A 56,934-nucleotide genomic window follows, 5' to 3' on the forward strand; every position below is an offset into this window, starting at 1 on the left:
CTCAGCAGGGTGATGGCCGCGACCAGCACGGCGATGCCGACCGGAAGGTTGACGTAGAAGATCCATCGCCATCCGGCGTGGTCGGAGAGGGTTCCGCCGATCCAGGGTCCGAGCGCCATTCCCGCCCCGGCGATGACACCGCCGATGTTGCCGCCCTTCTCGCCCTTCTCGTCCCCGTCGGCCTCGCCGTTGGCCTCGGCACCGGCACCGGCACCGGCCTTCGGCGGCGCCGCGAGTTCACGCAGGACGACCATGGTGACGCTCATCAGACCGCCGCCACCGATGCCCTGGAGGGCGCGGGCGGCAATCAGTTCGCCCATGGACTGGGCCATCCCGCACACGGCGGACCCGGCCAGAAAGGTGGCGAGCGCACCGATGAACACGTTCTTCGAGCCAAGTGAGTCGCAGAGCTTCCCGTACAGGGGGAGCGCGGCGGTCGCGGCGAGTTGGTAGCCCGCGATCAACCACGCGATCCGGTCGACGCCGTGGACCGGATCGAGGTCGCGGACGATCGGCACGGTCGCTGAGGAAACGATGTTGGAGTCGAGCACGGCCAGCAGGATCGTGGTGATGCAGAGGACGAAACCGATGGTGCGGTTCCGGCTGCCGGACCGGGAGGCTCCGGCGGCACTTCCGGCCTTGGCGGCTGGTTCGTCCGGCGTCCCGGTCCCGGTCCCGGCCTTGGTCCGGGCCTCGTTCTCGGTCTCGGTCATCGTTCCGGGCATCGTTTCGGGCATGGCGGTGCTCCCCTCCGGAGCGGCATGGAGCCGCTGTGGCCGGACCACTCTCTCGGCAAAAATATACTGAGTCAAGTTTTCGTCTGAGATTAAGTTTCATCCTGGTACACTCATGTCATGACCGAGGGGTTGAGCCTGCGCGAGCGCAAGAAGATCCAGACGCGACGCCGTCTGCTGAGCGAGGCCACGAAGCTCTTCACCGAGCGCGGCTTCGACCAGGTCTCGGTCGCGGAGATCGCTGAGGCGGCCGACGTGTCGAAGATGACGGTCTTCAACTACTTCGACAGCAAAGAACACCTGGTCTTCGCGCCGCTGGAGGAGCACATCGGTGACGTCGCTCGGGTGGTGCGGGACCGGGAGCCCGGTGAGTCCGCGGTGGCCGCCGTGCGCCGCCAATTCCTGGCCGCTCTCGGGGACCGGGACGCCTCGGTGGGGATGAGCGATTCGCCGGTGGCGCTCGGGATCCTTCAGTTGATCCAGCAGACGCCCTCACTGCTCACCCGGGCCCATGCCTTCTTCGTCCTGTCCTTCGACCAGCTGACCGATGTCCTGGTCGAGGAGGGGGAGGAGCCGGCGATCGCGGCCGTCGTGGCCTCCCAGCTCATCGGCACCCGCAACGCCCTGATCACCGAGAACCACCGGAGGCTGCTGGCCGGGGAGTCGGTCGAGGAGATCGCCGCGGACGCCGTGGTGATCGCCGGGCGCGGGTTCGACCTGCTCGAAAAGGGGCTGGGCGACTACGCGACCCGGCCCCGGGGCGACAGCTGAGTCCCGCGCCAAGCCCGGGGCCGGCCCCACTCCAAGTCCCGCGCCAAGTCCCGGCACACCCCCGAGGTGAAGCCGTAGGCTCCTCGTCATGCCGCCGTCCCAGAAGCGCGCCCGCCGCTACGACCCGGCCAGGACCCGCACCGCGGTCCTGGCGCAGTTCGCCCATGTCCGAGCAGCCGTCGGCGCCCTGACGCCCCAGCAGCTGGAGGGTCCGAGCGGCCTGGGCAGCTGGACGGTGCGTGAGCTGGCCGTCCATCTGACCATGGCGCTCTCGCACGTCAGCCGGAACCTGGAGTCTCCCGAGCCGACCCTCGCCAAGCCCGAGGTCACGCTCCTGGAGTGGCCGTTCTCCACCGCCGGGCGGGCCGAGCGGATCGCGCACGACACGGCGGATTCGGCCGCGGACCACCCGGACGTGGACGCGCTGTACGGGGACGTGGCGGACCGCTTCGAGGCGCTCGTGGCCGATGCCTCCGACGACCGCTTGCTGCCCACCCGGGTCGGCGTGATGCGGCTCGGGGACTTCCTGGTCACCCGGACCGTGGAGCTGGTCGTCCACACGTACGACCTCAACGAGGCGGCCGGGCTCGACATCCCCTACGACCGCCAGGCCCTCGCCGCCTGCACCCGGTTGCTGGCCGACGCCATGGCGGAGAAGGCGCCGGGCGGTTCGGTCGAGGTGCGGGTCCCGCCGTTCGCCGTCGTCCAGTGCGTCCAGGGCCCGAAGCACACCCGGGGCACCCCGCCCAACGTCGTCGAGACCGATCCGGTCACCTGGTTCCGACTGGCCACCGGCCGGACGCGGTGGGCGCAGGCCCTCGACGCGGCGAAGGTCAGCGCCAGTGGCGAACGGGCCGACCTCGCCGCACTGCTGCCGCTGATGGGCTGACCACCTGGCGGTCCGGGAGGACCGGGAAGGGTCGGGGCCGCCTGGCGCCCCGACGCCCAGGCGACCGGACGGTCCGACCGGCCGATGTGAACCGGATCAGCCAGGCCCGCCGCGGCCGGTTCAAGACCGACCGCCCGGTCTGCGACGCCACCACCACAAGGTCTTCCGAAAGCCCGAGCCCCGAAAGCCCAAGCCCGAAAGCCCGAGCCCCGGAAGCCCCGAGCCCCACCCCACTCTCCCCAGATGCCGCATACCGGTCTCCGCGCAGGCTCCGTACAGGCCACGCACGGGCGTCCCGGTGTGAGGCTCACCACGAAACGAGCGTTCGGCCACCCCCTCGTACGGCACGAGGGACCGGCTAACGGAGTGCCACGATCCGGTCTGCCGGGTCCCGGGCCGACTGGCCGGAACCGGTCGGTAATCCGCCGCTGATCCGGGCGACGACTGTCCTGCGGCCCTCGGCGGCCGCCGTCGGCCCGGACGCCATGATCACCGTGCGTGACCGATCCTGTGGCGCTCGGAGGCGGGGGCGAGGGCGCTCGCTCCGGGCTCCGGCCGGGTGTCCCCATTCGGACCAGTGGTCGATCTCGCCTACACTCGGTGGCGTGCCTCGTGGTGATGGACGACTCAACCACGACCTGCTCCCCGGAGAGAAAGGCCCCCAGGACGCTTGCGGCGTCTTCGGTGTCTGGGCTCCGGGCGAAGAGGTCGCCAAGCTCACCTATTTCGGACTGTATGCCCTGCAGCACCGTGGACAGGAGTCCGCGGGCATCGCAGTGAGCAACGGGTCCCAGATCCTGGTCTTCAAGGACATGGGACTGGTCTCGCAGGTCTTCGACGAAACTTCTCTGGGATCACTCCAGGGTCATATCGCGGTCGGTCATGCCCGCTACTCCACCACCGGTGCCTCGGTGTGGGAGAACGCGCAGCCGACGTTCCGTGCGACCGCGCACGGCTCGATCGCCCTGGGTCACAACGGCAACCTGGTCAATACGGCCCAGCTCGCCGAGATGGTCGCAGACCTCCCGCGCAAGGACGGCCGGGCCACTCAGGTCGCGGCGACCAACGACACCGATCTGGTGACCGCGCTGCTCGCCGGCCAGACCGATGACGACGGCAAGCCGCTCACCATCGAGGACGCGGCCACCAAGGTGCTTCCCGATGTGAAGGGCGCCTTCTCCCTCGTCTTCATGGATGAGCACACCCTCTACGCCGCCCGTGACCCGCAGGGCATCCGCCCGCTGGTGCTCGGCCGGCTGGAGCGTGGCTGGGTGGTGGCCTCCGAGTCCGCCGCCCTCGACATCTGCGGTGCCAGTTTCGTCCGCGAGATCGAGCCCGGTGAGCTCGTCGCCATCGACGAGAACGGGCTGCGCACCTCCCGGTTCGCGGAAGCGAAGCCCAAGGGCTGCGTCTTCGAGTACGTGTACCTGGCCCGCCCCGACACCGACATCGCCGGGCGCAACGTCTACCTCTCCCGCGTGGAGATGGGCCGCAAGCTGGCGGCAGAGGCCCCGGTCGAGGCCGATCTGGTCATAGCGACGCCGGAATCCGGCACCCCCGCCGCGGTCGGTTACGCGGAGGCCAGCGGAATCCCGTTCGGCGTCGGGCTGGTCAAGAACGCCTACGTCGGCCGGACCTTCATCCAGCCGTCCCAGACCATCCGGCAGCTGGGCATCCGGCTCAAGCTGAACCCGCTCAAGGAAGTCATCAAGGGCAAGCGCCTGGTGGTCGTCGACGACTCGATCGTCCGCGGCAACACCCAGCGCGCGCTGGTCCGGATGCTCCGCGAGGCTGGCGCCGCCGAGATCCACATCCGGATCTCGTCCCCGCCGGTGAAGTGGCCGTGCTTCTTCGGCATCGACTTCGCGACCCGCGCCGAGCTGATCGCCAACGGCATGTCGGTCGACGAGATCGCCAAGTCGATGGGGGCCGACTCGCTCTCGTACATCTCGATCGACGCGATGATCGAGGCGACGACGATCGACAAGCCGAACCTCTGCCGCGCCTGCTTCGACGGCGAGTACCCGATGGAGCTTCCGGACCCGGAGCTGCTCGGCAAGCAGCTGCTGGAGACCGAGCTGGCGGCAGGCCCTGCGGCGACCGCCGCGGCCGACGCGCTGCGCCGTCCGTGACCCGGACCGTCCGCCGGCCTTCCCACCAGCCCCGTATCTCCACACGAAAGATCCCAGGCAATGTCTGAGACAACAGGTGCTTCCTACGCGGCAGCGGGCGTCGACATCGAGGCCGGCGACCGCGCCGTCGAGCTGATGAAGGAGTGGGTGAAGAAGACCCAGCGCCCCGAGGTCGCGGGCCTCGGCGGCCTCGGCGGCTTCGCCGGACTCTTCGACGCCTCGGCCCTCAAGCGCTACGAGCGTCCGCTGCTCGCCTCCGCCACCGACGGTGTCGGCACCAAGGTCGACCTCGCCCGCCAGATGGGCGTGTACGACACGATCGGCCACGACCTCGTCGGCATGGTCGTGGACGACCTGGTGGTCTGCGGCGCGGAGCCGCTCTTCATGACCGACTACATCTGCGTCGGCAAGGTGCACCCCGAGCGGGTCGCGGCCATCGTGAAGGGCATCGCCGAAGGCTGTGTGCTGGCGGGCTGCGCCCTGGTCGGCGGCGAGACCGCCGAGCACCCCGGTCTGCTCGGCCCGGACGACTTCGACGTCGCCGGTGCCGGTACCGGAGTGGTGGAGGCCGACCTGCTGCTGGGCCCGGACCGCATCCGCAAGGGCGACGCCGTTATCGCGATGGCGTCGTCCGGGCTTCACTCCAACGGGTACTCGCTCGTCCGCCACGTCGTCTTCGACCGGGCCGGCTGGACGCTGGACCGCGAGGTCGAGGAGTTCGGCCGGACGCTCGGCGAGGAGCTCCTGGAGCCGACCAGGATCTACTCGCTGGACTGCCTGGCCCTCACCCGTACCACCGAGGTGCACGGCTTCAGCCACGTCACCGGCGGCGGCCTGGCCAACAACCTGGCCCGGGTCATCCCGGACGGACTGCACGCCACGGTTGACCGCTCCACCTGGACGCCCGGCGCGGTCTTCGACCTCGTCGGCAAGGCCGGTCAGGTCGAGCAGCTGGAGCTGGAGAAGACGCTCAACATGGGCGTCGGCATGATCGCGATCGTTCCGGCGGAGTCGGCCGACGCGGCCCTGACGACCCTGGCCGACCGGGGCGTCGACTCCTGGATCGCCGGCGAGATCACCGACCGCGGCGCGCACGCGACGGGCGCGGAGCTCGTGGGCGGGTACGCGCGCTGAAGCGCGAACAAGGAACACGGTCCCGGACGCCGGGCGGGTCGGTCCGGCCCGCCCGGCGGGCAGGGACGGCACACGCTCCGGATCGGGACAGCACAGAACCCGGTCCGGGACAGGCCCGGACCGGGTTGATGTGTCAGCGCGAGGTCAAGCGCCGCGGCGCTGTGACGACGGACCGGACTGGTCGTCCTCGTCCTCGTCATCGTCGACGTTGTACTGATCCGCGTACTGTGCGTACGGGTCATCTTCCTCGTCGTCGTCCTCGAACGGCTCTGCGTTCGGTGGCTGACTCGAAGGTGATGCGCCCAGCTCATTGGCCAGACGCGACAGGTCAGTCCCGCCGCTGCTGTACTTCAGCTGACGGGCGACCTTGGTCTGCTTGGCCTTTGCCCGGCCGCGCCCCATGGCTCGACCCCCTCGGTGACGGGGCTCGATGGCCCCAGAGTCTTGACACGCGTTCATGTTTCAGGACGGACTCTCGACAGAGAGACCGCGCCTGTAGAGCTTTAACGGTACCTGCTTCCGCGGCCATACGGTACGCCGCCCGCGTCACACGCCCCGGAAGAGGACCCGCGAGGAGCTCCGTCCTCGCTGGTCAACTGCGATTTTAACCTCTTCTGGGCGTGCGACCCGCCGACCGGGGTGAGGCATGTCTCCCTGACCGGCGGGTACGCAGGCTCTGCCCAGGGGATAACGCCCCGTGAGGCCCCCTGAGCGTTCGGCGACGGCCGGCGACGGTCAGCGGCGGGCGGCGTCGGCCATCCGCTGCTCGGCGATCCGGTCGGCCGCCGCGGCCGGCGGAATGCCGTCGCTCTTCGCACGTGCGAATATGGCCAGCGTCGTGTCGAAGATCTTCGCCGCCTTGGCCCGGCACCGGTCGAAGTCGAAGCCGTGCAGCTCGTCCGCGACCTGGATGACGCCACCGGCGTTCACCACGTAGTCGGGTGCGTAGAGGATCGAGCGGTCCGCCAGATCCTTCTCCACGCCGGGGTGCGCGAGCTGGTTGTTGGCCGCGCCGCACACCACGGAGGCGGTGAGCACCGGGACGGTGTCGTCGTTCAGCGCGCCGCCGAGGGCGCACGGGGCGTAGATGTCCAGGCCCTCGGTACGGATCATCGCCTCGGTGTCCGCCGCCACGGCGACCCCGGGGTGCCGCTCGGTGATCCGGCGCACGGACTCCTCGCGCACATCGGTGATCGTGACCTCCGCACCGTCCGCCAGCAGGTGCTCGACCAGGTGGTGGCCGACCTTGCCGACTCCGGCGACCCCTACTTTCCGGCCACGCAGCGTCGGGTCGCCCCAGAGGTGCTGGGCCGAGGCCCGCATGCCCTGGAAGACGCCGAACGCGGTGAGCACGGAGGAGTCGCCGGCGCCGCCGTTCTCGGGGGAGCGGCCGGTGGTCCAGCGGCACTCGCGGGCCACGACGTCCATGTCGGCGACGTACGTACCGACATCGCAGGCCGTCACGTAGCGGCCGCCGAGCGAGGCCACGGCCCTGCCGTAGGCGAGCAGCAGCTCGGTCCGCCGGTCGCCCTCGAAGGCTTCCGGGTCCCCGATGATGACGGCCTTGCCGCCACCGTGGTCGAGCCCGGCCAGGGCGTTCTTGTACGACATGCCGCGCGCGAGGTTCAGCGCGTCCGCGACGGCCTCCTGTTCGGAGGCGTACGGGTAGAAGCGGGTACCGCCCAGGGCCGGGCCCAGGGCGGTGGAGTGGATGGCGATCACGGCTTTGAGGCCGCTGGCACGGTCCTGACAGAGCACGACTTGTTCGTGGCCACCCTGGTCCGAGTGGAAGAGGGTGTGCAGTGCGTCTACAGGCTCGCCGGTCACATCGGTCACTGTGGTGACTCCCAATTACGAAGCGGCGGGAAGGCCCTCCTGAAGGTGGGGAGAGCCACGGACCGCCAGGTACGGACAGTCCGTGGCAAGAGCTTAAGGCCGCCCGTCCCGCACCGGCGGAGATCTGATCCAGTGGAGCGGATCACCCACGACCGGAGTACGGGCGTGACACGATCGCTGCATGTCGGTGGTGTCTTCGGTGCTCGTCCCATACGCGTCCTACCTCCGGGTCTACGAGCCGCTGGCCGCCTTCCCGGAGGCCGAACGCGCCCACTGGGCGCGCTACGCGGGCCGTGACCTGATCCCCACGGCGCAGGACGAACTGCGCCGTTCGCTGGCCGACTTGGCGGCGACCCCGCCGGTCGGCGTGCCGGCCCACGAGAGCGCCGACGCGTTCGTCGCGGAGGTGGACGGGGTGGTGTGCGTCTGCCCGTGGCGGACCAGGCTGCGCGGCTGGCTGGCGCTGGACGGGCTCGTGGACATGTTCCCCGGGCCGGTGCTCGACGCGGTGCTGCCGCCGGTGGTGCGCGGGCAGGCCGTCGCCGATCACGAGCGCTGGTCGGAGCGGAATCCGGATGCCCGGCCCTGGATCAGGACGGCGGTCTGGCAGGTCCCGGTGCGCTGGTTCGTCCTCGTCGCGGACGAGGAGCGCGAGTACCGGGCGGCGGGCGAGGACGGCGAACCGGCCGTGCTGCGGTACCGGACGCCGATGGTCCAGGCGCGCCGCCGGCTGGCTCGGGCGCTGAAGACGCTGCGCGAGACGATGGACGAGGGTCCGCTCACCGAGGGGCTGGTGGACGTCGGCCGCTGGCTGGAGGAGTTCCATCCGCGCGCACTGGTCGAGCTGGACTACGGCGGGCTGGTGCACGCCCTGTCGTCGAAGCGGCTGGCGGAGGACCGGAGTGCCGCCGATGTGGCCGAGAGCATCGCGGCGCTGCGGGCCGGTGACGCCGAGGGGGCGAGCGAGGCGTACTCCCGCCTTTCGGAGCGCTGGAGGTCCGTCAGGGATCGTCAGTTCGCCAACTGACGGCGGCCCGAGCCGAACCGGCGGCGAACTCGCGGCGAGCCTGAGGGCGAACTGACGATCGATGAACCTGCGTCCTGTGTGACACGTGAGGGTGAAGAGGCGGAAGCGTACTTCCGTTGTCTTAGGACCTACGTCCCGAACCGGGCCTTTGCCTCAAGCGTGATGGATAGCACTTACGGGGCCCTTGCGCCCTTACCTACTCCTCGTGCCAAAATAGGACAAGGAGTCCGGGGAGGACTCTGTTCGTCCAATTATGGGCGAAGTGCTCTGCATTGCGTTCTATGGGGGGTCTGACGACTCCTGATCGCCCTGTGACTGATCGTCACGGTGGTGTGACTGTCCGCTATGGCATGGTCCATCGGCTTCCGTCGCTGATGAACACCTGGGAGGGCAATTCCATCGGTTTGGCCGACGTGGCTGGACGGATGGTGTAGTTGTAGTGCCGAGGACAAGCCGTTCGTCCTATAACCGACTCGGCCCGCGTCCGCCATTTCGGGCAACGTGGGTCAAGGTGCAGAATTTAGAGGAAAGAACCGAGATGGTTCGGTTCTCCCGAGGAGGCCGCTCATGACCGCTCGCACCCCTGATGCCGAGCCGCTGCTGACCCCGGCTGAGGTTGCCACGATGTTCCGCGTGGACCCGAAGACGGTTACCCGTTGGGCCAAGGCAGGCAAGCTCACGTCCATCCGCACGCTCGGTGGACATCGCCGGTACCGCGAGGCAGAGGTCCGCGCACTGCTTGCGGGTATTCCGCAGCAGCGCAGCGAGGCCTGAAAAACCCCTGTCGCCGCAGCACAACTGGGCTTTTGGGTCCCCCAACCCGACTGGCCCACCCATAGCTCCATATGACGGGCGCCCGCCCCAACGGGCGCCATACCTGTGCCATACAGGTCACGTCGTGAGATCGCGCTGGACTCCGCCGGGTCCAGCGCGATCTTTTTTTGTGCCTGCGCGGCCGGCCGCGATCCGGGCTCCGGTCCGCGATTTCCTGCCCGTTCGGGCGTGGGGAAACCGGACGCCCGGTTGGCTCCCGACGGGTCTCGTGCGGGCTTGCTCGGGTCTGTGCGGGACTGTGCGTCCTCGTCCGGGAAGGCCGGGCCGGGATGGTTCGGGGGCTCCTGGGCGGGTCCCGTCGGAGTGGTGCAATTGCACATATTAAATTCGCCAGTTGTAGGAAGGGTGTAAAGCCACCCCTTCTCAAAACTGATTCGGTGACTCCCGTCACACGGCAGGACTCTTGCCAACTACGAGCCTGCCACTGCATAGGGGTGTGGGAGCACGCCATTGGTCACGTGGCGGGAGGACTTTCGTCCTCTGCCCGCCGGGCGGAGGACCAGTCGTCACGGACCGGTGCCGAGGCCCCCGGTGACGGTGCGTCGGCAGCTCCCGATGACGGTGCGTCGACGCGCGGCCGTGGCGGGGTATCGCCGGGTGCCGCCCCGGTGGCCCGCTCCGGGCCCTCCTGCGGCCCTGTGGGCGGCCCGGACGGACCGGCTGGCTCCTCGGCCGGTCCGGCCGTCCGAGAGGCCGTCACGGGCTCCATGGCGAGCCGCAGCAGCCGGGCGCAGACCGCGCAGTGCCGGGTGAGGTGGCGATAGCCGGTCGCGGCCGCCAGATGGGCGCGCAGCAGGGCGCGGATCTCGTGCCGGGGCGCACTCCGCGCGGCCACCCGGCGCCGGACCGGTTCGCCCGCGCCCACGGTGGCCGTCGCGCCCGCGCCCGCCGTATCCGCGCCCGCCGTATCCGTCGCGCCCGTCCTGAACGTGTCGCTCCGGAACCCCTCGTCCGTGGATGCCGCCATTCGCGCCACCTCCCGGTGGATACGCGCTGCCCCGCGCCCGGAAAACAGGGGCAGCCCCTGTTTTCTGAGTACTCGTCGGCGGCCACCGGAGTCAATACGCGCGAAAGCCCGGATCCAGGGGATCCGGGCTTTCGTTACTGCGGTCCTGACGGGATTTGAACCCGCGGCCTCCACCTTGACAGGGTGGCGAGCACTCCAAACTGCTCCACAGGACCAGGTTTTCGCGGCTGCCTTGCGGCTGGCTGCGAAGACAGACTGTACAGGAGGTCAGAGGGTGCGGTCGACCTCACTTCCGGTGGCCGGACGGTCACCCGGCCACCGGCGGGGCGGCTACGGGGCCGCGGCGTCGATCGCCTTCACGATCCGCTTGTCGGAGACGGGGAACGCGGTGCCCAGCGCGTGCGCGAAATAGCTCACCCGCAGCTCCTCGATCATCCAGCGGATGTCCAGGACCTCCTGCGGAACCGGCCTGCCCTGCGGCAGCTGTTCGAGCAGCCAGGCGTACTCGTCCTGCATCTCGTGGACCTTCTCCATGCGCGCGGTGTCGCGCTGGGCGTTGGTCGGCATCTGCTGGAGCCGGCGGTCCTCCGCGACCAGGTAGCGCATCAGATCGGGCAGCCTGCGCAGCCCGGTCGCGGTGACGAACCCGGGCGGCACGAGACGGGCGAGGTGCTCCCGTACATCGGTGACGTTGTTGATCAGGACCAGGCTGTTGGTCGCCTTCAGCCGCCGCTCGCACGCCTGCCAGGCCGCCAGAACCTGCTGCACCTGGCCGACCGTGCGGACGGTCAGGTCCACCAGGTCGGCGCGCACCTTGTCGTACAGCTTCCGGAACGACGCCTCGTCCCAGGCGGGGCCGCCGTGCGCGGCGATCAGCCGGTCCGCGGCGGCGGTCGCGCAGTCGTCGAAGAGCGCCTGGATGGAGCCGTGCGGATTGCGCGACAGGGCCAGCTTCTGCTGGTTGGTCAGCTTGTCCGACGCGAACTTCGCCGGGTTCACCGGGATGTTCAGCAGGATCAGCTTCCGGGTGCCGCGCCACATCGCCTGCTGCTGCTCGGCCTCGGTGTCGAAGAGCCGTACGGCGACGGTCTCGCCCTGGTCGACGAGCGCCGGGTACGCCTTGACCGGCTGTCCCGCCCGCCGCGTCTCGAAGACCCGGTCCAGCGTGCCGATCGTCCAGTCGGTGAGGCCGGAACGCTCGATGGACTCACCGGTGGGGCCCGCGGTCGCCGCGGCGGCCTTGGAGAGCGCCTGCCGGGCCTTGGGGCGCAGCTGGACGCGCAGCGCCTCCAGGTCCTTGTCCTCCGCGACCTTGCGGCGCCGTTCGTCGACGATCCGGAACGTGATCTTCAAGTGGTCCGGGATCCGGGTCAGGTCGAAGTCGTCCGCCGTGACCGGGACGCCGACCATCCGCTGGAGCTCGCGGGCCAGCGTGAACGGCAGCGGCTCCTGGAGCGGAACGGCCCGGTCCAGGAACTTCTCCGCGTAGTTCGGGGCGGGGACGTAGTGCCGGCGGATCGGCTTGGGCAGCGAGCGGATCAGCTCGGTGACCACTTCCTCGCGCAGCCCCGGGATCTGCCAGTCGAAGCCCTCCGAGGTGACCTGGTTGAGCACCTGGAGCGGGATGTGGACGGTCACGCCGTCGGCGTCCGCACCGGGCTCGAACTGGTACGTCACCCGGAACTTGAGCTTCCCCTGCCGCCAGGAGTCCGGGTAGTCGTCCTTGGTGACGTCCCCGGCCTTCTCGTTGATGAGCATCGAGCGCTCGAAGTCCAGCGCGTCCGGCTCGTCCCGGCGCTTGTGCTTCCACCAGGAGTCGAAGTGCGCCCCCGAGACGACGTGCTCCGGGATCCGCTGGTCGTAGAAGTCGAACAGCGTCTCGTCGTCCACCAGGATGTCGCGGCGCCTGGCCCGGTGCTCCAGCTCCTCGACCTCGCCCAGGAGCTTGCGGTTGTCGTGGAAGAACTGGTGGTGCGTGCGCCAGTCGCCCTCGACCAGGGCGTTGCGGATGAACAGGTCCCGCGAGGCCTCCTGGTCGATACGGCCGAAATTGATCTTGCGCTGGGCCACGATCGGTACGCCGTACAGCGTGACCCGCTCGTACGCCATCACCGCGGCCTGGTCCTTCTCCCAGTGCGGCTCGCTGTAGGTGCGCTTCAGCAGGTGCTGGGCCAGCGGCTCGATCCACTCGGGCTCGACCCGGGCATTGACCCGCGCCCACAGCCGGGACGTCTCCACCAGCTCCGCCGACATCACGAACCGAGGCTGCTTCTTGAAGAGCGCGGAGCCCGGGAAGATCGCGAACTTGGCGTTGCGGGCACCGACGTACTCGTTCTTCTCGGTGTCCTTCAGCCCGATGTGCGACAGCAGCCCGGCCAGCAGCGAGGTGTGCACCGACTGCTCGGGAGCGTCGTCCTCATTGAGCTCGATCCCCATCTGCTTGGCGACCGTGCGCAGCTGCGCGTAGATGTCCTGCCATTCGCGGATGCGCAGGAAGTTCAGGTACTCCTGCTTGCACATCCGGCGGAAGCTGGAGGAGCCGCGCTCCTTCTGCTGCTCACGGATGTAGCGCCACAGGTTCAGGAACGCCAGGAAGTCCGACGTCTCGTCCTTGAACCGGGCGTGGTTCTGATCGGCCTGCGTCTGCTTCTCGGACGGCCGCTCGCGCGGGTCCTGGATGGAGAGCGCGGCGGCGATGACCATGACCTCGCGGACACAGCCGTTGCGGTCGGCCTCGATGACCATCCGGGCCAGGCGCGGGTCCACCGGCAGCTGCGAGAGCTTGCGCCCCAGCGGGGTGAGCCGCTGCCCCTTCTTTCCCGCCCCGGGGGACTTCTCCTCCTGCTCCAGCGCGCCCAGCTCCTGGAGGAGCTGCACACCGTCGCGGATGTTGCGGTGGTCCGGCGGGTCGATGAAGGGGAACTTCTCGATGTCGCCCAGCCCGGCCGCGGTCATCTGGAGGATGACGGAGGCCAGGTTCGTCCGCAGGATCTCCGGGTCGGTGAACTCCGCCCGGGTCAGGAAGTCGTCCTCGGAGTACAGCCGGATGCAGATGCCGTCGGACGTACGGCCGCAGCGGCCCTTGCGCTGGTTGGCGCTGGCCTGCGAGATCCGCTCGATCGGCAGCCGCTGGACCTTGGTGCGGTGGCTGTAGCGGGAGATACGGGCGTTGCCCGGGTCGATCACGTACTTGATGCCGGGGACGGTCAGCGAGGTCTCGGCGACGTTCGTCGCGAGGACGACCCTGCGTCCGGTGTGGCGCTGGAACACGCGGTGCTGCTCGGCGTGCGACAGACGTGCGTAGAGAGGGAGCACCTCGGTATGTCTGAGGTTGCGTTTGCCGAGCGCGTCCGCCGTGTCGCGGATCTCGCGCTCGCCGGAGAGGAAGACCAGGACATCGCCCGGCCCCTCCGTCTGGAGCTCGTCGACGGCGTCGCAGATCGCGGTGATCTGGTCGCGGTCGGAGTCCTCGCTGTCCTCTTCGAGAAGGGGGCGGTACCGCACCTCGACGGGGTACGTACGCCCGCTGACCTCGACGATCGGGGCTTCGCCGAAGTGGCGGGCGAAGCGCTCCGGGTCGATGGTCGCGGAGGTGATGACGACCTTCAGGTCCGGGCGCTTGGGCAGCAGCCGGGCCAGATAGCCGAGCAGGAAGTCGATGTTCAGCGACCGCTCGTGGGCCTCGTCGATGATGATCGTGTCGTACGCGAGCAGCTCGCGGTCCGTCTGGATCTCGGCCAGCAGGATGCCGTCCGTCATCAGCTTGACGAAGGTCGCGTCCTGGTTGACCTGGTCGGTGAACCGGACCTTCCAGCCGACCGCCTCGCCCAGCGGCGTATTCAGCTCCTCCGCGATCCGCTCGGCCACCGTGCGGGCGGCGATCCGGCGGGGCTGGGTGTGCCCGATCATGCCGCGGACGCCACGGCCCAGCTCCATGCAGATCTTGGGGATCTGGGTGGTCTTGCCCGAGCCGGTCTCACCCGCGACGATCACGACCTGGTGGTCGCGTATCGCCTCCAGGATCTCGTCCTTCTTCTGGCTGACCGGCAGCTGTTCCGGGTACGAGATGGCAGGCCGCCGCCCGGCCCGCAGCGCGAGCCGCTCCGCCGCCTTGGTGGCCTGGGCGGCGATCTCGTCCAGCACGCCCTGCTGGGCCGCTGGCTTACGAATGCGGCGCGCGCCTTCGAGGCGGCGGCCGAGCCGGTGGGCGTCGCGCAGCGAGAGCTGCCCGAGCTGGGACTGGAGATCGGCAAAGGAAGTAGACATACGGGTCCCAGGATCTCACCCGGGCCCGGGGAACGGCGAACGTATTTAGCGCGGGATCCGTCACGGGATCTGTCATGGGATCTGTCATGGGGCCCGCGCGGTGGGGGTGGTGACGGTCACAGCACGTACCATTCCGGACAGTTGATCTCCCTCCGATCTCCTCCTTCCGGAAGGCCCGTCCCGTGTCCCGTTCGCAGTGGTGCTGCCTGGTGGCGGCGCTGGCGGTGGTGCTCGGGCTGTTCTGCGGACCGTCCACGGCGGTCGCCGAGGCGGCTCCGGTGTCGGCTCCGACGGCTTCGGAGGCGTCGGCGGTTTCGGAGGCGTCGGTGTCGTCCCGGGTGCGCGTCGTGGCCGACGCCAAGGACGACGGGCACGGGGTTCCCGGCTGCGGCAGGAACGGAAAGCGTGACGGGACGGAGCCCGCCGTTCCCGGCCGGGCCCGGACGGCCCACGACCAGGCGCCGGGCCTCGCCGAATGGGGCCTGCCCGCCGCCATCGGACCCGAGCCGGTCCGGCCACCCGCGCCGATAACACCGCGGGGGCCCGACGCTGCGGCGCCGGGCCCGGTGGAACTCTCCGTACTGAGGGTGTAGACGGACCGCCCGCCCCGCGCCGGCCGTCCCTCTCCCTCTTCCCGCACCACCAGTCCGGAGTTCCGCATGCCCGTTTCCCCGTCCAGCGCGTCCCGGAAGCCGCCCCGCAAGCCGGCTGCGAAGCCGACCGCGCAGTCCCTCAAGCAGTCCCGTAAACCGACCGGAAGGTCCCGTAAGCCGCTCGCCTACGGCGCCGGGATCGTCGCGGCCGCCGCCCTGTTCGGCTACGTCTCCTACCGGGCCACCGCCCCCGACTCCCCGGACTCCGGATCCACCGCGGTCGCCGACGTCACCGCGGATCCGGAGGCCGGTGTCTACCCCGAGCTGGCGAAGCTGGCCCGCCGCGATGCCGGGGACAAGCTGGCGCGGGGCCGGGCGGACGCGCCCGTCGTCCTCATCGAGTACGCCGACTTCAAGTGCGGCTACTGCGCGAAGTTCGCCCGGGACACCGAACCCGCCCTGGTGAAGAAGTACGTCGACAACGGCACCCTGCGCATCGAGTGGCGCAACTTCCCGATCTTCGGCGCCGAGTCCGAGGCCGCCGCACGCGCCTCCTGGGCCGCCGCGCAGCAGGGCCGCTTCTGGCAGTTCCACCGCGCCGCCTACGCCGAAGGGGTCAAGGAGAAGGGGTTCGGCAAGGACCGGCTGAAGGCGCTCGCCCAGCAGGCCGGGGTGGCCGACCTGGACCGCTTCCAGGCCGACGCGGACGGCGCGGCGGCAGCGGCCGCGGTGAGCAAGGACCAGGAGCAGGGATACGGGATCGGCGCGACGTCCACCCCCTCGTTCCTGATCAACGGCCGCCCGATCGCCGGGGCGCAGCCGGCCCGGACCTTCACCCAGGCGATCGAGCAGGCGGCAGCACGCGCCACCGCTCCCGCCGACCCCAAGGGCGCCGCGAAGTGACCGCCGGGATCGGCTACTTCGCAGCCCTCCTCGGCGGGCTGCTGGCCCTGCTCAGCCCGTGCAGCGCCCTGCTGCTCCCCGCCTTCTTCGCGTACTCCATCAACTCCGCCTCACGGCTGCTCGCCCGCACCGGGATCTTCTACGCGGGGCTGGCCACCACCCTGGTCCCGCTGGGCGCGGCGGGCTCGTACGCCGGACGGCTCTTCTACGGCCACCGCGACGCCCTGGTCCTCGGCGCGGGCTGGCTGATCATCGTCCTCGGCGCGGCCCAGATCGTCGGGCTCGGCTTCGCCTCGCGGCGGATCGCCGCGCTGAGCGGCCGGATCCGCCCCACGACCGCCGTATCGGTCTACGCGCTCGGCGCGGTCTACGGGCTCGCCGGCTTCTGCGCGGGACCGATCCTGGGGAGCGTGCTGACCGTGGCGGCCGTCAGCGGCAGCCCGGCGTACGGCGGACTGCTGCTCGCCGTCTACGCCCTGGGCATGGCGGTGCCGCTCTTCCTGCTGGCGCTGGTCTGGGAACGGTTCGAGCTGGGCCGCCGGGCCTGGCTGCGCGGACGCGTCCTGCGGCTCGGCCGCTTCGAGCTGCACACGACGTCGCTGCTCTCGGGGCTCTTCTTCATCGGGCTCGGCGTCATGTTCCTGGTGTACGACGGGACGACCGCGCTCCCCGGGCTGCTGGACGTGGACCAGTCGTTCGCGGTGGAGCAGTGGGCCCAGGGCGTCGGTGAGCGGGTGCCGGACAGGGTGCTGCTGGGTGCGGTGGTGGCCGTGGTGCTGCTGGTGCTCGCGGTACGGGCGGTCCGCCGCCGGGCCGCTTCCGGTGCGGACGAGGCGAACACCGCCGACGGGGAGGGTGCCTGACACGGCGAAGGCCCCGTCCATCGGACGGGGCCTTCGGGTGGTGGCTGGGGCCGGGATCGAACCGGCGACCTATCGCTTTTCAGGCGATCGCTCGTACCAACTGAGCTACCCAGCCACGCAGCTCATACGGGCTGCAGCGGTCCTGACGGGATTTGAACCCGCGGCCTCCACCTTGACAGGGTGGCGAGCACTCCAAACTGCTCCACAGGACCAAGCAATGTGCGAGACAAGTCTCGCACACGTTAAAGCGTGCCCCCAACGGGATTCGAACCCGTGCTACCGCCTTGAAAGGGCGGCGTCCTGGGCCACTAGACGATGAGGGCTAAGGGCCCACCTGCGCGCTTCCCAGCGCGTCGGGGACGTCAGAAGCATATGGGATGGCGGCAGGTATCGCCAAAACGGTTTACCGGGAGGCCGTGGGGGCTGTCGGGAGCGGGCTCCGGAGGGCCGGTTTCTCCTCGGGCAGATGGCGGCTGACCTCGGCCGTCGTCAGGCCGAGCCCGCCCAGCGTGATCTCGTCCCAGGCCTGAAGGTGCCGGGTGGAGCGGTCCAGGTAGAGCACAGAGGCGAGCACCTGTTCCGGCTTCTTGTTCTGTACGGCGCGCAGCCCGCCGCCGCCCGTGGAGCCCTCGACCTTCAGCCGCGTGCCGTGCTCCATCACCTCGTTCTGCCGGTGGTGCACATGACCGGCCAGCACGAGCGGGACCGTGCCGTCCGTCTCGCGGGCCGCCGCCGGCTCATGGGTGACGGCGATGTCGACCGGGGTGCCGGCCCGCTGCTGCTCGCGCAGGGCGGCCGCCAGCCGCAGGCCCGCCGTCCGTTCGACGTCCTCCGCCTGTTCTGGCCCGGTGCGGTCCGGGGTGAACTCCGGGTCCCCGATACCGGCGACCCGCAGCCCGCCGACGTTCACCGCCCGGCCGTCGTCCAGCACGTGCACGTTCTTGAACCGCTTGGCGTCGCGCAGGTACTTCTGGGTGGTCGCGGAGTCGTGGTTCCCCCGGACCCAGACATAGGGGGCGCCCAGATCGCTGATCGGGTCCAGGAAGTTGTTCTCGACGGCGGCGCCGTGGTCCATCGTGTCGCCCGAATCGATGATCACGTCGATGTCGTACTGCTCGACGAGCGAGCCGATGATGTGCCAGGCCGCCGGGTTCAGATGGATGTCGGAGACGTGCAGGACGCGCAGCGTGGCGGGGTCCGGGCTGTAGACGGGGAGCGTCGAGGTGGCGTCGTACAGCTTGGTGACGTTGGTGACCAGCCGGGCCAGCTCCTGCTGGTAGACGTCGAAGTCGGTGACGATCGAGCGGGCGTCCCCGACGACGGAGGGGGCGCTGGAGAGCAGTCCGGAGAACTTGGGCTCCAGGACCGACTTCGGGTTCCAGGTGGCGTACGCGCTGACGCCGGAGGCGGCCAGCAGCGTGAGCGCGAGCCCGCCGGCCGCGAGGGCGCGGCGGGGCCTGCGGTAGACGGCGAGGCCCAGTGCGGTGGCCCCGGAGACGACCGCGACGCAGGAGCGCAGGGCGAGCTCGCGGGTGCCGGAGCTGACGTCGCCGGTGACCTCCTCCTCCAGTCCGGACAGCCGTTCGGGGTGTTGGACCAGGGCCTCGGAGCGGACCGGGTCGAGGCGGTCGACATCGACGTCGAGCCGGACCGGGGCGTGGTGGGAGTCCAGTTCCAGGGCGCCGAGCGGGGACACGTTGATCTTGGTGCCGCCGGTGAGGGAGGGGCGCAGGGTCATCGTCGTGTCCATCGGGCCGACGGTCGTACGGACACTGCCGACGGCCAGCAGCCCGAGCCAGGCGCCGAAGAGCACGACGGTGACCAGGCCCAGCGCGCGGGCGAGCGGTCGCGGCGAGACGGCGAGCGCGCCACCGGAGCCACGGACGCGGCGGCCGGTGCGCGGACGGGGCCGGGGGCGGAGGCGGTGCCGGACACGGGCTGCTGCGGCACGGAACGGGTCACGGGCCATTGGGCGACTGTGCCCCGGTCCGCGGGCAGGTATGCGCTCCGGGTGTCCCCGGGTGCCCAGGGTGCTCGCCGGCGTTCCCCGTTCTTCGGCGCGCTTCGGGCGGCGGTACGTGACAATGACGGGGTGCTGGAGATGACGCGGGAAGAGTTCGAGGAACTGGTGGGCGAGGCCCTGGACCGGATCCCGCCGGAGCTGACCCGGCTGATGGACAACGTCGCGGTGTTCGTCGAGGACGAACCGGAGGCCGATGATCCGGATCTGCTCGGACTCTACGAGGGCACGCCGCTGACCGAGCGCGGTGAGTGGTACGCGGGCGTGCTGCCGGACCGGATCACCATCTACCGGGGGCCGACGCTTCGGATGTGCGAGTCCCGCGAGCGGGTGGTGGCCGAGACGGAGATCACCGTCGTGCACGAGATCGCCCACCACTTCGGCATCGACGACGAGAGGCTGCACGCGCTCGGTTACGGCTGAGCGCCGGGGCGCAGAGGTGTGAATGAGGTGTGCGGGCCGGGTCCGGGGGCGTGTCCCCGGCGGGGCGGCGGGAGTTGGGCACAGCGCTCCCCGGCTCGTTTCCGTACCGGCTCGTCCTTCCGCCTTCCTCGCGCTCCCGGAGGTGCCCCCGTGCGCCAGTTGTCCGTACCCGTTCCCGTCCGATGGGCGGCCGTCACCGTTGTGACGATCGCCGCGTCCACAGGCTGTATGAGCGTCGGTGACGGCGGCGGGAAGCCGGCGCCCTCGCGGCCGGCCGCGTCGAAGGGGGCGGCGACCGGCCCCGACGGTTCCACGGTGACCGGTACCGGCCGGTCGGCCCGTACCGGCGGCGCGGAGGCGCACTCGGAGCGTGAGGTCGCCGAGTCCGGTGCTCCGAGCGCCTCCGCGGACGCCTCGCGCAGTCCCGGCAAGGAGTCCGCCGAGCCGGGCCGGGTCCGGGGCGGCCGGCTGTCGGCCCCGCCGCTCCCGCATGCGGAGCCCGGGGTTCCGGAGCGGCCCGAGCGGCCTGAGCCCCCGGCGCCCTCGGAGGCCGAGACCCCCGACCCGCCGGCCCCGCCGGAGGAGCCCGAGCCGGAGCCCTCGGAGCCGCCGCAGGTTCCTTCGGCGTCGCCCGCGGCTCAGCTCCGCAATGAGGCGATGGGGGCGCCGGGCCAGGTGGAGGAGTTGCGGACCCCGGAGGCATCGCCGCAGGTGGGACCGGCTTGACGGGGCCGTTGCGAGGGGCCGGTTTGCGCGATGGTGGGGTGAGTGCGTATGGTAGTAGATCGTTTGATCCATTGCCCGGCGCCGACACAGAAGAGCGCCGTGTGGCGCGTACTCTCCCTTGCCGTGGCTGGACCGCATTGAGGCGGTCGAAATTGCGAAAACACGGAGTTACGGGCGCGTGCCGAGACTCCGGAAGGTTTCGCATTTCGCATGTCAATTTCCAGTTCTGACCACACCGTGCTGCCCGAGAACGACGAGCTCGTCGAGGCGGCGGAGGCCGTTGTCGCAGAGTCCGCCGTCTCCATCGAGGACTACCTCAAGGCTCCTCAGACCGAGCAGGGCGAGCAGGCCGAGGCCGCCGAGCAGACCGGGACCAAGGCCCCCGAGGCCGAGGTCAAGGCTGCTGAGGCCCCCCTGGCCGAGCAGACCGACGCCGACTCCGACTCCGCCGACGAGGCCGACGCCGAGCCGACCGTCACCTTCGCCGACCTGGGCCTGCCGGACGGCATCGTCCGCAAGCTCGCGCAGAACGGTGTGACCGCGCCTTTCCCGATCCAGGCAGCGACCATCCCGGACGCCCTGGCCGGAAAGGACATCCTCGGCCGAGGCCGTACCGGCTCCGGCAAGACCCTCTCCTTCGGTCTGCCGACGCTGGCCTCGCTGGCCGGTGGGCACACCGAGAAGAAGAAGCCCCGCGCGATCATCCTCACCCCGACGCGTGAGCTCGCGATGCAGGTCGCGGACGCGCTCCAGCCGTACGGCGACGTCCTCGGCCTGAAGATGAAGGTCGTCTGCGGCGGTACGTCGATGGGCAACCAGATCTACGCGCTGGAGCGCGGTGTCGACGTCCTCGTCGCCACTCCGGGCCGGCTGCGCGACATCATCAACCGGGGCGCCTGCTCCCTGGAGAACGTCCAGGTCGCCGTCCTCGACGAGGCCGACCAGATGTCCGACCTGGGCTTCCTGCCCGAGGTCACCGAGCTGCTCGACCAGATCCCCGGCGGCGGCCAGCGCATGCTCTTCTCCGCCACCATGGAGAACGAGATCGGCACCCTGGTCAAGCGCTACCTGAGCAACCCGGTCACCCACGAGGTCGACTCCGCCCAGGGCAACGTCTCGACCATGTCGCACCACGTCCTCGTCGTGAAGCCGAAGGACAAGGCGCCGGTCACCTCCGCCATCGCCGCCCGCAAGGGCCGCACCATCATCTTCGTCCGCACCCAGCTGGGCGCCGACCGCATCGCCGAGCAGCTCGTCGAGGCGGGCGTCAAGGCGGACGCGCTGCACGGCGGCATGACCCAGGGCGCCCGTACCCGCGTTCTTGAGGACTTCAAGAAGGGCTACGTCAACGCGCTGGTCGCGACCGACGTCGCCGCCCGCGGTATCCACGTCGACGGCATCGACCTGGTCCTGAACGTGGACCCGGCCGGTGACCACAAGGACTACCTGCACCGCTCGGGCCGTACCGCCCGTGCCGGCAAGTCCGGTGTCGTCGTCTCGCTGGCGCTGCCGCACCAGCGCCGTCAGATCTTCCGCCTGATGGAGGACGCGGGCGTCGACGCCTCGCGCCACATCGTGCAGGGCGCGGGCGTCTTCGAGCCGGAGGTCGCCGAGATCACCGGCGCCCGTTCGCTCACCGAGGTCCAGGCCGACTCCGCGAACAACGCCGCCAAGCAGGCCGAGCGCGAGGCCGCCGACCTGACGAAGCAGCTGGAGCGCATCCAGCGCCGCGCCGTCGAGCTGCGCGAGGAGGCCGACCGCCTGGTCGCCCGTGCCGCCCGCGAGCGGGGCGACGACCCCGAGGCAGCGGTGGCCGAGGTCGCCGCGGAGGCGGAGGCCGCGCTTCTGGCCGCCGCTTCCGTGCCGGAGCAGCAGGCCGCGCGCGAAGAGCGTCGCGACGACCGGGGCAACTACGAGCGCCGGGACAACCGTGGCGGCGACCGCGGTGGGTACCGCGGCGGCAACGACCGTACCGGCGAGCGCAGCGGCCGTCCGGCCGGCAGCAACGGCTACCGGGGCAGCAGCGACCGTCCGTCCTTCCGGGGCAGCAACGACCGTCGCGAGGACCGTCCCGTCGGTGGCGGTTTCCGCTCCGGTGGCGGCGACCGTCGTGACGACCGTGGCGGCCGTTCCTTCGAGCGTCGCGACAACGACCGTCCGTCGTTCAACCGCGACCGTCGTGACGACCGTCCCTCGGGCGGCTTCCGCTCCGGTGGCGGCGACCGTCGTGACGACCGCGGCGGCCGTTCCTTCGAGCGTCGCGACAACGACCGCCCGGCGGGCGGCTTCAACCGTGACAACGACCGTCCGTCGTTCAACCGCGACCGTCGTGACGAGCGCCCGTCCGGTGGCTTCCGCTCCGGTGGCGGCGACCGTCCGTTCAACCGTGACCGTCGTGACGACCGTCCCTCTGGCGGCTTCCGCTCGGGCGGCAACGACCGTCCGACCGGCCGTCGTGACGACCACCGTTCCACGGGAACCGGCACGAGCACCGGCTCCTTCGGCCGCCGCGACGACAAGCCGCGCTGGAAGCGCAACGGCTGAACGTCCGATCGCCTGACTGCTGATCAGGGCCCGCATATCACTTCGGTGGTGTGCGGGCCCTGTTTCTTTGAACCGGGCGGGCCCTGTTTCTTTGAACGGGTTCGAATCTCCCTGTCACCACCTGTGCGGACGCTGTTAAAGTCGGCCCACACGCATGAGGGGTCAGGGCCGGGGGGCTTTCACACTTCGCACAGACCGCGGCGCTCTGCCGCGTCCTCCTCATGCTCTTCGGTAGTTCCCGGGAGGGGCTGGGCGTGAGACGCCACACTGTTGTACGCGGTGCTGTCGCGATGGCGGCGGCACTTGGAATCGGGGCGGGATTCGTGCCCCTGGCGGCCGGCGCCGGGGCTCCGGCCACCGTGGCGACCACCGGGGTCCGCGGTCTCGACTTCGCCGGTGGACGGCTGGTCACGGCCGAGCGGAGCCCCAGTGGTGACGCGATGATCTACGAGCGCCGGGTGTCCGCCGACGGCGCGACGGTGGGGGCGCGGGAGAGCCGGGCGTACGCCGGGCCCCTGGCGAACGGCGCGCACTTCAGGACGGTGCCGTGTGACATGGGCTCCTGTGTGGAGCTGGTCGCCTCGGGGCACAGGGACTTCGGCGTCGTGTTCGTCAACAGCGGTACCGAGAGCGTCCAGTTCTGGGGGCCGGGGAACTCGTACAGCGGGGGCGATGTCCGCTACCCCGAGGGCACCGCGAAGATCGTGGACCTGACGGCCCGCGCCTATGTGGTCAACGGCGGCTCGCCCGTCAAACAGCGGGCCGGCGTGTACCCGGGCTACTACACGACCGCCGCCCCGCTCGTCCGCACCGCCACCGCCGCCTCCGTCTGGGGCACCTCGCTGTGGGCGGCGACTTCCGCCAAGGGCGCGCTCACCGCGACCGACATCGGGAAGAACAAGGTCGTGGAGACGGCCGCCACCGGCGCCCCCTGTGTGATCAAGGAGGTGCGCGCGGTCGGGCGCTGGATCTACTGGAACTGCGGGACGACCGGTGCGGCCGGGGTGTACGACCGGACGGCGAAGAAGTCGTTCACCGTGCCGTCGGGGCCCGCCCTCGTCGGTGACGGATACCTCGTCCGGCACGACAGGACCGCCGGGAAGCTGCTGCTGACCGACTTCCACACGGGCAAGGCCGCGGCTCCCCGTGCGGTGGCCGACCTGGCGGCGGGGAAGACGGCCGACCAGCGTCGGCTGACCTGGGCTGTGGACAGGTTCGGCGGGGACATCGCGTACGTCGACGCCGCGAACTCCGTCCACATCGTGCCCAGCGGTGTGCCCGCGCAGCCCCTCGCGAAGATCGCCTCCGAGGTCGGTGACACCTCCATCGACCTCAAGGGTGTGAACGGCCTGGACGCGTGGCTCAGCACCTGGCAGTTCAACAAGCCCGTCACCTGGACGTACACCGTCAAGGACTGGACCGGCCGCACGGTACGCACCCTCAAGGGGACCGGCTCCGGCACCGAGGCGGACGTCGACTGGGACGGCCGGACGGACGCGGGCGGATACACGGGCAACGGTAAGCACACCTGGACGCTGAAGGCGACGGCAGAGGACGGGTCGGGGACGTACACCACCAGCGGCTCCATCGGGGTGGGCGGCGGCAAGGCGGGCTTCCACGACCAGGGCCGGTACAGCATCGGAGACCTGGTCACCCTCAACTCCTCCGGCGGGCTGACCGTCCAGTTCGGGAAGGGGGCCCCGGGCTCGTTCGACGGGAAGATCACCGGCACCGGCTGGCCCGCCGGCACGCTCGCCGTGCCGTTCGCGGACACCGGCAGCGACCGCTGCTCCGAACTGCTCGTGCGGATGCCGGGCGGCGAACTGCGCAAGTACACCGGCCGCTGCGGCAACTCGGGTTACACGCCGGGCGGCAGCCACACCGTGATCGGCGGGGGCTGGCAGCAGTACGACGTGCTGACCTCGCCCGGCGATCTGAACGGGGACGGCCGGGCCGATCTCGTGGCCCGGCAGACGTCCACCGGCGACATGTACTTCTACGCGGGCGTGGCCGGCGGGAAGTTCGCGCCGAAGGCCAGGATCTTCACCAACTGGAAGACGTACGCCCACATCACCGGTGTCGGTGACATCACCGGCGACGGCCGTCCCGACCTGCTCGCCCATGACCGCAAGGGCGGCCTGTGGCGTTACAACGGCCTGGGCAACGGCCGCTTCGCGCCGAGGGCGAAGGTGTTCTCGGACTGGGGGAGTTCGTACAACCTGATGGTGGGCGTCGGGGACCTGAGCGGTGACGGCAGGAACGACATCGTCGTACGCGACAAGGCCGGGAAGCTGTACCGCAACAACGGCAACGGCAAGGGCTCGTTCGGGCCCCGTACGCAGATCGCCACGGGGTGGACGTACAAGGGGATCTTCTGAGGCGCTGACCGGCTCCGGCCCCGAGGGGGCGGCGACCGGTGCATGTCGTGCCCCCGGCGAGGGAATCGCTGGGGGCATGACAAACAATCCCCGCAGTGCCCCGTCGGAGCAACCCGGCGGGGGCGAGCCACCGACCGCGCCGTCCGTGCCATCCGGGTCGCCCGCGCCGTCTGCGCCGACCGCGCGGCCTGGGCCATCCGGGTCGCCCGGGTCGTCCGTCCCCGGCTCGGACGAGGAGCGGCTGGCCGAGCTCGGTTACACGCAGACACTCGCCCGCCGGATGTCCGCCTTCTCCAACTACGCGGTCTCGTTCACGATCATCTCGGTGCTCTCCGGCTGCCTGACGCTGTACCTGTTCGGGATGAACACCGGCGGCCCGGTCCTGATCACCTGGGGGTGGGTGGGCGTCGGGCTGATGACGTTGTTCGTCGGGCTCGCGATGGCCGAGATCTGTTCGGCGTACCCGACCTCCGCGGGCCTCTACTTCTGGGCCCACCGGCTGGCCCCGCCGCGCTCGGCGGCGGCGTGGGCGTGGTTCACGGGCTGGTTCAACGTGCTCGGCCAGGTCGCGGTGACCGCCGGGATCGACTTCGGGGCGGCGTCGTTCCTGGGCGCGTACCTGAACCTCCAGTTCGACTTCGGGGTCACGCCCGGCCGCACGATCCTCCTCTTCGCCGCGATCCTGTTCCTGCACGGCCTGCTGAACACCTTCGGGGTGCGGATCGTCGCGATCCTCAACAGCGTGAGCGTGTGGTGGCACGTGCTCGGCGTCGTGGTCATCGTCGGCGCGCTCACCTTCGTACCGGACCACCATCAGTCGGCGTCGTTCGTCTTCACGGAGTTCGTGAACAACACCGGCTGGGGCAGCGGGTTCTACGTGGTGATGATCGGGCTGCTGATGGCCCAGTACACCTTCACCGGGTACGACGCCTCCGCCCATATGACCGAGGAGACCCACGACGCCGCGACCGCCGGGCCGCGCGGCATCGTCCAGTCCATCTGGACCTCCTGGATCGCCGGGTTCGTCCTCCTCCTCGGCTTCACCTTCGCCATCCAGTCCTACGACGGAGCCCTGGCCTCCCCGACCGGCGCCCCGCCCGCCCAGATCCTCCTGGACGCCCTGGGCGCCACGACCGGCAAGCTGCTCCTCCTGGTGGTGATCGGCGCGCAGCTCTTCTGCGGCATGGCGTCCGTGACCGCCAACAGCCGCATGATCTACGCGTTCTCCCGGGACGGCGCCCTCCCGTTCTCCCGCGTCTGGCACACGGTCAGCCCCCGGACCCGCACCCCCGTGGCGGCGGTCTGGCTGGCCGTAGCCGGGGCGCTGGTCCTCGGCCTCCCGTACCTGATCAACGACACCGCGTACGCGGCCGTCACCTCCATCGCGGTGATCGGCCTCTACATCGCGTACGTCATTCCCACCCTGCTCCGCCTCCTGCGCGGCGACGACTTCCGGCGCGGCCCCTGGCACCTGGGCCGCTGGTCCCGGCCCATCGGCATCGTCGCGGTGGTGTGGGTGGCCGTCATCACGGTGCTCTTCATGCTGCCCCAGGTCTCACCCGTCACCTGGGAGACCTTCAACTACGCCCCGGTCGCCGTCCTGGTGGTCCTCGGCTTCGCCGCCACCTGGTGGCTGGCCTCGGCCCGCCACTGGTTCCTCAATCCGGATCACAAGCGCACGATCGCCCGCAATACCCCCCGCTGACCGAAACGCCTCCACGATGACGGGGCCCGGCAACCGATACCCGATCGGCGGCCGGGTCGCGGCGGGCTATGCTCGTGGGGTGATTGCCGGGGGCCGTTAGCTCAATTGGTCAGAGCAGCGGACTTTTAATCCGTTGGTTGTGGGTTCGAGTCCCACACGGCCTACCTCCGGCGGGGCAGGGCTTCCCTGCGACCCGCTCCTCAGTGCCTCGACCGGCTCCGGCCGGCCGAGGCACTTCTGGTTTTCCGGCCTCCCGGGGTGGGCGGTCCCCGGCCCGGCGCCGCGGGTACCGCCGGTTCCTCGCAGTCAGGGTGTGAGCATGTTGTAGGCGGGGTCGAAGTCGTCGAGGGTGATCTTCCCGGACCGGGCGAGCCGCGGTGCTGTGGGGCCGGCCGGGCAGGTGGGCCGTCCGAGTGAATGGTCGGCGGCCCACCTGCCCGGCCGTCATCCACCGGGACGGTTATTCGCCCGTGACGCCGTCGATGGCCTCGCGGAGGAGGTCCGCGTGGCCGACGTGGCGGGCGTACTCCTCGATCATGTGCTCCAGGATGAACCGCACATCGGTGTTACCGAATTCCGGGTTCGGCGCGATGTGCGCGAGGTCGGCGGTCACCTCGGCGAAGACCTGCCGCGACTCCTCGCACGCCTTGAGGTAGTCCTCGTACACGTCATTGGCGGGCGTGGCGTCCGACTCGTCGTACCACTCGCCACCGTCAGCGGTGACGTAGGTCCGGTAGGGGAAGAAGCGGGGCGTCGTGCCGGCCAGTGTCAGCTGGAACCAGGCGCGTTCAGCTCCTTGCAGGTGGCGCATGAGCCCCAGCAGGGTCAACGCGGAGGACCGCAACGGGCGAAGCCGCAGCTGTTCGTCCGAGAGGCCCTCGCACTTCCACAGGAAGGTCGCGCGGTGGTAGTCGAGATTCGAGGCGATCACCTCCAGCCACGGCCCCGACAGCACGCGCTCGGGCCGGACGATCTTCTGGACCACAATGCCGCTCACTCCGGAGGCTCCTCACAGGTCATTGAGCTCGGTCGACTTCGCACGCGTGCCTCGCGAGCGCGTCTCCCGCAAGACTCCTCTTCTTGCCACAACTCATCGGGTGCAGGGCGGCGTACGGGGCAACCCCCCGCCCCGCCCTGCGGACAGCGCGTCGGCACATCGGGGGGAACGCCGGATGGAACGGACCCCGTGGCGCTGATGGGATGGTCTTCCGCCACCCGTTCCGGGGCGCGGCGACAGCGGGCCACGGGATGAACGGCCCCTCGGCGCGTGGGCGGAGCCGAACTGAAGAGGGGTCATCATGTTCGCGTTACGCGGGAACCGGCGAAGCAGCCTCGTCCTGACCGGCTCGGCGGCCGTCCTCCTCGCCGTCTCGACCGGGCTGACGGCGGCGGCGAGTGAGCAGCGCGCCGATCCGCTCCAGCGGGCCGGTTCCCTCCAGCGGGAGGTGGACGCGGTCTACGCCTCCGGGGCCGTTGGCACGACGGCCGAGGTGACGTCACCGGGCGCACACGGCACCGCGCGTGCCGGGACAGCCGAGTCGGGAACCGGGAAGCCGATGCCGCAGGACGGCAGGTTCCGGATCGGCAGCGCCACCAAGACGTTCACCGCCACGGTCGTACTGCAACTCGTCGGCGAGGGGCGGATGTCGCTGGAGGACACCGTCGAGCGCTGGCTGCCGGGTCTGGTGCGGGGCAACGGCAACGACGGCAGACAGGTCACCGTGCGGCAGCTGTTGCAGCACACCAGCGGCATCCCTGACGTGCTGCCGCAGATAGCGGCGTTGCACAGTGCGGCCGGCTACCGGGCCGAGCGGTTCCGGACCTACACGCCGCAGGAGCTGGTCGGGCTGGCCATGCGGGATTCGCGGACGTTCGAACCCGGCACGGACTGGTCGTACTCCAACACCAACTACGTGCTCGCCGCGATGATCATCCGTGAGGTGACGGGCCACAGCTGGGCACACGAGCTGAACAACCGCATCATCCGTCCGCTGGGCCTCAAGGGCACCAGTACGCCCGGTCTGTCCCCCTTCATCCCGGGACCGCGCGCCCGCAGCTACGCCTCGTACGGCACCGGCACCAGCACCGATGTCACGGTGCTCAATCCGAGCATGGGCGTCGGCTCCGGTTCGGTCATCAGCACCACTCACGACCTGAACCGGTTCTACGCCGCACTGCTCGGCGGCCGTCTGCTGGCGCCGGCGCAGCTCGACGAGATGACGACTACCGTGGACGCGCCCGAACTGGGTGTCCGGTACGGGCTAGGCCTGGGCGAGCTCCCGCTGCCCTGCGGCGGCAGTTACTTCGGGCACCCGGGCGAACTGCTCGGTTATCACACCTGGAGCGGCGTCACCCGGGACGGCACCCGGACCGCCGTCGTGTACGTCACCAGTGACGGCGGCCCGGACATGCAGCAGGCCATGAGCACCCTGGTGGAGAAGGAGCTGTGCCGGACCGGGTCCTGAGAACGGACCGGGCCGGCGGCGGACGATGTGACGCGCCGGTGCGGGCGCCGGCACTGATGTCGGCGCCCGCACCGTGCGGCGCGGTGGGTCAGACCAGCAGCTTCGTCTTCGCCTGCTGGTACTCCTCGTCCGTGATCGCGCCCTTGTCCTTGAGATCGGCCAGTTTCGCCAGGTCCTCCACGTGGTTGCCCTTCGCCGCGCCGCCGCCCGCGTCCGTTCCCGCGGCGTCTCTCACGTACGCCTTGAAGGCGGCATCCCGTTCCTTCGCCTCTTTCGCGTCACGGGCGCCCATGGACTTGCCGCGGGCGATCACGTAGATCAGGACGCCCAGATACGGCAGTACCAGGGCGAGGATCAGCCAGCCGGCCTTGGCCCAGCCACCCAGGTCGTGGCTCCGGAAGATGTCCATGATCACGCGGAAGAGGAGGAACAGCCACATGACCCAGAGGAAGAACCAGAGCATGGTCCAGAAGAGGTTGAGCAAGGGGTAGTCGTCCATCGTCCACTCCAGGGAGCCGCGTCGAATGGGTGAATACGAAATAATTCATACCACCGCAATTCGGACTCCGCGCGGCGGATGCCGCACGCGATCCCTGGGGAAGGGCGGCGTGACGTGGCGGACTACCTCTCCGGTGCGGAGACGGAAGGGGAGGGGGAGGGAGAGGGGGAGGGGGCCGGTACGGGTGCAGGTGCGGCTGTCGCCGTCGCCGTCGCCTCCGCGCGTGCGGCCGAGGAGACCTTGCGGTGGTGCGCGAGGATCCCGATGAAGCCCGCGAGGAAGCCGCTGACCAGGCCGGATACCGCGTGGTTGACCGCGTTGACGGATTCGCTGTCCGGCACTCCGATGATCGCGTAGTTGACTCCCGCGCTCATCACCGCCCCGATCACTCCGCCGATCACGCCACTGATGACGGCACCGCGCAGCGGTGACACCGGAGTGGCCACGGGGGAGGAAGTGGAGGCAGGGGCGGGAGTGAGCGGTGCGGTCATCGGCGGAGGCCCTCCAGACAGGCTGCGATGAGAGACCGGGAGCACCCTGCGGGCACGGTGAAACGCGCGCTCCGGGGCCGCTCGCACGGGCAGCCCACCGGTCCGGGGGATGCAGCAGATACCTTGCGGCAGAACACGTGTCCCCCGCAATACCTTCTCGATTTCGCCACGTTGAGGTTTCCGGCGCGGTCGGTGAGCAGCCGCGCCGGGTGTCGAGAAGCGCGCCGGGTGCCGGGGAGCGCGTCGGATGCCGGGAAGCGCGGGGTGGTCATGAGTGCGTCGAACATGCCGTAGAGTTGTGTTTACCGACGCGGGGTGGAGCAGCTCGGTAGCTCGCTGGGCTCATAACCCAGAGGTCGCAGGTTCAAATCCTGTCCCCGCTACTGAAGAATCAGGCCCGGCACGCATAGCGCGTGCCGGGCCTGATTCGTTTCCGTACGTGCCGCGCCGTGCGCGTCATCCCATTGGCCGTCGAGCACTCGCTCCGCGACCGTGCTCCGGGAAGTCTGGGAGTGGTGCGCGGTACCGTCCGCGGCCCTGAGCGCACCGGGCAGGAGAGGTAGAGGTGGGGAAGCGGGAGCAGCGGCGGGGGAGGCGCACCTACGAGGTCCGGAACCGCCGGCTCGTCCGGGTACTGCCCGGGGCGATGCTCATCGGCGGGTTTCTGTTCGACTTCCTCACTCCGCCCGCCTTCACCGCCGTTCCCCTGTTCGCGGCGGCCCCGCTGATCGCCGCACCGTTCTTCTCGCGGGCCGGCACGATCCGGGTCGGGGCTGGTGCGCTGCTCTGCGTGGCCGCGCTGCGGCTCTACGGCGGAACGCTGATCCGGGTCGTGCCGTTCATCGAGCTGCTCACCGTCCTCACCGTCTCGGTCCTCGCGGTCTACATCAACGGAGTCGTCCGGCGCAGCAACGAGCAGCTGGCCTCCGCCCGGGTCATCGCGGCGACCGCCATGCGCGCGGTGCTGCCGACGCCGTCCGACCGGATCGGCGGGCTGTACGTGGCCGCGCGGTACGAGGCGGCGCAGGCGGACGAGTTCGTCGGAGGTGACCTGTTCTCGGTCACGGACACCCCGTACGGGGTCCGGCTGGTCGTGGGGGACGTGCGCGGCAAGGGGCTGGACGCGGTGGAGGCGGTGGCGGTGATCATCGGGGCGTTCCGGGAGGCCGCCGAGCAGGAGCGGTCGCTGGAGGGGGTGGCCCAGCGGCTGGAGCGGGCGCTGGCGCGGGAATCGAGCAGGCGCGGCGGGCTCGACGCGGTGGAGGGGTTCGTCACCGCCGCGCTGGCGGAGATCCCGCAGGGCTCCGGCCGGGTGCGCGTCGTCAACCGCGGCCATCCCGAACCGCTGCTGCTGCACTCGGACGGGGCGCTGGAGCAGCTGCGGCCCACGCTGCCCGCGCTGCCGCTGGGGATGGACCTGGGCGTGTGGCCGGACCGCTCCGACGAGTGGGAGCTGCCCGCCGGGTCGACGCTGCTCCTCTATACGGACGGCCTCTCCGAGGCCCGCGACGCCGACGGGGTCTTCTACGACCCCGCGGAGCGGCTGCGCGGACGGATCTTCCCCGGACCCGAGGAGCTGCTGTCGGCGCTGACCGATGACGTACGGCTGCACACCGGTGGGGTGACGACCGACGACATGGCCCTGCTCGCGGTCGTGCGCCCGGCCGAGGGGCAGCCGGACCGGCGTACGACCGTGAAGATCGTGGGGCTGGACGGCGGAGCCGGGTGAAGGTGAGGGGCCGGGCGGGGAGAGTGCGGACGGATGTGGGGGGAGAGTACGGACGGATGTGGGGGAGAGGCGCGGCCGATGCCACCGTGGGTAACCGTAAGGAACCCCTCCGCATAACATTTGACGCAACGTCAGAAAACGGCTAACGGTTGAGGGGTGATCAACTCGCCCGATTCCACCCGGTTGTGTCCCGTAAAGTCCAGGCCAAGGATCGGAACGATCAGTTGGAACGGCTTGGAATCGGGCCCGTGTGTCTATTAACGTTCGATAACGCAGCGCGGTTGTCCCAGCCGCCGTCAGTGGCGGCACCGTGCGCGAGCGCCGAATTCCGCAAGGGAACCGGGGAACCACCTACATGGGGTGAATCGGGCATCTCTGTCTCGTTGAGAGGCGGAGGAGCCCGTAGGAGACCTTCCTGCTCCGAACCCGTCAGCTAACCCGGTAGGCGAGAAGGAAGGAAAGGAGCGCGCCCCAGTGGCGTCCAACAAGCCTGCCCCCGAAGCCCCCTCCCGGTTCGCCCCCGAACACGGAAACGACTTCGGAACCGGGCCCGGTGCCGCTTACGGCGCCAACCACGGAACCGCCTACGGCGCCAACCACGGGACGGCCTACGGACCCGATCACGGGGCCGACTACGGAACCGCCTACGGGACCGACCGGGGCAGCGAGTTCGGCAGCGGCCTCCGCGCCGACGAGGCCGGGTCCGACCGGGCGTGGGAGGAATGGAACCCCACGGAGGAGTCCATCCGCCCCGTGCGCGGCAAGCACCGCGTCGCCAAGCAGCGCAACGGCCTCGCCCGTAGCTCCACCGTTCTCGGCGTCGGCGTCATCGCGGCCGTCGGCGCGGGTGGCATGGCCTCCGCCCAGAGCAAGCCGCCCGTGTCTATCTCTCTTCCCGACGCCATCTCGGACAAACTTCCCGAGGCCAAGTCCCTGCCCGGCGTCGGCGCGTTGTTCTCGGGTGAGTCCGAGGCGGAGAAGACCGAGGTCGCGGCCGCCGCCGCCCCGCTGACGACGGCCGGCATCACCACCACAGAGGCTGAGCAGGGCACGACGGACGCCGGCGAGGCGCTCCGCGCCCGCATCCTCCAGCAGGCCGAGCAGCAGCAGGACTCCGCCGACGCCGAGGCCAGGGCGGCCGAGGAGAAGGCCGCCGAGGAGAAGGCCGCCGCAGAGGCGAAGAAGCAGCAGGACGCCGCTGAGGCCAAGGTCGCCGCCGAGAAGAAGAAGGCCGCGGAAGAGGCGAAGAAGAAGGCGGAGGCGGTACGGCTCGCCAAGCTCGCCGCCAGCTACGCCATCCCCACCTCCTCGTACACGATCACCTCGACCTTCGGTGAAGCCGGTTCGATGTGGTCCTCCGGCTACCACACGGGCCTCGACTTCGCGGCGCCGACCGGTACCCCGATCAAGGCCATCCACAGCGGCACCATCAAGTCCGCCGGCTGGTCCGGCGCGTACGGCTACCGCACGGTCCTGGAGCTTGAGGACGGTACGGAGCTGTGGTTCTGCCACCAGTCCTCGATCGGCGTCAGCGTCGGCCAGCAGGTCACCACCGGGGACACCATCGGACGTGTGGGCGCGACCGGCAACGTGACCGGCCCCCACCTCCACCTTGAGGTCCACACCCCGGACGGCACCGGCATCGACCCGATGCCGTGGCTGCGCGCCCGGGGCCTGACGGTCTGAGTCCACCGATCCCCGGCAGTCCTGACGCTCACCCCCCGACGTCAGGGCTGCCGGTCCCGGCCGAGTGCGCAGGTGCGCAGATGTACGGGTGCAGTCCGGGTGCAGCTGTAGCTGTAACTGCCATGGAATAGCGCGTGCGGTGCCGTGGGTTGTTCCTTTTATGACTTCTCTCCGCAAACTCGGTTCCTCCGGCCTCCAGGTCTCCACGCTCTCCCTCGGCGGCAACGTCTTCGGCTGGACCGCCGACGAGGCGCAGTCCTTCGCCGTTCTCGACGCGTACACGGCGGGCGGCGGCAACTTCGTCGACACGGCCGACACGTACACCTCCTGGATCCCCGGCAACGTGGGCGGCGAGTCGGAGACCCTCATCGGCAAGTGGTTCGCGGCGCGGGGCAACCGTTCCGACGTCGTCCTGGCCACCAAGGTCGGCTCCCACCCCGAGTACAAGGGGCTCGCCGCCGCCACCATCAAGGCCGGGGCCGAGGAGTCGCTGCGCCGGCTCGGCACGGACTACATCGACCTGTACTACACGCACCACGACGACGAGACCGTCCCCGTCGAGGAGATCATCACCGCCCTCGACCAGTTGGTGAAGGAGGGCAAGGTCCGCGAGATCGCCGCCTCCAACATCAGCCCGGCACGGCTCCGCGCCTCGCTGGACTTCTCCGAGCGCGAGGGCCTGGCCCGTTACGTGGCGCTCCAGCCGCACTACAACCTCGTCTCGCGCGACACCTACGAGGGCGAACTCCAGGACCTGAGCGCCGAGGCCGGCCTCGCCGCCGTCCCGTACTTCGCCCTCGCCTCCGGATTCCTGACCGGCAAGTACCGCCCCGGTACGACCGTGGACAGTGCCCGCGCCGGTGGCGCCGCCCAGCACCTGGAGACGGAGCGCGGCCAGAAGGTCCTCACCGCGCTCGACACGATCGCGCGGGAGCGGGACGCCGAGATCGCCACGGTGGCGCTGGCCTGGCTGGCCTCCCGGCCGACCGTGGTCTCACCGATCGCCTCCGCCCGCACGGTCGAACAGCTTCCCGCGCTGCTGGCCGTCGACGATCTGCGGCTGACGGACCAGGAGCTGACCGCCCTCACCGAGGCGTCCGCCTAGACCACCTGGTCGGCCCGGTCCGCCTAGGAAGAGGACTGCGGCCCGCCGCCGTACGGCTGCTGCCCGTACTGCGCCGGGCCGTACTGCTGTTGCCCGTACGGGTAGGCGGGGTACGGCTGTTGACCGTACGGGGCCGGGCCCGGGTGCGGGGCGGGGCTGCCGTACGGCTGGTACGGGGCGTACCCCGGGTAGGCGCCGGGTCCGGTGCCGTACGGCCCGTGCGCCGGGCGTATGTGCCGGGCGCGCAGGCGGCCCGACGCCTGCGCCGCGTACGCCAGGGCGGGTCCGGCGATCTCGCGGCGCTGCCACAGGTGGTGCAGCAGCTCCAGCTCGCGCTCGGCCAGATCCGGGCCGGCCGTGCCGCGGCGGGCCTGCCGACGCAGAAACGCCAGTGACGTGGCGAACGACTCGTACTCGGCGACCGCGCGCGCCGCCGCCTTCCCCCGCGCCTTGGCCTCGGCCTTCGCCTGGGCGCTGACCACGCCGCTGACCTGAGCGCTGACCCGAGCCGTGATGTGGGAGCTGACGTGGGCGTGGGCGGCGACCGGGGCCGGTACGTAGCCCTGGTGGCCGTACGGGCTGTACGGGACGCCCCTCGCTGCCGCCGCCTGCCACCGCCGTGCCGTGTCCCTGGCCATGCCGCGGGCCCGCATCGACGAGAGGGCGAGCGGCTCCGTGGGGGAGAGCCAGCCGGCCGCGGCGTAGGCGGGCAGCTCGACGGCCAGGGTGCGCAGCTCGCGCTGCCGGGACCAGATCGCCAGCCAGGTCACCAGACCGAAGGCGGGCACCATGAACACGCCGTACACCACGTAGAAGCCGTACGGGCCGAACGTCGCGGAGCCGTTCCACAGGGCGTGCATGCCCATCGCGAGGACCAGTCCGAGCAGCGGCAGCGCGATACGGCGGAATCGCCGGTGGCGTGCGCTGCTCGCGGCGATCCCGAAGCCGATGCCGGTCATGACGGTGAAGAGCGGATGCGCGAACGGCGACATGACCGCCCGGACGAAGAACGTCGCGACGGTCACGGAGGCGAACCCCGAGCCCATCTGCTGGTCCTCGCCGAAGGCGTTGCCCAGGTAGAGGATGTTCTCGGTGAAGGCGAAGCCCGTCGCGGCGAATCCGGCGACGACCAGGCCGTCGACGATCCCGTTGAAGTCCCGTCTTCGGAACAGGAAGAGCAGCAGCACGGCCGCGCCCTTGGCGCTCTCCTCGACGACGGGCGCTATGACGGTGGCGCCCAGCGTGTCCGCGCTGCCCGGGTCGGCGGTGGCGGTGGCGATCCACTGGGTCGCGAAGGAGTTCGCGAGGATCGCGACGAGCGCGGCCGCGCAGGCGCCCCAGGCGAAGGCGAACAGCATGTTGCGCCAAGGTCCCGGCTCCACCCGGTCGAGCCAGCGGAACGCCGTCATCAGCAGCGGGACCGGCAGCACCGCGAGACCCAGCCCGACGAGGAACCCCTGAGTGCCCGTCTGGTCCCGTACCAGCGCGAGGATCACCAGGCCGCAGAGGGCCAGCACGGTGAAGACGGCGACGACGCGGAGCGTTTTGCTCCGCCACAGCATGCCGACGCGGCGCGGCCGGTAACGCCACTGGCCCCGCTCCGGCACGGCAGCCAGGATCTCGCCGACCCGCTGCTCCTCAAGCACCGGGACGGCCGGCTGCGACTGCCGCTGCTGCGGAACAGAACCGTCGGACACCCCATGACCCTAACGAGGAGGACTGACAACGGCCATGGCGTATCGGCCCCCCGGAAGCGGCCGGCGCGGGGTGACCGGGACCCTGGGGGGGAAGGGGTCAGTGGCGGGCGAAGAGCAGGTCGTGCACGACATGGCCCTTGTCCAGGCCCTGGCCCTCGAACCGGGTCAGCGGCCGGAACTCGGGCCGTGGCGCGTAACCGCCGTCCGCCGCCGTGTTCTCGAAGCGGGGGTGCGCGGTCAGCACCTCCAGCATCTGCTCGGCGTACGGCTCCCAGTCGGTCGCGCAGTGCAGGACCGCGCCGGGCTTCAGCCGCTGTGCCACCAGGTCGAGGAACTCCGGCTGGATCAGCCGGCGCTTGTGGTGGCGGGACTTGGGCCACGGGTCGGGGAAGTAGACCCGGAGCCCGTCCAGCGAGTCCGGCGTCAGCATCTCGCGCAGCAGGATGATCGCGTCACCGTTGGCGACCCGGATGTTGGACATGCCGTTCCGGTCCGCGAGACGGAGCAGATTGCCCTGGCCCGGGGTGTGCACGTCGACGGCGAGGATGCCGGTCCCCGGATCGTCGGCGGCCATCTGCGCGGTGGCCTCGCCCATGCCGAAGCCGATCTCCAGGACGACCGGCAGCCCGTCGAACAGCTCGGGGAGGTCGAGGACGCTCAGCCCGTCGATATCCAGGCCCCACTTCGGCCAGAGCCGCTCCAGGGCGTCCTGCTGGCCGGGCGAGACCCGGCTGCGGCGCGGCTGGAAACTGCGGATCCGGCGCTCGTGGTGCGAACCTGCGGGGTCGGCCGCCGGGCCGCCGGGGAAGCGGGGCGCCTGCCGCAGCCTGCGCTGGCGGTCCAGGGCCGCCGCGCGCAGCTCGTCCGGGATTCCGGCGGTGGCGGACGCGTCGGATGTGCCGGACGCGCCGGGCGTCGTGGGGGAGGGGTTCATGGGCTCAGACACAATGCCCTGATTCTACGGCGGGCGGCTTCCACCCCGTCCCCTCCGCCCGTAGGAGCGCCCGGCGCGCCACCTCGCGCCCGATGGGCAGCGACGCCGTGGCGGCGGGCGACGGAGCGTTCAGCACATGCACGGTGTGCGGGGCCTCGCGGATCAGGAAATCGTCCACCAGGGTGCCGTCCCTGAGGACCGCCTGGGCCCTGACCCCGGCCGGGGAGGGCCGCAGATCGGCCTCCGTGACCTCGGGCAGCAGCCGCCGGACCGCCGTCGTGAAGGCGTGCTTCGAGAGCGAGCGGTGTACCTCGCCCGCCCCGTACCGCCAGTGTCTGCGCGCTATCCGCCAGGAGCCGGGCCAGCTCAGCGTGTCCATCAGCTCGCGGGGGCGCACGACCGGCCAGCCGTAGCCCTCTCGGGCCAGCGCGGGCACCGCGTTCGGCCCGACGTGCACACCGCCGTCGTGGCCGCGGGTGAGGTGCACGCCGAGGAACGGGAACGCCGGATCCGGCACCGGATAGACCAGGCCGCGCACCAGATCGGGCCGGGCCAGCTCGTAGTACTCCCCCCGGAACGGCACGATCCGCATCCCCGGCTCGTCGCCCGCCAGCCGCGCCACCCGGTCGCAGTGCAGCCCCGCGCAGTTGACCAGCACCCGGGCCCGTACCACCAGGCCGTCCGCCGTGCGGACCGCGACGCCCCACGGCCGCCGGTCGATCGCGGTCACCTCCGCGCCGAACCTGATCAGCCCGCCGCCCGCCCGCACCTCGGCGGCGAACCGCTCGGTGACCGCCCCGAAGTCGCACACCCCCGTCGTGCCCACCCGGATCGCGGCGAGGCCGCGCACCCTGGGCTCGTACTCCGCGATCTGCGCCGGCCCCAGCTCGGCCACCGGCAGCCCGTGCTCGCGGCCGCGCTGCACCAGCGCGTGCAGCCGGGGCAGCTCGGAGCGCCCGGTCGCCACGATCAGCTTGCCGGTCACCTCGTGCGCGATGCCGTGCTCCCGGCAGAAGTCGATCATCTCCGCGCCGCCGCGCAGCGCGTACCGCGCCTTGAGCGAACCCGGGCGGTAGTAGATGCCGCTGTGGATCACCCCGCTGTTGCGGCCCGTCTGATGGCGCGCCGGGCCCCACTCCTTCTCCAGCACGGTCACCCTGGTGCCCGGAGCGCTCCGCGTGATCGCGTACGCGGTCGACATGCCGACGATCCCGCCGCCGATCACCAGCACATCGCAGTCGTACGCCGCGTGCGTCATCATCACGCCACCTCCCACCCCGATAGTGCACTGACCCACTGACAACGCACTCAAACCCGATAGGGCCAGCGTGGCGCCCGAGGCCCCGGTGGCGGGGTCCGCGGGCGCACCGGCACGGCCCCTCGGTACGAAGGGCGCAGGGCCCTTCGTACCGTAGGCCCCTACGCCGGTGCGACCAGCAGCGGGCGGGCGCGTTCCCGCAGCTCAGCGACGCGCGGCTCGTCCCCGTAGGGCTCCAGCCGGTGCAGCAGGTCGCGCACGTACTCGGTGGTACGCGCCGACGAGATGCGGCCCGCCACCTCCACGGCACGGGTCCCCGCCGCGCAGGCGGCGTCCAGATTCCCCGACTCCAGTTCCGCGACGGCCGACACCACGAGGCGCAGCCCGTGCGAGCGGACGAACTCCTCTGTCGGTCTGGACAGCGCCTGCTCGGTGAACCTCCGGACCTGCCGGGGCGCCTTCAGATCGAGGTGGCACTCCGCCGCGTCGGCCGCGAACCGGTCGTACGAGTAGAAGCCCAGCCACGACGGGTCGGCGTCCCCGTCCCGGGAGCGCTCCAGCCACCCCTCCGCGGCCTTCAGCGCGGCCCCCGCGGCCGGTGCGTCGCTCGCCTTGGCGTGGGCCCGCGCCTCCACCAGACGGAAGAAGCTCATGGTGCGCGCCGTCGCGAGCCCCCGGTTGCGTTCCACGGCCGCCTGCGCGAGGTCGACCCCCTCGTCGGCGAAGCCGCGGTAGGTCGCCTGGAGCGACATGGAGGCGAGGACGTAGCCGCCGAGCGGTACGTCGGCCGCGGCGCGGGCCAGTCGCAGCGCCTGGATGTAGTAGCGCTGCGCGGCCTCCTGCTGGCCGGTGTCGAAGGCCATCCAGCCGGCGAGCCTGGTCAGTTCGGCCGCGGCGCCGAAGAGCGCCCGGCCCACCTCGTCACTGTACGAACCGAGCAGCAGGGGTGCGGCGTCGACGCGTAAGCACTCCGGGACCATGGACGAACGCCAGTCCCCGCCGCCGTACTTCGAGTCCCAGCGCCGTGCGTCCTGGGCCGCCTCGCGCAGTTTGGACACATCGCTGTGGCCGACCCGCAGCGGGGAGACACCGTGCGCGGAATCCGGACCCGGCTGGGCCGGAATCGACACGCTGTGCCCCGGCACCGGCGGCGCACCGTGCCCGTGCGCCGGTGGCGCCCCCGACTGACCCGGTACGAGCGGTGTTCCGGACAGGAGGTGCTGCCCGGGTACGCCGGGCGGCGCCAGGGAACCCTGCGCCCCCACTGCGCCCCGTGCGCCCTGCGTGCCGAGCACCGCCGCCTCCGCGGCGGCCGACGCGCGGGCGACCGACGGGTCGGCGGGGGATATCAGCCAGCGGGACGCGGGAGTGGCGTACGCACTCACCGAGAACGAGCCCGCGAGCGACTGCCAGATGCCGCCACTGCCGGCCCGCCGCCCGGCCAGATCCAGCCGGTACAGCTCGGTCGCGGAGCGCACCGCTTCGCCCACATCGCGCGGGAACGTCAGACCGACCTCCGGCGCGGGATCGGCATCGGCGAGCCCGATCTCGTGCAGCGGGACCGGCCGGCCGAGCTTGGCCCCGATCGCCGCCGCGATGAGATGGGGCGCGGCGCCCTGCGGCACCATGCCCTTGGAGACCCACCTGGCCACCGAGGTCTTGTCGTACCGAAGTGTCAGTCCGCGCTGCGCCCCGAGGTCGTTGACCCGCCGGGCGAGCCCGGCGTTGCTGATTCCCGCGAGGGCGAGAACGGTTCCGAGCTTGTCGTTCGGTCCGCGTTGCTCCCTGGACATGCGCCACCCCTCGACACACAGACGGCAGCCGCGACACCGTTGAGGCGCGCGGCATTCGTACCGTGTTCTCCCCAGGGACGAACCCTCGCACTCCGACCGCACACGCATTTGGCCGAGCCCCGAGGAATATGCCGCTCTGCTGAGAACATCAGTAAACCCAGCGTAGTTCGCCGCATCCCTACCGTTAAGGGGCGGACGTCCGTATGGCGGGATTGTTGTCCGCCCGGAGCCTTCGGGCGGCGAAGCGCGTCGAGCGGCGGCCGGCGGCCGGCGGCAGGGGCGAACAGCGGCGGACGGCGGCGAGCCCATCGAGGCCTCTGAGGTGTGAGTGACCCGCGTGACGGACGCGGCGGGCAGCGGGGGAGGAGGCGTGAAGGCGGGACGGAGAAGGCGTGGAAAGGGCGTGGACGGGGCGTGGGCAGGGCCCCGAAAGGGCGCGGGCGGGGAGTGCCGGGACGGCGCGGTCGGGGCGCTCGGGCCGGGTGCCCGGGCCGGGCGCGGGGCCGTCGGTCACCCCCTTGTCTGCCCGCTGACCAGGGCCGGGTCCGCCCTCCGGATGGCGCGGCGCCTCATGGTTCGCGGGGTCCGGCCGGCCCTCGCGCGGGCGCTGTTCCGGGTGTTCCGGCGTGCTCCTCGCGTGTGGCCGTGCGCCTGGCCGTGCGCTCTGGCCCGGTCCGTACGGAAGCGCTTCCATGGGTGCTGCGTGGGTCGGCCCGCCGCATTGGACACTGCGGGCTGGGGGAAACCGCCGCCTCATTCCCCGCAGGCGGTGGACCGGTCCGGGAGGCCAACCGCGTCTCCCGGACCGTGCGTCGAGCCGTACGCCGGGCCGGGGCGGGCGAGGGCGCCCGTGTTCGTGTGGGAGTTCGTGCGGAGGGCGGCGCGGGGGTCGGTACAGGAGTGCCCGCCGTCCGGCCGAACCGTTCCAGGGTCTTGAGGCGGTCCGCGGCAGCCCATGGCCTGTCCGATGCGGCATGGAGCGAAACGGCGGAAAAGCGGACGAAGGCAGCCGCGCAGTTCTGGTGATCCGGTTCCAAGGCGCCCCGAGAATGGCCGAATGTCGTCGGTCGGACGAGGTTGGGCCGACGGGTTCGCGGAAATCCGGTCGGCTGTCCGGACGAGGGTACGCACCGTGGCCGGATCGGGGCCGTGGAGCCGGTGCGCACGGGAGGGGCAACGCGCTGAATCCGTAACTCCGTTGCTGCCGGGAGCGACGCGCGCGGGCGATGTACCCGCCCATGCGGCCGGTGGTCCCGCTCCGGCCTTTGCCAGGGGCGCATGCGCTCACGACGTGCGCCGTCCGTAGCCACTCCTGCACGCCGTTGTCGTGGCAGCATGTCCGCAACGGCGCCGCGCGTTACCGGAGTTCTCCCGATACCGCCCTGCCGCGCCGTTTTGTCCACAGCCTGTGGAGGCGGCGATGCGTTGGTTGGTGGGATGGAGCAGTATCGCCGCGAGCTTCGGCACGGCCGGAGCGGTCGGCGCGAGTGACGAGGGGCGCACGATGCACCCCGTGGGCTCCCAACTCCTGTGGGGAGACCCGGATCCGCTCTGGGCCGTCGGGGACTGGCGGCCCGACGAGATCCGCACCGTCCGGGTGGACACGGCCGAGGGCGCGCCCACGGTCCGGCTCGCCGTACTCGGCTGCTGCGGCGCCACCGACGAACAGCTGCGCGTCGGACTGCTCGCCGCACGCGGGGGAGCCCTGCGCCACCTCACCGCATGGACCGGCAGCTACACGGCGGTCGTCCAGATAGGCCGCCGGATCACCGTGGTGGGCGACCTCGCCGGCGCCCGCCCGGTCTTCTACACGCCCTGGGCCGGAGGCACGGCGTACGCCACCGCAGCGCTGCCGCTCGCCGACCTCATCGAGGCGCAGCTCGACATCGGCCACCTCGCCGCGCTGCTCGCCTGCCCGGAGACCCCGGAGGCGCTGCGCGACGGCACCCCGTACGCCGGGGTGAAACGCATCCCGCCCGGACACGCGCTGATCCTCCGCGAGGGCTCGCGGGAGATCACCGGGTACGAGGCGGTGGCCTCCCTCGCGGTGGCCGCGCCCGAGCTCGATCCGGTGAGCGCGGTCGACGGGGTGCGCGACGCCCTGGTCGAGGCCGTGCGCGCCAGGCTGCTCGCGCCCCGCCACGCCCCGGAGACCGCGCCACCCGACCCGGGGCCCGTTCCCGGCATGGGCCCCGCCGAACGCCGGGCCGCACGGGGGGCGCCCGTCCCCGGCATCGGCTCCGACCTCTCCGGGGGCAGCGCGTCCGCCACCCTCGCCCTGCTCGCCGCCGGGCTCCCCGGACTGCCCGGCACCCTCCTGGGCCACGGCACGGGGGCGGGCGAACGGCTGCTCGCCGTCACGTTCAACGACCTGACCACCCGCGCCCACGAGGACGAGCTCGAACGCGCCCGCGTCATCGCCGCCAACCCGCGACTGCACCACGTCGTCGTCGCGGCCGGCGAGGAGGCGCTGCCGTTCGCGGAACTGGAGAACGGTCCCCTGACCGACGAGCCGGCCCCGTCCCTCGTCGTCGTCGAACGCCATCGCCGCCGGCTCGCCGCGGGCAGCGCCGACCACTTCGTGGGCGACGGCGCCCGGCAGGTGCTCGACGCACACCCGGCCCGGCTGGCCGACCTGCTGATCGACCGCCGCCGACGCCATCTGCTGCGCCCGGTCGCCGCGCTCGCCAAGGCCGAAGGACCCTCCGCGCACTCCCTGTTCGTCCCGCTGACCGTCTACCGGGCGGCCCGGCGCCTGGCCCGCACGTCGTACCGCAGCGGGCTCGAAGCCGCTGCGGCGCGCCTTCCCGACGCCAACCGCCTCACCCCGGACCTCGACACCCCCACCGATGCCTCGCTCGCCGCCCTGACCTGGTCGCGCCCGGGGCCCGCCGCCCGCTGGCTGACCGGGGAGGCGCTCGCTGAAGTATCGGTTCGCCTTCAGGAGGCGGCGATCCGCCCCGCCTCCGTCCAACGCCCCGGCGAGGCCCGCGCCAGGGCCGCGCTCGCCCGGAACGCCGCCGACCACCGCATCCTGGAACAGGCCGCGGAGGTCCGCAGCCAGCGGCTGCACGCCCCCTTCCTCGACAACCAGGTGGTACGCGCCGCCCGCGCGCTCCCCGAGTCCCTCCGGGTCCAGCCGGGCGCCCGCGCGGCGGTCCTGCGCCGGGTCCTGGCGGGCACCGGCATCCACGAGCTGCCGCCCGGCTGGGGCGCCCCGTCCCAGGCCACCTCGACCGAGGTCACCCGTACCGGCCTGCGCGCCTCGCTGCCCGAGCTCATCGCCCTCTTCGACGCCCCGCTGCTCGCCGACGCGGGCCTGGTCGAGGCTCGCGTCGTACGCAAGGCCCTGCGCGCGGCGGCGGACGGCGAACCCCTCCCGCTGGACGGCCTCGCGGACCTCGCCTCCACCGAACTGTGGCTCCGCCGCCTCGTCTCGCGCCGCGGCACCTGCTGGACGGGCACGGCGGCACCGCGCCAGCGGGCCGTCGCCGGCGGGGTGGTCCCGGCACGACGGACGCTCCAGCCGTAGGCGGGGACCGGGGAATGGGCTGAAGCGCGTTGCGCCGCCCGCGTCCGGTTGTCGTACCGGCGGGACTCAACGACGTTGTCGTACCGGCGGGACACAATGGCGGGGTGCGGTATCTGATCCTGGGCGTCACGGAGGCGCGAGACGAGAAGGGCGGGGCGCTGCCCCTCGGCGGCATGCGCCTGCGTGCCCTTCTCGCGTCCCTGGCGCTGCGGCCCGGCCGGTCCGTGTCGATCGCCGAGCTCGTCGACGACGTATGGGCGGACGATCCCCCGGCGGACGCCCCCGCCGCGCTCCAGGCCCTGGTGGGCCGTCTGCGCCGGGCGCTGGGGCGGGACGCGCTCGCCAGCACCCCCGGCGGCTACCGGCTGGCGGCCACCCCGGCGGACGTGGACCTGCACGTGTTCGAGCAGCTCGCCCGGCAGGGCGCGGCCGAGCTGGAGGCGGACGCCCCGCAGGACGCCGCCCGGACGCTCCGTACGGCACTCGCCCTGTGGCGCGGACCGGCCCTGGCCGACCTGCCCGACCGCGACCACGGCCACGCGCTGCGTCCGGAGGCCCACCGGCTGGCCGCACTGGAGCACCGCATCGAGGCCGACCTGCGATGCGCGGCGGCCGACGGGCCTACGGGGCCGATGGCGGCTCTCGTGCCCGAGCTGGTGGAGCTGACCGCGGCGCACCCGTACGACGAGCGCTTCCGGGCCCAGCTCATCCGCGCCCTGCGCGCCGCCGGACGGCAGGCCGACGCGCTCGCGGCGTACGAGGACGCGCGCCGGACCCTCGCCGAGGGGCTCGGCACCGACCCCGGACCCGAGCTGGCCGCCCTCCACCGCGCCCTGCTCAACCCCGCACCCCCCGAACCACTCACACCACCGACACCAACCGCTTCACCAACACCATCCGCACCACCCTCCCCATCCGCACGCGGGACCGAACCGCCGGAATGCCGGGGCAATCTCCGCCCCCGGCTCACTTCCTTCGTCGGGCGCGAGCCCGAACTCCGCGCCATCCGGGACGATCTGACCCGCTCCCGGCTGGTCACCCTCACCGGTCCGGGAGGCTCGGGGAAGACCCGGCTGGCCGAGGAGTCCGCGGCGCACGGGGGCCGTGCCGCCGACGGTGACGTCTGGCTCGCGGAGCTCGCCCCGGTGGAGGACCCCGAAGCCGTACCGGGAGCCGTGCTCTCCGCGCTCGGGCTGCGCGAGACGGCCCTGCTGCGGGACAGCGCCCACGAAGGAACGCATCCGCGCACCGGTCCGGTGGACCTGCTCGCGGATCACCTCGCGCACTGGTCCAGGTCCCGCCCCTTCCTCCTCATCCTCGACAACTGCGAGCACGTGATCGACGCGGCGGCCACGCTCGCCGAGACCCTGCTGACCCGCTGCCCCCGGCTGCGCATCCTCGCCACCAGCCGCGAACCGCTCGGCGTGCCCGGCGAATCCGTCCGTCCGGTCGATCCGCTCCCGGCCGGTCTCGCGCACCGTCTCTTCACCGAGCGGGCCCGTGCCGTGCGGCCCGGGTTCGACCCCGCGCGGGAGGCCGCACACGACGCGGCCGCCGTGGCCGAGATCTGCCGTCGGCTGGACGGACTGCCGCTCGCCATCGAGCTGGCCGCGGCCCGGCTGCGGATGCTGAGCCCGCGCCAGATCGCCGACCGGCTGGATGACCGGTTCCGCCTGCTGACCAGCGGCAGCCGTACGGTACTGCCGCGCCAGCAGACCCTGCGCGCGGTCGTCGACTGGTCCTGGGGCCTGTTGGACGAGGGCGAGCGCACCGCCCTGCGCCAGGTCTCGGTCTTCGCGGGCGGCTGGGACCTGCCCGCCGCGGAGGCCGTGATCACGACGCCGGGCAGGTCTGCAGGGCACAACGCCGCCGGCACAGCCGAGCCCGCCGCCACAGCCGAGCCCGCCGGCACAGCCGAGCCCGCCGGCACGGCAGACACGGCGGACCTCATCGGGGCGCTCATCGACAAGTCCCTCGTCGTCGCCACCCCGGCCGCCGACGGCGGCATGCGCTACCGCCTGCTGGAGACCATCCACGAGTACGCCATCGAGCGCTGCGCCGAGACCCCGGACGTACGGGCCGAGGCGGGGCGGGCACACACCGCGTACTTCCTCTCGCTCGTCGAGGAGGCGGAGCCGAAGCTGCGCTCCGCCGAGCAACTTCCCTGGATCCAGCGGCTGGAGACGGACCTCGACAACATCAGGGCCGCGCTCCACCGCACCACCACCCCTCCCCCCGGCCCGCCGGGTCCATCGGCCGCCTCCGCCGAATCGGATGCCGCGCGGCTGGTCCTGGGCATGGGCTGGTTCTGGTGGCTGCGCAACTACCGCACCGAGGGCCTCAACTGGACCGCGCCGGCCCTGTCGTTCGGTCCGGAACCCACCGACGCCACCGACCCCCGCTACTGGCCCTGGATGAATCTGCGCATGCTGCGGTTCTTCCTGGAGGCGGAGCGCGGTTCGTCGGACGCGGACCGCGACGGCGGGCCGGACGAGGCGCTGGTGCGGAGGCTGGCCGACGCGTTCATGACGTCCGGGCCGCAGGCAGCCCGCTTCCCCGGGCTGCTCTGGCCGATGACCTCGTTCATCACGCTGGGCACGAAGGACATGGAGGACGTGCACCGGAAGATCGACGCCGTCGTCGACAACGCCCGCGTCCACGGGAACGACTGGGGGTACGGCGTCTCGCTGATGTTCCGTACGCACATGATCGTCGACATGCCGGGCGGCATGCCGGGGGTCGACGACGACCTGGTGGAACTGCGGGCTCTGAGCCGCCGCGTCGGGGACCGCTGGATGCGCGCCCAGGTCGAGAGCGCCGCGGCGGAGGCGGCCATGATGCGGGGCAGGTACGAGGAGGCGCGTCCGGCCTACGAGGAGGCGCTGCTGCTCGCCCGTGAGGTCGGCGCCCACGCCGAGGCCCCGTTCCTCCTGGCCCGGCTGGCCGAACTCGCCTACCGCACCGGCGACGTGGCCGCCGCAGAGCGGGGCCTGGACCGCTCTGCGGCCGAGGCGGAGCGCTACCAGACACACGACGCGACCGCGTACGTCCACTACCTGCGCGCCACCATGGCCCTGGACCGGGGCGACATCGCGGTCGCCCGGCGCAGGCTCGACGAGGCGCGGGGGACGGAGGAGGAGAACAGCCCGCCCACACAGATGCCCGCGCTGCTGGACGGACTCTCCGCCCGCATCGCCGTGTACGAGCCGGAGCCCCACGGCGGCCCGGCCGTCGGGCTGCGCGGGCTGGTGGCGGCCCTGGCCGCGGCGCGGGACGGGCAGTACTCCGAGGTCATCACCGGATACCTGGCGGACGCCCTCGCGACCGTGCTGCCGAAGCTGGGGCACCACGCGGCCGCCGTACGCGTCCTGGCCGCCGCCGACAGCTGGCGGCTCTGCGGTCCCAGGACCGAGGTGGAGCAGGCGGCGGTCGACGAGGCCGGGCGGCTGGCCCGCGAGGCGCTGGGGGAGCGGAGTTACGAGAAGGAGCGCGCGGCGGGCCGCGCGCTGACCATCGACGACGTCGTGAGCCTGCTCGCGGAGATCACCGGCCCGGCGGTCAGCGGCAACTGATGCGGGATTGGGCCCAGTTCGCGAGGGCCACCCCGCCGAACGGCGAAGTCGGCTCCACGACGAGCCGGATCCGGTCCTGGCCCTCGATGCCGACGCCCACCGGTACGGCCGGATCGTCACCGTTCATCACGGGCGACTGCCACAGCCGCGCCCCGTCACCGTTGAACACGGAGAAGCGCACGGAACCGAGCCCCATGGTCAGGTCGTCGACGCCGACCATCGCCTCGTAACGGGTGCACTGGCGGTTCAGCTGGATGACGACCGACGAGCGGCTGTGGACGGTCACCCCGTGGGCGTACCGCGTGCCGCCGATCGACATCCCGGACCGCTGCCAGACCCAGCCGCTCTCCCCGAGCACCACCTCGGGGCCGGAATGGTCCCCGAGAAGGCTGTAGCTCAACTCGTTGACCTGGTAGACCTCCGGTGCCGGTGCGGGCGGCGGCGGGGGAGTCGGGGTGGGCGTGGGTGTGGGCGTAGGGGTCGGCTTCGGCGCGGGTGGCGGCGGTGCGGGCGCCGACGGCGTGGGCTTCGGGGGCGGTGTGGGCGTGGGCGTGGGAGTCGGAGTGGGCTTCGGGGCGGGCTTCGGCGGTACGGGGGCGGGCGGCGCCGGCTTCGGGGGCGGGGTGGGCTTCGGCTTCGGCGGTGCGGGCGAGGGCACCGCGGGCGCCACGGCCGGCGGCCTGGCCACCGGCTTCGCCTCCGGCCGGGGCTGCTCGTCGCCGACCAGCGCCCACACCAGCCCGGCCGCGGCCGCGACGGCGACCGCCGCCGCGATACCGGCCTTCGCCGGAGCGCCGAGCCCCTCGGAGGCGGCGGCGCCACCGGCCGAGCCGGCGGAGGAACCCCCGCCGGTCGCCGCGGCCGCGGCACCCGCGCCCGCCGCACCGGCCGCTCCGCCCGCCACGATCCCGGCGGCCTTGAGCGCGTATCCGGCGGCGAACCAGCCGATGACCGCGACCGGGAGCAGGGCGGGAATCCCGGCATTCACATGGGCCAGTTCGCCTGCCGCGAGCCGGCATTTCGCGCACTCGTCCAGGTGTCCGCGCAGGCCGCGCTCGGCACGCATGCGCAGCCCGCCGCGGGCGTAGGCGCCGAGCCGGTCGGCGTAGCGGGCGCAGTCGCCGCCCGCGGTGAGCGCCTGGCTCACATGGGCCTGCAGATAGGCCTGCTTGAGCCCTTCGCGGGCCCGGCTGGCGAGCACCGAGGTGGCGTTGGCGGTGAGCCCGAAGAGCGGGGCGATGTCGCTGGGCGACTCCTCCTCGACGGTGGTGTGCCACAGGACCGCCTGCCAGCGCTCCGGGAGACTGCGGAAGGCCTGCATCGCCATCGACTGCTCGGCCTCGTGCATCGCCAGCACATCGGCGCCGAGATCGAGGGTGTCAGCGTCGGAGACCTCGGAGGAGCGCGAGGCCTCCGCGGCGAACGCCGCGAAGTCGTCGACCAGTTGCTCCCGCCTCGCGGTCTTCGTCCATGCGGCGCCGACGTGCCGCACCGCTGTCATCAGGTAGGCGCGCACCGCCTCCTGCGGGCCCTTGCCGCCCCGTACGGCCTGCAGTGTCCGGGCGAAGACCTCGGCCGTCAGGTCGTCGGCGGTGTGCGCGTCCCGGCAGCAGGTGCGCGCGTACCTGCGCACCGCGTCCGAGTGCCGGCGGAACAGCTCGTCGTACGCGAGGTCGTCGCCGTCCCGCATCCGCTGGATCAACTCGGCGTCGGCGGGGGCCGTCCCGGTGGCATCGGCAGCGTTCCGGCCGCCGCCCACCCGCTGCATGGGGACCGCGTCCGTACCCGCCGGTGCCGGGTTCTCTACCGGTGCGGGGGGCCATGGTCCGGGCAGGACCGTGCCGCCGTCCTCCTCGTCCGAGCCCTGGCGCCCCGGTCCGGCCTGGCTCGGCACCTGCTCTGCGGGCAGGCCGCCCGTGCCGGAGCCGTCGCCCGTGGTGGAGACACCGTCGAACGGCTCTTCCTGCTGCCCGTCACCGCTCATCACGGTCGCCCCCGTATGCGCTTTCGGACCCGAATACCGGGCAAGCGTGCCACAGAGGGCGGCAGTGGCGGCCTCTCAGCCCCGGCAACCACTCATCCGGGGCGTTCTCCCGAATATGAGCACTAGCGGACACCCGTTCGGGGAAGGGGTAACCGGTTGTTCCGATGGGGCAGTTGAGCGCCATGAGTACGGCCGAGCCGAACGCGACCACGGCGACCACAGCGACCACGGAGTGCCCGGAACCCGGCGCAGGGCCGGGCCGGCGCCGGGGGCGGTCCGCCGAGGTGGCCGACAGCCCCCGCGCCCCCGCTCACGCAGGCCGCGAGCGCAGCCCCTCCAGCAGGATGTCCAGCAGCCGGGCCGAAGCCGCCGCCTGCTGAGCCGCGTCCGGCAGCGAGGGTGCCGCCGTCGCGATGACCAGCAGCACATCGGCCACCGTCACATCGCGGCGCAACTCACCCGACGCCCGCGCCCGGTCGACCAGCCGGCCCACGACCTCCAGCAGCTCGGCCGCTCCACTGCCGACCTCGTCGACCTCCGCCGCCTCCTGCCGGGGCTCCGCGACCCGCAGGCCACCGCCCTGACCGGTCTCCTGGCGCTGCTGAGGCACCCTGGGCTCGTCCCTGGCGGAGCCCGCATCGCCGATCACCGTCGAATCGTCGCTGTCCACCCCGACGCGCAGTATCTGCGGCGGCAGCAGCCGCCCCGCACCGGAGGCGACCGACGTCCGCAGGAAGCGCGACAGCGCCGACCACGGCTCCTCCTCCTGCCCCAGCGCGGACCGCGCCTGGTCGGTCAGCCGGGAGGTCTCCTCCTCGGCTATCCGCCGCACCAGCACGTCCTTGCTGGGGAAGCGCCGGTACACCGTGCCGACACCGACCCGGGCGCGACGCGCCACGTCCTCCATCGGAGCGCCGTACCCGAGCTCACCGAACACTTCGCGGGCGGCCCGCAGCACATGTTCCAGATTGCGCTGCGCGTCCACCCGAAGCGGCGCCGAGCGGCCGTGCGCTCCCGCGCCGACGGTGCCCGAGCCGAGTGCGGCACTCAGCGTGCTCACTGCTCCCGGTGATACGGGGGTCCCTGATGACCCGATGCCGCTCACCGTTCCGACCGCACCGGCTGTACCGGCGGCACCGACCGCACCGACTGCCTCGATTCGCCCGTTTCCTTCGGGCGCGACGGCAGCAGTTGGCCAATGCGATTCCTGAATATGCATAACTGATCCCCCGGTTATGACGTCTCCCCCCGGAGACTCCCGCCGTGTCCGCCGGGTTGAGCGATGGTCACATCCGTCACCCCGACGACACACGAACATAGTTGAGCCAGGACCAATTCAGAAGGGGGCAGTTCCGCCCGGAGCGCCCCCCGATCGGAACAAGGACCGGTTGATCACCGATTCGCCCACTGTCCGTACCCTCCACCGCAACCCCTGACCTGCGGGGCGTCCGTAATGCCGCGACGATCAACCGGAGCGGCCTGTTCGGGAGCTCCGGTCACACAATTTGCCGGGGCTGTGGACAAACTCCGGAGCGCGTTGCGTCATGGGGTGGTGATGGCTTCAGATTCCGGGGGAACACCCCCCGGCCCCTCGTCCGGCGCGCGCATTCTCGTCGTCGGCGGCGGCTACGTAGGGATGTACACCGCGCTGCGTCTCCAGCGGAAGCTCAAACAGCGGCTGAGAAGCGGCGAAGCGGAGATTGTTGTCGTCACCCCTGACCCCTATATGACGTATCAGCCGTTCCTCCCGGAAGCCGCCGCCGGTTCGATCTCACCGCGCCATGTGGTCGTCCCGCTGCGCCGGGTCCTGCCCGACTGCACGATCGTCATCGGTGAGGCGCGGCGGATCGATCCGGTCAAGCGCGTCGCGACCGTCACCACGCTGGCCACCGGCGAGGACGGCACCGGAGCCGTCGAGATCCCGTACGACGAGATCGTCATCGCGCCCGGCTCCGTCTCGCGCACCCTCCCGGTCCCCGGTCTCGCCGACCACGGCTTCGGCTTCAAGACCATCGAGGAGGCCATCGGGCTGCGCAACCACGTGATCGAGCAGATGGACATCGCCTCCGCCACCCGCGACCCCGCCATCCGCGACGCGGCCCTCACCTTCGTCTTCGTCGGCGGCGGCTACGCCGGGGTGGAGGCGCTGGCCGAGCTGGAGGACATGGCCCGCTACACCGCGCGGTACTACCACAACATCAAGGCCGAGGACCTGAAGTGGATCCTGGTCGAGGCCACCGGCCGCATCCTGCCCGAGGTCGGTGAATCGATGGGCAAGTACGCGGTCCGGGAGCTGCGCGGCCGCAATATCGACGTACGGCTCGACACCCGGCTGGAGTCCTGCGAGGACCGGGTGGCCGTGCTCAGCGACGGCTCCCGCTTCCCGACCCGCACCCTCGTGTGGACGGCCGGTGTGAAGCCCGCGCCGCTGCTCGCCGCCACCGGACTGCCGCTCAACGAACGCGGCAGGCTCGTCTGCACGGCGCAGCTCACCGTCGAGGGCGCCGAACACGCCTGGGCCGCCGGTGACGCCGCCGCCGTCCCCGATCTGACCTCGGACGAGCCGGGACGGGAGACCGCGCCCAACGCCCAGCACGCGGTCCGCCAGGCCAAGGTCCTCGCGGAGAACATCGTCGCGTCCATGAACGGCGAACCGCTCACGGAGTACCGGCACAGCTACGCGGGCTCCGTCGCCTCGCTCGGCCTGCACAAGGGTGTCGCGCATGTCTACGGACGCAGGCTCAAGGGCTACCCTGCGTGGCTGATGCACCGCGTGTACCACCTGAGCCGGGTCCCCACGTTCAACCGCAAGGCCCGCGTCCTCGCCGAATGGACCCTCGCGGGCCTGTTCAAGCGCGAGATCGTCTCCCTCGGCTCGCTGGAACACCCCCGGGCCGAGTTCGAACTCGCCGCCGGACGGCGCCCCGGCGGCGACGGCGACGACTGTCAGTAGGGTCCGACACACTGGACGTGTGACCATAGGTGGGCTCACATCTGCACAGAGTGACCCGGCAGGCGGCGACCGAAAGTAACCAGCAGCGGCGGGCTCCGGCTGCGCCCTCCCGGCAGTCCGGCCCCCGGACCGGCGGGAAGAACAGCCCGGCAGGAGAACAAGCAGAGGACCGGCAGCGGAAGCAGCCCGGCAGAGGAAGCAGCCCGCCCGAGCGGACCAGACCGACACACGAGGCCAGAAATTCCGTGAACTTCACGCGCTGGAGCGCCCGCCTACCCGGTACGCAGCGTCGAGCCGCCCGGGACGACCACAGTGCCGTACCGGCGGCCCGCGCCGAGTACGCACAGGACGAGACCGGATCCGGCCCGCCCCAGGACGGACCCGACGCCCCGGCGACCCGCCCCCCGGCGCCCGCCCTTGAGGACCTCTCCGCCCGCGACATCCTCGGCCGGCTGCCCGCCCTCGTCGCCCTGCTGCACGGACCCGAGCACCGCGTCGCGTACGTCAACGACGCCTACGCCGCGGCCTTCGGCCCCCGCCCCTCCGGTGTCCCGGCCGCGGAGGCGATGCCCGAGCTGACCGAGCTGAGCCTGCTCCCCCTGATGGACCAGGTCCTGCGCAGCGGCACACCCCGCACGGTCAAGTCCCGCAAGGTGGCCGACGGCAGCTCGTACACCGTGACCTGCACCCCGGTCCGGCACGACAAGGACAAGGGGCAGCAGGGCGGAGTGCTCGTGTACGCCGCCGATGTCACCGACCACGCGGAGGCGGCGGAGCGGCTGCGCACCAGCGAGCGGCGCCACCGCGAAACGGCCGTCACCCTCCAGCGCTCGCTGCTCCCGCAGGAGCTGGAGCAGCCCGACGACCTGCGGATCGCCGCCACCTACCAGCCCGGCGGCACGGACGCCGCGGTCGGCGGCGACTGGTACGACGTCATCACCCTCGGCGCGGGCCGCACCGCCCTGGTCATCGGGGACGTGATGGGGCGCGGGGTGCGCGCCGCCGCGGTGATGGGCCAGCTCCGCACGGCCGTACGCGCCTACGCCCGCCTCGACCTCCCGCCGCACGAGGTGCTCCAGCTGCTCGACGGGCTGGCTGCCGAGATCGACGCCAGCCAGATCGCCACCTGCGCCTACGCGGTCCACGACCCCAACGAGGGCCTGCTCGTCTACTCCTCCGCAGGCCACCTGCCGATCCTGGTGCGCGACGAGGACGGCACGGTGCACCGCGCGGAGGGCCCGACGGGTCCGCCGCTCGGCACCGGCGGCTGGATCCACACGTCCGGGACGATCGCGCTGCCGCCCGGCTCCACCGCAGTCCTCTACACGGACGGCCTGGTCGAGCGCCGGAGCGAGGACATCGACGAGGGCGTGGCCGCCCTTGAGCGGGCGCTCTCCGGTGCGAAGGGCGCGCCGCAGGTGGTGTGCGACCGCCTGATGCGCTCCCTCAACATCACCGCGGAACACGACGACGACGTCGCGGTCCTGGTGGTCCAGCACCCCGCCCGCACCGGACCGGTCGCGGAGCTGTTCCACAACGCCTCGCTCGATCTGCTCGGCGGCATCGAGGCGGCCCCGCGCGCCCGCGCCTTCGCAACGGGCGTGCTGACGTCGTGGCGGTTCCCGGTGGAGCTCTGCGACCTGGGTGTCCTCGCCGCGGGCGAGCTGGTCGCCAACTCCCTCCAGCACGGCACACCGCCGATGCGCCTGGGACTGCGGCGCACCGACCGCCGCCTGATCATCGAGGTCACGGACGGCGACGACCACCTGCCGCGCCGCCGCCGCGCAGACCCGGCGGACGAGGCGGGCCGGGGCATCTCCATCGTCGCGACGATCGCCACGTCCTGGGGCAGCCGCCGCACGCCGGGTGGCGGCAAAGCGGTCTGGTGCGAGTTCGCCCTGCCCCGGTAGGAGCAGGGCGCGGTCCCGGCCTCAGCGCACGACGGCGACCGGGACCGGAGCCTCGGCCGCCGCGCCCTCCGGCAACGACACCGCCACCACCCGCGACGGCACCGCCGCGAGCGAAGGCTGGTCCTGTACGGGGGTGAGCCGCCGGCCGAGCCGCAGCGCGAGCATGGTGATCCCGAGCGAGAACAGTACGAACGTCACGATGTACGGCCCGTGCAGGGAGGCCCCCATGGGTCCGCCCACGGCGGGACCGACCGCCAGCGCCAGCTGCTTGCACAGGGCGAAGGCCGAGTTGTACTGCCCGACCATCGACTCCGGTGCCAGATCGGCGACCAGCGGCGCGACGGTCGGCGAGAGCATCGACTCACCGAGCCCGAACAGCGCGTACGTGGAGATCATCGCGGCCGTCGCCATGGTCTGGCTGCCGTGCCCGAGCCCGGCGTACCCCGCCACGATCCAGGCGAAGGCCCAGATCAGCCCGACCGCCGCGATCACCCGGCTGCGACGGCGGCGCTCCACCAGCCGCAACACCACGAACTGGGCGACGACGATGACCGCGGTGTTGGCGGCCAGTGCGATCCCGAGCGTGGAGGGCTCGATCCCGGCGGCCTCCGTGCCGTACGCGGCCAGCCCGGACTCGAACTGCCCGTAGCAGGCGAAGAACACCACGAACCCCAGCACACAGAGCTGCACCATGGCCCGGTGCGAGAGCAGCGCCCGCATCCCGCCCCCCGGCGCGCTGTCACCAGCACCGGACACCCCCGCCGCGACGGCGGGCGTACGAGGCATCCGCACGGTCGCCGTGATGGCGCCGAGGACGAGGAACATCACCGCTTCGATCAGGAACAGCAGGGTGAAGGACGCCGGCCGCTCGGTGTCGACGATCTGTCCGCCGACCAGCCCGCCGATGCCGAGGCCCAGGTTCTGCAGGAAGAACTGCATGGCGAAGGCCCGGGTGCGGGTGCCGGTGTCGGAGCACCGCACGAGCATGGTGGCGAGGGCCGGCTGCATGACGGCGGTCCCCGCGCCGAGGACCGCGGCCGACAGGACGGAAGCGGTCACCTGCGAGGAGAAGCCGAGCGCGACCGCGCCCAGGGAGGCGACGACCGAGGCGGCGAGCAGGACGGGCAGCGGACCGCGACGGTCGATGACCCGCCCGGTGAACGGCAGGACGGCGAGCGCTGCCATGGCGAAGACCGCCAGCACGACACCCGCCGTACCGGCACCCAGATCCCGTACCTGCGCCACGTAGACGTACAGATACGGAACGGTGAACCCGAGCCCGAACGCGCTCAGCGCGCTCCCCAGCTGGATCCGCCGCAGTGCTGCACCCATTTCCCTGGTCACACTCACCTACCTCAAGGTCTCGAAGCCATGTGATCGAGCGAACCGAACGACTCGAACCCGAAGACTTTAGCACTAAAGTTAGAAGCTCAACAATACAGATTGAAGGACTTCGACGGCTATGGGCGGCGTGCCATACTGCGCGCCATGTCTGACACCACCGAGCCCGGTCTCCAGGAGCCGAGCCTCGACGAGCAGATCGCCGCCTATCAGCGCGAGTTCCGGGACCTGGACCCACAGGTCGAACAGGTCGTCTCGGCGCTCGGCCGGCTGAACCGCCGGATGAACGTGGCGTACGGACGCCAGGTCGCCGCCCTCGGCATCAGCAACACCGAGTGGGAGGTCCTCAAGACCCTCGTGCTCGCCGGCACCCCGTACCGGCTGGGCCCCGGTGAGCTGGCCAAGCGGCTCGGACTCACCCCGGCCGCGATGACGCACCGCATCGACCGCATGGCTGGCGAGGGCCTCGTCACCCGCGACCGCGACGAGAGCAACCGGGTCCGCGTCATCGTCGAGCTGACGGACGAGGGCCGGGCGAAGTGGCTGGAGGCGATGCGGATGGCCACCGACTTCGAGGAGGAACTGCTCCAAGACCTCTCGGGCGACGAGCGCGGGAACCTCGGCGAGATGCTGATCCGGCTGCTGCGCCGGGTGGAACACGCCCAGCCGGATGCCGGCGGCCGCCTCACCGACCTGGACTGACCCGCCCCTGCGAGGGCGGGCCGGGGAGGGGTTGACACACCCCACCGCGATCCGTAAGGTTCTTCGAGTTGTCACGGAGCCGGAACGGTTCTGTGGCGACCGATCCCGCCGCGAATGCGGCAACCAAAACTCAGCACGATCTCCCGCCCGGGAGAATTTCGGTATGCCGAAATTGATTTCGAAGGCTCGATTATGAGCCGCCGGGAAGATCCGCTAGAGTTTGAGACGTCGGAACGGCCCAACAGCCGGGAAGACAAACCCCGCTGACTGGGAATCAGGCCCGAAAGGATCTGATAGAGTCGGACTCGCCGGAAAGGGAAACGCGAAAGCGAAGAACTGGAAAGCGAAAATGCGAGGCCCGCTTCGACCGGGAATCGGACACGAAAGAGTCTGATAGAGTCGGAAACGCAAGACCGAAGGGAAGCGCCCGGAGGAAAGCCCGATGAGGGTGAGTACAAAGGAAGCGTCCGTTCCTTGAGAACTCAACAGCGTGCCAAAAGTCAACGCCAGATACGTTGATACCCCGACCTGCTTCGGC

Annotated in this window: 39 protein-coding genes, 6 tRNA genes and 1 riboswitch (1 of these 46 only partly in view); of the genes, 25 read left to right on the forward strand and 20 right to left on the reverse strand. The window is 71.4% G+C overall.

Going from position 1 to position 56,934, the window contains the following annotated elements:
* On the reverse strand, positions 1-737 hold the start of the coding sequence (locus ACFVQ0_RS17250) for an MFS transporter (RefSeq protein ID WP_390088758.1). 889 nt of this gene lie to the left of the window's left edge; only the first 737 of its 1,626 coding nucleotides appear in the window; its start codon is at positions 735-737; its stop codon lies beyond the left edge, outside the window.
* 117 nt (positions 738-854) lie between these two features.
* On the opposite strand from ACFVQ0_RS17250, the gene ACFVQ0_RS17255 reads away from it, so the two are divergent.
* From ACFVQ0_RS17255 to purM, 4 genes are all read left to right on the forward strand, one after another.
* On the forward strand, positions 855-1,505 hold the full coding sequence (locus tag ACFVQ0_RS17255) for a TetR/AcrR family transcriptional regulator (RefSeq protein ID WP_390088760.1): 651 nt from the start codon (positions 855-857) through the stop codon (positions 1,503-1,505).
* Between the two features lie 88 nt (positions 1,506-1,593).
* Positions 1,594-2,394, forward strand: a complete 801-nt coding sequence (locus ACFVQ0_RS17260; protein WP_390088762.1) for a sterol carrier family protein — start codon at positions 1,594-1,596, stop codon at positions 2,392-2,394.
* Between the two features lie 605 nt (positions 2,395-2,999).
* Positions 3,000-4,526: an amidophosphoribosyltransferase gene (gene purF / locus ACFVQ0_RS17265; protein ID WP_390088764.1), complete on the forward strand. Its 1,527-nt coding sequence runs from the start codon at positions 3,000-3,002 to the stop codon at positions 4,524-4,526.
* Positions 4,527-4,586: 60 nt separating this feature from the next.
* Complete coding sequence (purM, locus tag ACFVQ0_RS17270; RefSeq protein WP_390088766.1) at positions 4,587-5,660, forward strand: phosphoribosylformylglycinamidine cyclo-ligase; 1,074 nt, start codon at positions 4,587-4,589, stop codon at positions 5,658-5,660.
* 144 nt (positions 5,661-5,804) lie between these two features.
* Here the strand turns inward: purM and ACFVQ0_RS17275 are convergent, their stop codons facing one another.
* A complete protein-coding gene (locus ACFVQ0_RS17275) occupies positions 5,805-6,062 on the reverse strand; it encodes a DUF3073 domain-containing protein (protein ID WP_352123042.1) in 258 nt (85 codons plus the stop codon).
* Between the two features lie 333 nt (positions 6,063-6,395).
* A complete protein-coding gene (locus ACFVQ0_RS17280) occupies positions 6,396-7,496 on the reverse strand; it encodes a Leu/Phe/Val dehydrogenase (protein ID WP_390088768.1) in 1,101 nt (366 codons plus the stop codon).
* 181 nt (positions 7,497-7,677) lie between these two features.
* Here ACFVQ0_RS17280 and ACFVQ0_RS17285 point away from each other — a divergent pair, with 181 nt between their 5' ends.
* Complete coding sequence (locus ACFVQ0_RS17285; protein WP_390088770.1) at positions 7,678-8,523, forward strand: hypothetical protein; 846 nt, start codon at positions 7,678-7,680, stop codon at positions 8,521-8,523.
* Between the two features lie 567 nt (positions 8,524-9,090).
* A complete protein-coding gene (gene bldC / locus ACFVQ0_RS17290) occupies positions 9,091-9,297 on the forward strand; it encodes a developmental transcriptional regulator BldC (protein ID WP_003949541.1) in 207 nt (68 codons plus the stop codon).
* Between the two features lie 514 nt (positions 9,298-9,811).
* On the opposite strand, the gene ACFVQ0_RS17295 is transcribed toward bldC, so the two are convergent.
* The 3 genes from ACFVQ0_RS17295 to hrpA all read right to left on the reverse strand — a co-directional run bounded on the left by ACFVQ0_RS17295 (position 9,812) and on the right by hrpA (position 14,590).
* Positions 9,812-10,324 carry a DUF6274 family protein gene (locus tag ACFVQ0_RS17295; RefSeq protein WP_390088772.1) on the reverse strand — a complete coding sequence of 171 codons (513 nt, stop codon included), beginning with the start codon at positions 10,322-10,324 and terminating at the stop codon, positions 9,812-9,814.
* Positions 10,325-10,464: 140 nt separating this feature from the next.
* Positions 10,465-10,539, reverse strand: a tRNA-Asp gene (locus ACFVQ0_RS17300).
* Positions 10,540-10,654: 115 nt separating this feature from the next.
* On the reverse strand, positions 10,655-14,590 hold the full coding sequence (hrpA, locus tag ACFVQ0_RS17305; protein WP_390088774.1) for an ATP-dependent RNA helicase HrpA: 3,936 nt from the start codon (positions 14,588-14,590) through the stop codon (positions 10,655-10,657).
* Between the two features lie 182 nt (positions 14,591-14,772).
* Here hrpA and ACFVQ0_RS17310 point away from each other — a divergent pair, with 182 nt between their 5' ends.
* The 3 genes from ACFVQ0_RS17310 (at position 14,773) to ACFVQ0_RS17320 (ending at position 16,949) form a co-directional block, all read left to right on the forward strand.
* A complete protein-coding gene (locus ACFVQ0_RS17310) occupies positions 14,773-15,183 on the forward strand; it encodes a hypothetical protein (protein WP_390088776.1) in 411 nt (136 codons plus the stop codon).
* A 66-nt stretch (positions 15,184-15,249) separates the two neighbouring features.
* Positions 15,250-16,086 carry a DsbA family protein gene (locus ACFVQ0_RS17315; RefSeq protein WP_390088778.1) on the forward strand — a complete coding sequence of 279 codons (837 nt, stop codon included), beginning with the start codon at positions 15,250-15,252 and terminating at the stop codon, positions 16,084-16,086.
* The gene (locus ACFVQ0_RS17320; protein ID WP_390088780.1) at positions 16,083-16,949 is read left to right on the forward strand and encodes a cytochrome c biogenesis CcdA family protein; all 867 of its coding nucleotides are present in this window, start codon (positions 16,083-16,085) and stop codon (positions 16,947-16,949) included. The genes ACFVQ0_RS17315 and ACFVQ0_RS17320 overlap by 4 nt, the downstream gene beginning before the upstream one ends.
* 38 nt (positions 16,950-16,987) lie before the next feature.
* Here ACFVQ0_RS17320 and ACFVQ0_RS17325 read toward each other — a convergent pair.
* From ACFVQ0_RS17325 to ACFVQ0_RS17340, 4 genes are all read right to left on the reverse strand, one after another.
* Positions 16,988-17,064, reverse strand: a tRNA-Phe gene (locus ACFVQ0_RS17325).
* A 22-nt stretch (positions 17,065-17,086) separates the two neighbouring features.
* Positions 17,087-17,161: transfer RNA gene (locus ACFVQ0_RS17330), tRNA-Asp, on the reverse strand.
* A gap of 38 nt (positions 17,162-17,199) precedes the next feature.
* Positions 17,200-17,272, reverse strand: a tRNA-Glu gene (locus tag ACFVQ0_RS17335).
* Between the two features lie 80 nt (positions 17,273-17,352).
* Positions 17,353-18,918 carry a metallophosphoesterase gene (locus tag ACFVQ0_RS17340; protein WP_390088782.1) on the reverse strand — a complete coding sequence of 522 codons (1,566 nt, stop codon included), beginning with the start codon at positions 18,916-18,918 and terminating at the stop codon, positions 17,353-17,355.
* A 123-nt stretch (positions 18,919-19,041) separates the two neighbouring features.
* Between ACFVQ0_RS17340 and ACFVQ0_RS17345 the strand changes: the two genes are divergently transcribed.
* From ACFVQ0_RS17345 to ACFVQ0_RS17370, 6 genes are all read left to right on the forward strand, one after another.
* Positions 19,042-19,392, forward strand: coding sequence for a metallopeptidase family protein (locus tag ACFVQ0_RS17345; RefSeq protein WP_311304231.1), 351 nt, complete (start codon positions 19,042-19,044; stop codon positions 19,390-19,392).
* A gap of 150 nt (positions 19,393-19,542) precedes the next feature.
* Positions 19,543-20,118, forward strand: a complete 576-nt coding sequence (locus ACFVQ0_RS17350) for a hypothetical protein (protein ID WP_390088784.1) — start codon at positions 19,543-19,545, stop codon at positions 20,116-20,118.
* A gap of 210 nt (positions 20,119-20,328) precedes the next feature.
* Positions 20,329-22,662: a DEAD/DEAH box helicase gene (locus ACFVQ0_RS17355; protein ID WP_390088786.1), complete on the forward strand. Its 2,334-nt coding sequence runs from the start codon at positions 20,329-20,331 to the stop codon at positions 22,660-22,662.
* Between the two features lie 290 nt (positions 22,663-22,952).
* Positions 22,953-25,040: an FG-GAP repeat domain-containing protein gene (locus ACFVQ0_RS17360; protein ID WP_390088788.1), complete on the forward strand. Its 2,088-nt coding sequence runs from the start codon at positions 22,953-22,955 to the stop codon at positions 25,038-25,040.
* 76 nt (positions 25,041-25,116) lie between these two features.
* Entirely contained in the window at positions 25,117-26,745 is a 1,629-nt protein-coding gene (locus ACFVQ0_RS17365) for an amino acid permease (RefSeq protein ID WP_390088790.1), read from the forward strand.
* Between the two features lie 90 nt (positions 26,746-26,835).
* Positions 26,836-26,909 (forward strand) — tRNA-Lys (locus ACFVQ0_RS17370).
* A gap of 296 nt (positions 26,910-27,205) precedes the next feature.
* Here ACFVQ0_RS17370 and ACFVQ0_RS17375 read toward each other — a convergent pair.
* The gene (locus ACFVQ0_RS17375) at positions 27,206-27,742 is read right to left on the reverse strand and encodes a DinB family protein (protein ID WP_390088792.1); all 537 of its coding nucleotides are present in this window, start codon (positions 27,740-27,742) and stop codon (positions 27,206-27,208) included.
* 301 nt (positions 27,743-28,043) lie between these two features.
* Here ACFVQ0_RS17375 and ACFVQ0_RS17380 point away from each other — a divergent pair, with 301 nt between their 5' ends.
* Positions 28,044-29,210 (forward strand): serine hydrolase domain-containing protein, encoded by a 1,167-nt coding sequence (locus ACFVQ0_RS17380; RefSeq protein ID WP_390088794.1) that lies wholly within the window; start codon positions 28,044-28,046, stop codon positions 29,208-29,210.
* Positions 29,211-29,298: 88 nt separating this feature from the next.
* Here the strand turns inward: ACFVQ0_RS17380 and ACFVQ0_RS17385 are convergent, their stop codons facing one another.
* Positions 29,299-29,709 (reverse strand): SHOCT domain-containing protein, encoded by a 411-nt coding sequence (locus tag ACFVQ0_RS17385; RefSeq protein WP_390088796.1) that lies wholly within the window; start codon positions 29,707-29,709, stop codon positions 29,299-29,301.
* 122 nt (positions 29,710-29,831) lie between these two features.
* Positions 29,832-30,200, reverse strand: coding sequence for a hypothetical protein (locus ACFVQ0_RS17390; RefSeq protein ID WP_390088797.1), 369 nt, complete (start codon positions 30,198-30,200; stop codon positions 29,832-29,834).
* 309 nt (positions 30,201-30,509) lie between these two features.
* Here ACFVQ0_RS17390 and ACFVQ0_RS17395 point away from each other — a divergent pair.
* The 4 genes from ACFVQ0_RS17395 (at position 30,510) to ACFVQ0_RS17410 (ending at position 34,720) form a co-directional block, all read left to right on the forward strand.
* A tRNA-Met gene (locus ACFVQ0_RS17395) sits at positions 30,510-30,583 on the forward strand.
* A 182-nt stretch (positions 30,584-30,765) separates the two neighbouring features.
* On the forward strand, positions 30,766-31,929 hold the full coding sequence (locus tag ACFVQ0_RS17400) for a PP2C family protein-serine/threonine phosphatase (RefSeq protein WP_390088799.1): 1,164 nt from the start codon (positions 30,766-30,768) through the stop codon (positions 31,927-31,929).
* 309 nt (positions 31,930-32,238) lie between these two features.
* A riboswitch (cyclic di-AMP (ydaO/yuaA leader) is annotated at positions 32,239-32,392 on the forward strand.
* Positions 32,393-32,403: 11 nt separating this feature from the next.
* The gene (locus ACFVQ0_RS17405; RefSeq protein WP_390088801.1) at positions 32,404-33,615 is read left to right on the forward strand and encodes a M23 family metallopeptidase; all 1,212 of its coding nucleotides are present in this window, start codon (positions 32,404-32,406) and stop codon (positions 33,613-33,615) included.
* 160 nt (positions 33,616-33,775) lie between these two features.
* Positions 33,776-34,720 (forward strand): aldo/keto reductase, encoded by a 945-nt coding sequence (locus ACFVQ0_RS17410; RefSeq protein ID WP_390088803.1) that lies wholly within the window; start codon positions 33,776-33,778, stop codon positions 34,718-34,720.
* A gap of 23 nt (positions 34,721-34,743) precedes the next feature.
* Here ACFVQ0_RS17410 and ACFVQ0_RS17415 read toward each other — a convergent pair whose 3' ends face one another.
* The 4 genes from ACFVQ0_RS17415 to ACFVQ0_RS17430 form a co-directional block, all read right to left on the reverse strand.
* Positions 34,744-36,417 (reverse strand): PrsW family glutamic-type intramembrane protease, encoded by a 1,674-nt coding sequence (locus ACFVQ0_RS17415; protein ID WP_390088804.1) that lies wholly within the window; start codon positions 36,415-36,417, stop codon positions 34,744-34,746.
* Between the two features lie 97 nt (positions 36,418-36,514).
* Positions 36,515-37,351 carry a tRNA (guanosine(46)-N7)-methyltransferase TrmB gene (trmB, locus tag ACFVQ0_RS17420; RefSeq protein WP_390088895.1) on the reverse strand — a complete coding sequence of 279 codons (837 nt, stop codon included), beginning with the start codon at positions 37,349-37,351 and terminating at the stop codon, positions 36,515-36,517.
* Positions 37,352-37,355: 4 nt separating this feature from the next.
* Complete coding sequence (lhgO, locus tag ACFVQ0_RS17425; protein ID WP_390088806.1) at positions 37,356-38,612, reverse strand: L-2-hydroxyglutarate oxidase; 1,257 nt, start codon at positions 38,610-38,612, stop codon at positions 37,356-37,358.
* Positions 38,613-38,770: 158 nt separating this feature from the next.
* Positions 38,771-40,402 carry a sporulation protein gene (locus ACFVQ0_RS17430; protein ID WP_390088808.1) on the reverse strand — a complete coding sequence of 544 codons (1,632 nt, stop codon included), beginning with the start codon at positions 40,400-40,402 and terminating at the stop codon, positions 38,771-38,773.
* A 1,420-nt stretch (positions 40,403-41,822) separates the two neighbouring features.
* Between ACFVQ0_RS17430 and ACFVQ0_RS17435 the strand changes: the two genes are divergently transcribed.
* On the forward strand, positions 41,823-43,934 hold the full coding sequence (locus ACFVQ0_RS17435; protein WP_390088810.1) for an asparagine synthase-related protein: 2,112 nt from the start codon (positions 41,823-41,825) through the stop codon (positions 43,932-43,934).
* A gap of 104 nt (positions 43,935-44,038) precedes the next feature.
* Positions 44,039-47,506, forward strand: coding sequence for an ATP-binding protein (locus tag ACFVQ0_RS17440; RefSeq protein ID WP_390088812.1), 3,468 nt, complete (start codon positions 44,039-44,041; stop codon positions 47,504-47,506).
* Here ACFVQ0_RS17440 and ACFVQ0_RS17445 read toward each other — a convergent pair.
* On the reverse strand, positions 47,493-49,490 hold the full coding sequence (locus tag ACFVQ0_RS17445) for a sigma-70 family RNA polymerase sigma factor (protein WP_390088814.1): 1,998 nt from the start codon (positions 49,488-49,490) through the stop codon (positions 47,493-47,495). The genes ACFVQ0_RS17440 and ACFVQ0_RS17445 overlap by 14 nt on opposite strands.
* A gap of 310 nt (positions 49,491-49,800) precedes the next feature.
* Positions 49,801-50,709, reverse strand: coding sequence for a TetR/AcrR family transcriptional regulator (locus tag ACFVQ0_RS17450; RefSeq protein ID WP_390088816.1), 909 nt, complete (start codon positions 50,707-50,709; stop codon positions 49,801-49,803).
* A gap of 336 nt (positions 50,710-51,045) precedes the next feature.
* Here ACFVQ0_RS17450 and ACFVQ0_RS17455 point away from each other — a divergent pair, with 336 nt between their 5' ends.
* Both ACFVQ0_RS17455 and ACFVQ0_RS17460 read left to right on the forward strand, forming a co-directional pair.
* Positions 51,046-52,443 carry an NAD(P)/FAD-dependent oxidoreductase gene (locus ACFVQ0_RS17455; protein ID WP_390088818.1) on the forward strand — a complete coding sequence of 466 codons (1,398 nt, stop codon included), beginning with the start codon at positions 51,046-51,048 and terminating at the stop codon, positions 52,441-52,443.
* 245 nt (positions 52,444-52,688) lie between these two features.
* Positions 52,689-54,353 (forward strand): SpoIIE family protein phosphatase, encoded by a 1,665-nt coding sequence (locus ACFVQ0_RS17460; protein ID WP_390088820.1) that lies wholly within the window; start codon positions 52,689-52,691, stop codon positions 54,351-54,353.
* Positions 54,354-54,374: 21 nt separating this feature from the next.
* On the opposite strand, the gene ACFVQ0_RS17465 is transcribed toward ACFVQ0_RS17460, so the two are convergent.
* Positions 54,375-55,685, reverse strand: a complete 1,311-nt coding sequence (locus tag ACFVQ0_RS17465) for an MFS transporter (RefSeq protein ID WP_390088823.1) — start codon at positions 55,683-55,685, stop codon at positions 54,375-54,377.
* Positions 55,686-55,841: 156 nt separating this feature from the next.
* On the opposite strand from ACFVQ0_RS17465, the gene ACFVQ0_RS17470 reads away from it, so the two are divergent.
* Entirely contained in the window at positions 55,842-56,396 is a 555-nt protein-coding gene (locus tag ACFVQ0_RS17470) for a MarR family winged helix-turn-helix transcriptional regulator (RefSeq protein WP_390088826.1), read from the forward strand.
* The last annotated feature ends 538 nt before the right edge of the window (positions 56,397-56,934 follow it).

Origin of the sequence: Streptomyces sp. NPDC057900 (assembly GCF_042887885.1) — a bacterium.
Taxonomy (GTDB): Bacteria; Actinomycetota; Actinomycetes; order Streptomycetales; family Streptomycetaceae; genus Streptomyces.

Bases quoted from the DNA above. Each gene is read 5' to 3' on its own strand.
- ACFVQ0_RS17360 (WP_390088788.1), top strand. From the start codon at position 22,953: ATGGCGGCGGCACTTGGAATCGGGGCGGGATTCGTGCCCCTGGCGGCC.
- ACFVQ0_RS17410 (WP_390088803.1), top strand. From the start codon at position 33,776: ATGACTTCTCTCCGCAAACTCGGTTCCTCCGGCCTCCAGGTCTCCACG.
- ACFVQ0_RS17435 (WP_390088810.1), top strand. From the start codon at position 41,823: ATGCGTTGGTTGGTGGGATGGAGCAGTATCGCCGCGAGCTTCGGCACG.
- ACFVQ0_RS17430 (WP_390088808.1), bottom strand. From the start codon at position 40,402: ATGTCCAGGGAGCAACGCGGACCGAACGACAAGCTCGGAACCGTTCTC.
- ACFVQ0_RS17260 (WP_390088762.1), top strand. From the start codon at position 1,594: ATGCCGCCGTCCCAGAAGCGCGCCCGCCGCTACGACCCGGCCAGGACC.
- bldC (WP_003949541.1), top strand. From the start codon at position 9,091: ATGACCGCTCGCACCCCTGATGCCGAGCCGCTGCTGACCCCGGCTGAG.
- trmB (WP_390088895.1), bottom strand. From the start codon at position 37,351: ATGAACCCCTCCCCCACGACGCCCGGCGCGTCCGGCACATCCGACGCG.
- ACFVQ0_RS17385 (WP_390088796.1), bottom strand. From the start codon at position 29,709: ATGGACGACTACCCCTTGCTCAACCTCTTCTGGACCATGCTCTGGTTC.
- ACFVQ0_RS17450 (WP_390088816.1), bottom strand. From the start codon at position 50,709: ATGCATATTCAGGAATCGCATTGGCCAACTGCTGCCGTCGCGCCCGAA.
- hrpA (WP_390088774.1), bottom strand. From the start codon at position 14,590: ATGTCTACTTCCTTTGCCGATCTCCAGTCCCAGCTCGGGCAGCTCTCG.
- ACFVQ0_RS17365 (WP_390088790.1), top strand. From the start codon at position 25,117: ATGACAAACAATCCCCGCAGTGCCCCGTCGGAGCAACCCGGCGGGGGC.
- lhgO (WP_390088806.1), bottom strand. From the start codon at position 38,612: ATGATGACGCACGCGGCGTACGACTGCGATGTGCTGGTGATCGGCGGC.
- ACFVQ0_RS17275 (WP_352123042.1), bottom strand. From the start codon at position 6,062: ATGGGGCGCGGCCGGGCAAAGGCCAAGCAGACCAAGGTCGCCCGTCAG.
- ACFVQ0_RS17455 (WP_390088818.1), top strand. From the start codon at position 51,046: ATGGCTTCAGATTCCGGGGGAACACCCCCCGGCCCCTCGTCCGGCGCG.
- ACFVQ0_RS17295 (WP_390088772.1), bottom strand. From the start codon at position 10,324: ATGGCGGCATCCACGGACGAGGGGTTCCGGAGCGACACGTTCAGGACG.
- ACFVQ0_RS17445 (WP_390088814.1), bottom strand. From the start codon at position 49,490: ATGAGCGGTGACGGGCAGCAGGAAGAGCCGTTCGACGGTGTCTCCACC.
- ACFVQ0_RS17390 (WP_390088797.1), bottom strand. From the start codon at position 30,200: ATGACCGCACCGCTCACTCCCGCCCCTGCCTCCACTTCCTCCCCCGTG.
- ACFVQ0_RS17465 (WP_390088823.1), bottom strand. From the start codon at position 55,685: ATGGGTGCAGCACTGCGGCGGATCCAGCTGGGGAGCGCGCTGAGCGCG.
- ACFVQ0_RS17255 (WP_390088760.1), top strand. From the start codon at position 855: ATGACCGAGGGGTTGAGCCTGCGCGAGCGCAAGAAGATCCAGACGCGA.
- ACFVQ0_RS17340 (WP_390088782.1), bottom strand. From the start codon at position 18,918: ATGGCCCGTGACCCGTTCCGTGCCGCAGCAGCCCGTGTCCGGCACCGC.
- ACFVQ0_RS17315 (WP_390088778.1), top strand. From the start codon at position 15,250: ATGCCCGTTTCCCCGTCCAGCGCGTCCCGGAAGCCGCCCCGCAAGCCG.
- ACFVQ0_RS17355 (WP_390088786.1), top strand. From the start codon at position 20,329: ATGTCAATTTCCAGTTCTGACCACACCGTGCTGCCCGAGAACGACGAG.
- purM (WP_390088766.1), top strand. From the start codon at position 4,587: ATGTCTGAGACAACAGGTGCTTCCTACGCGGCAGCGGGCGTCGACATC.
- ACFVQ0_RS17470 (WP_390088826.1), top strand. From the start codon at position 55,842: ATGTCTGACACCACCGAGCCCGGTCTCCAGGAGCCGAGCCTCGACGAG.
- ACFVQ0_RS17380 (WP_390088794.1), top strand. From the start codon at position 28,044: ATGTTCGCGTTACGCGGGAACCGGCGAAGCAGCCTCGTCCTGACCGGC.
- ACFVQ0_RS17285 (WP_390088770.1), top strand. From the start codon at position 7,678: ATGTCGGTGGTGTCTTCGGTGCTCGTCCCATACGCGTCCTACCTCCGG.